We start from the raw sequence: 54,963 nt of genomic DNA on the forward strand, positions 1-54,963 counted from the left end.
GTTTTCTTTGATCTGCCAATCTGTACCTTTAAAGCTGCGCTGGTGTTCTATTTTTGCATAATACTTAATATCTTCAATACGAATAGGTCGTCCATTGATTTCACGGTTAAAGGATGCCACATAATCCTTCATCAGTTCCCGGGTATATTTTTTTAAATCTTCGCTGCTACTCTGCAATCGATTCAGCTCATATTTAGAAGGGCTGACCGTAATGGAATAAAATTTGGGTTCGGTCTTTTTGAGTTTGGCAGTGTTGCCATCGATATCCTTCACCACATCTTCAGCGGAAATTTGATCATCATATTGATTGAAAAAATCTTCCATTTCAGAGGGCTCCAAACCTTCATTTTCTTTCTCCAGGTAATCGATAAAATCGCCTGAACTTTGTGAATAATTCCCTCCCAGTTTTTGAGGTGTGATCGTAATGTACATAGCTCAAAAATTTAGTGTTCATTATGATGGTTTTTGTTTTCCTGAAACCTTACTTTAGGTTGTTCTTCGGCATATTTCTTTTCTACAATCAAGGGTTTCTTTTTGGGGTCTTCCATTTCAAATAGCGATTGAATCATTGCCGCAGTTGGTTTGGTTTGTGTCTTTTCCACATCCCGCATTATCGCGATAATAGCATTAATCCTTTTTAAAAGTTTCGCTTCGATGGTCCTCCCGGTAGGTCCTAATTTTTCCTTTGGGGAGATCTCGTTGTAGAAGAAAAAGTCAAGCATTGTTTCCAATGCTTCGGTGTGTGATTTGAAGTGTGTTCTTGAAAATTCCTGGAAACGTTTTGCCGTTTCCTTTTTAAACCTGATGCCGATAAATGAGTCCATAATTCGCCGATTTGTCGCAAATCCTTCCCTAAAAATGGGCGCTTAAAGGGCATTTGTCGCAAATTGTAGGAAGTTGGAAATTTTATATTTTTCCAAATTTCTGAATATCAGTAATTTGGAAATAAAAAGGAGTCCTAAACATCGCATCGCGTGTTACCCTCTTGCTACTCCTTTTCGTTCGCCCCAGGCGAACAAAATTCCGTACAATTTGATCCAAAATCCAATTGCCATTTTGAGGAAAATAATTTCCTGTTATGTGATTTTTCGATGGGCAGGGTTATCGGCGAAAGTAAAAAATGGATAAGCCTACGTAAAATTGAATGCTGAATTTCAGCAAACTAAAGATAATGATTTTTATGGAATTAGAATTGATTAAACAAAAAAACACCACTAAAATATAGCAGTGTTTTATTCGTAATTTTTAAAATTCAAATGTTAAATACAAAAGTATAGGAATACAAATTCCGTATGGCTTCTTCTTCAATCATCGTTTCAAAACTGATGTAATTTTCCTTTACGTATTTGCGGATGTCGTCCCCAAATTTTCGTTCTACATCTTTTTTAGAATCCTCTAAAAGTCGGTTTTGAGTTTCTTCGCTCAAGTCAGTAAAATTTAGATAAATCATAGCTTTCAATTTAAAGGATTCCGTTATCTGCAAAACTGTAGTAATCGCCATCAGGAGTCAGTATCAAATGGTCTAAAACTTTGATATCAAACAACTCCCCAGCCTTTTTAATTTTCTGGGTCAGGCGTTTATCGGCTTCACTTGGTGTTAGTGTGCTACTCGGATGGTTATGTAGTAAAATTACTGCGGTAGTGAGACTCTTTAAGAGTACGGCAAATAAGATGCGTACATCTACTAAAGTACCGGTAATCCCCCCGTTGGAAACCTCATAAATCCCTTTGACTTTATTGGCATTATTGAGCAAAAGTATTTTAAAGGTTTCGTGTAGTTCGATTGTTTCTTTGTTCCAATGGCTGTAGGCTAAATCTGCCGCACTTTGGGAACAAGTTACTTTGGGAAGCAAATTTGCCTTGGTGCTTCCGCTATAACTTATGGCTATTTCATTAACTTTGCTTTTCATTATTAGCTTATTTAAAGGGTTAATAATTAAAAGAGGGCGCTACTTTCGAAGGGAACGCCCTCTTTGCTTTTTAGGATTACTTATCATTTTTGCTTCCTAGTAATAGGATTTCATTGGCTTCCACCTCGGTTACATAACGCTTGTTTCCGTCATCGGTGGTATAGCTTCGGGTTCGTAGTTTTCCCGTTAGGGCTATTTCCTTTCCCTTACCTACATAATTTTCGATAATCTCGGCAGTCTTGCCCCAAGCTACAACCGTGTGCCAGTCGGTGGACTGTACCTTTTCGCCTTTGCTGTTTTTGTAGTGTTCGTTGGTGGCGATTGATAAACGGGCTACTTTTTTTCCGCTTTCAAGGTTGGTAATGGTTGGTTCCTGTCCAACGTTTCCGATTAACTGTACGTGATTTTTTAAAGTACTCATAATAAAATATTTAAAGATTAATAATGCTATCTGAACCATTCAGACAGTTTGCGTTTCTATTTTTTTGAAGTGATTTACTTATTATATCTTGAGCGTTTTCCTTTTTTGTTTTTTTTGGTGCCGCTTCCTTTTTGATGTTTTTGTATGATTTCATAAGATTCATTTTAGATTTACTTCCCATAGCGCCCTCGCTGTTACCTTTTTTTGTTGCTGATACAGTTTCAATATTTGGAATTGATAAGGATTTATAAAAAGGAGGCACGACTGGCTTATGCAATCCGTTCAACTTCCAAATGTTGGTATTTTGCTGTCAAAAAAAGGGAGGGACAGTGAGTGGTGCGGGAGTAGTTCTAAAGTCTTTTGTGAAGTACCAATACATAGGAAGTGGCACCAAATGATTAAATGGAATTCCGATAAAGCGGACTCCTTTCACGATTTCGGATTGGGAATGCAGTGTTCCTTCATAACATCGGGAAGGGTTAACGGAATGGAAAGGAGAAATTGGGGATGGTGTTCAAGACTATTTAGGGAAGCTCTTTGTCCGGAATGGAGCTTTTCGCGAAATGAAAGGCAATGGGCTGAGTGATTTTTATGTATTTATCAGAACAATTGTGTATCTTTGTTCACAAATAAAATATGTTCACGAATAATGAACAAGAAAAAATAGTGAACAATTAAATGTTTTTGTAATGAGTGAATTAGATATTTTCAATAATGCGATTCATAATTTAGAGAAGGATATCCCGATTACTTGGGACTGGAAAACTATTGATCCTAATAAAGACACTGGTATAGATGGGGAATTGGATATAACCCTGAATGATAAGAAAGTCTTATTACTGGTAGAGATTAAAAAGGATGTGAGAAATCATCAAATACTCAATATACTTCATAACAATGATGAATTTCAAAACTTTCTATTGGTTGCCGAAAAGTTATTTCCAAAAGTAAAGGAAGAACTAAAAGCGCATAACGTGAATTATTTAGAGGGCAATGGAAATGTCTATATAAACCATAATGAAGTATTCCTATACATTGATACCAATAAAACACTTAGAACTAAAAAGGATAAAGGAAATAGGGCATTTACAAAAACTGGACTTAAGGTCGTATTTCATTTTTTATTAAATCCCCAGTTATTAAATCACACTCAGAGAGATATCGCTGAGTTTACAAATGTAGGCTTGGGAAATATTCCTTTAATTATAAATGGGTTATTGGACACTAACTTCATTTTAAAATTGAACAAGAGTGAATATATCATTAATAATTATGAAGAACTGCTCAATAAGTGGATTACAGAATTTGAACAAACTTTAAGGCCTACGATTTTTAAGCAACGTTTTAGATTTCAAAATAAAAATCAAGATTGGAAAGAAATACAGTTCAACGAAGGGAAAACCGTATGGGGAGGTGAACCTGCAGGGGATATACTCACCAATCATTTACGCCCAGAAAAGTTTATAATATACACGATAGAGACCGTAAAAGAACTGATGCTCAACTACAGACTAATTCCAGATGATGAAGGGGATGTATGGGCATACGACCTCTTTTGGAACCCCCAATTTAATGAGAATACAGCACCCGCAGCATTAGTGTATGCCGAATTGATGATCGGGAATGATAAAAGAAGCAAAGAAACCGCAAATCTAATTTTGAATGAGCAAATCAAACCAAACCTATAAGGAATTAGCAATCCCTTATTTTAAAGAAGTTTTTGACATTATCGATGATGTACTGGTAAAACTAAACATACCATACTACCTCATTGGCGCAAGTGCGGTAGCCTTAGAACTATTGAAAGGAGGTATTAAACCGAGCAGGGGAACAAAAGATATTGATTTTGCTATAATGATAGCTTCCATACAGGAATTTGAAGCTGTGGTTGAAGCACTTCTCAAATATGGTTTTAACAAAGTAGAAGCCCCGTGGACACTCTATAATAACAAATTCAATATTGCTATTGATCTATTACCCTTTGGAGAGATAGAAGAAAAATTCACCATAAAATTTAATGAACGCTACACAGATTTACACGTTCTGGGATATAACGAAGTGCTACAAGAATCTGAAACCGTACAAATAGAAGAAAAGTCTTTGCAAATCCCCTCCCTTCCCGGAATGGTAATTTTAAAATTAATCGCCTGGAGCGATAGACCAGAAGAGAGGGATAACGACCTCTATGATATTTTAAGAATCATTGAATATTATTTCGATTTAAATTTTGATGAAATAGTAGAACATCACAATGACACTTTTCTGGAGGAAGATGACTTGGATAAATTCAAAATTGCAGCAAGAGTATTAGGTAGAAAAGCAAGCCATTTTTTAACTATTTCCGAAGCCATTAATGATAGAATTTTAAAAACCATTAACGATAATGTTGCAGATGCCAAAGATTCAGAAATCGCCAAACAATGGATAAGAAGTAGAGAATGGGATTTAGAATATGCCGTTCAAATTTTGGAAGAATTTAAATTAGGTTTGATTGAAAATAAATAGATAAGAAATAAGAACCATCTAAACATATACTAATTCAATCACTTAAGAAGCCAAAGAATGTACTCTCTGGTATATATATAGGATTTATGATATGTTTTGGCATTAATCAACAGTAAATAATATCAAATAATATATCAATATCAAAAATGGTAAAATGTTGTACCTATGTTGTACCCAGTCCATAAAAAAAGGCTTCACATTTCTGTGAAGCCTTGTCGTTGCTAGTAGCGGGAACTGGACTCGAACCAGTGACCTTCGGGTTATGAGCCCGACGAGCTACCTACTGCTCTATCCCGCGATATATATTGTATAATATCTTATTTCAGTATGTTTCGATATCGCTTATTGCGTTATCGGGATGCAAATATACAACGCTTTTTTACTTCTCCAAAACTTTTTTTAAAAATTTATTGATCTCTTTTAGCTAAAAAAAATTTCGATAGCTATTTTTCTATTGATTCAATGAACATCAAAAAAATAACCTACTGACAGCAAACAAATTAAACAGTCTGATTATTGCTCAATATTTTCTGCTGCAAACTCCAGTAATTCCCCATCTTGAAAAGATACCGTAAACTCTATAGGATTACAGCAATTCTCGCAATCTTCAATATAGGTTTGGCGTCTTATCGAAGGATCTAAAAGTACTGAGATTTCCTCCCAGCAATACGGACATTGAAAAAAGTGCTCAAACATAATTAAAACTCAATATTTAGCAACTGGCCGGTTAATTGTAATAATTGAAGTTCGGCTAACTTTGCATCATATTTCGCTAAATTAAGACTCGTTTTGGCATCCAGCAAATTAATCTGTGCCTGTCTAAATTCAATAGACGAAATTTGCCCTAAGCGATACTGTTCTTCAGATCGGTTAAAATTATCCTGATTAGTGAGCACGTTTTCTTCCTGAACACGATAAATGTAAAGCTTATTCTCATAATTCCCCAAGGCATTAGCTATATCGCGTTCTACTTGTAATGCTATCTGTTTTTTTTGAAGTTGTTGATTTTCTTTATTGATTTTTGCATTCTGAATAGCCACGCTGGTTTGCCCTCCATCAAATAAATCCCAGGATAAATTAATCCCCGCAGAGAGGCCATCTGTAGTCGTGGTCGAACCCGGAAAAAATGCAGTAGCGGCACTAATATTCCTGTTCCAACCATAAGACCCCGTAAGTCCAACCGTAGGAAGATATCCAGATTTGCTTACTTTAATATCATAATCGCTAATAATGATGTTGCTTTGTGCTTGCAGCAAACTCACGTTATTGTAAGCTGATTGTTCTAAAAATGATTCGATTTGCAGCTGCGGAATAAAATCGACTAAAGTATCTACCTGAAATTCACGATTATTGATATCCCGGTTTAAGATCACATTTAAGTCCCTCTTGGTATTTTGTAATTGCTGACGGGTTTCAATAATATTGATACTATCTGTATTTACATCTACCTTCGCATTGAGTACCACCAGATTATTGGATTGCCCATATTCAAATTGATACTGGGCTCTTTTTACTCTCTCCTGGGAAATTTGAAGGGTTTCCTCTAACACCTCCATATTCTGGCTTAACCTGGCAACTTCATAATAAACGGTTAGTAGCTGAAGAATGGTATTTTCTATAGTTTCTCTGGCTTCTAATTGAGAAAGATTATATTGCTCTTTTAAACTTTTATAATTATAAAGCCTACCCAAACCATCAAAAAGAGTATAATCTAAATTTATTGAAGTACTGTAGGCTTCTCCTTCAATCCCCCTTTGATCTACATTTTCACCTCCTTCTGGCTCGGTAAGTCGGTCATTTAGGTCATAACTATATCCTCCTACAGCTCTTAGACTTGGTAAATAGCCAGAATTTAATATACTCTGATTATTTTCTGCAATGTCCACATTATTACTGGCTATTTTAATACCGAAATTACTTTCTAAAGCTCTGGAAATTACCTCTTCTTTAGTAAGCAGGGAATCCTGTAAAGGTTCCTGCGCGTTTGCTGAAAAAGATAGCCACCCGAAGAAAAAGACCGTAACATATATAATCTTAGTATTCATCTCTATTTTTTTCAGCTTCATGTAATTCTTTTATTGTTCGCTCTACAGACTCCCGCTCTACTCTTTCTCCGCTAGCAAGCCACTTAGTCTCTACTTTTATACGATTGGTAATTGATAATAATAACGGCAGTAAGAAAAGGGTTAATAAAGTAGCAATCGCGATCCCATAACTAATGGAAATCGCCATTGGTTTTAAAAATTGCGCCTGTCTGCTCTTTTCTAAAAGCAAAGGCGCCATACCGGCAATGGTGGTTAAAGAAGTCAAGAAAATAGCTCTAAAGCGTGATTTACCGGCTTCGTAGATTGCCTCTTTAAATTTCAATCCATCCCGTAAATTACCATTGTACCTTCCTATAAGTACAAGTCCGTCATTAACCATAATTCCCACTAAGGCAATAATCCCCAAAGCTGAAAGCATATTGATAGGAAAATCATGAATCCAATGGCCCCATGCCACTCCAATTACACTAAAAGGAATCATAATCATTAAAAGTAAAGGCTGACTGTAACTTCTGAAGGTAAATGCAATAGTTGCATAAATAAGAAAAAGAATAACAGGCAACACTGCACTAGCTGAACTTACCAGTTTTCCGGCTTCCCGATTCTGTCCTTCATAGGAAACACTCAAACTAGGATATTTTGCTAATAAATCTGGCATTACATTTTCCTGAATATCTGCCAAAATATCGGTAGAGCTTCCATTAGGATCTTCCATATCAGCACTTACCCTAATTTCACGCATCCCATCAAGGTGGCTTATCGATTCGGTACCACGGATAATTTCATAATTCGCGATTTCATCAAATGGCACACGATTACCACTAGGAGTTACAATGCGCATATCATCCAAATCGTTTATTGAAGATCGATTTTCAAGATCATAGCGCACCCAAACTCTAATCTCATCCTGCCCACGCTGAAAACGCTGTGCCTGTGTACCAAAAAAGCCATTTCTAACCTGTCGCATCACCTCAGCCAGATCCAATCCTAAAGCATACGCGTTCTCTTTTAAATGGATATTAATCTCTTTGATCCCTTTTGGATCACTATCACTAACATCCTTTAATAAAGGATTATTCTCAAAAATCGTTTTCAATTCTTCCTTCGCAGCTTCAAGTTCTTGAAGATTGTTTCCTAATAGCGAAACCGAAACCGGAGATCCCCCAAAATTCCCTCCAGACCCAAAGGTTAGATTTTCCACTCCATAAACCGGTCCCACTTCATCACGTATAGCATTGGTAATTTCTGGAGCTCCAAAATCACGCTCTTCCCCTGGCAACAGGTTCACCTGTATAGAAGCTTTATTATTCCCGGGCCCCACTCTTTTAATGGTGTTTTCAATAACCGATAGATTTCCGGTCTGCCGTTCGGTAAAATCTTTGTTTACGCGCCAGGCTGCTTCTTCAACCATAGTAATAATCGAGTCGGTTCTTTCAGGATTAACACCCTCAGGCATTAAAAGATCAATAGAAATCCTGTCACTGGCTACACTTGGGAATAAGGTAATTCTAATGATATTCCCGCCAATCGCTCCAAAGGTGAGAATTAAAACAGCTAATAAAATGCCAATACTTAGTATTTGCTGTTTAAGCACAAAATCTAAAGTAGGGGCATATAATTTATCACGAAGAAAAATCATGATCCGATCCCCTACTTTATTGATATCCCTCATTTTGCCGAAGAATTTCCCTATCGCTGTTTTAGGCTTAGGTGCATCACGCATTAAAGCCTTAGAATGAGCAATATGTGCTGGCAAAATAATAAGGGCTTCAATTAAAGAAACTACCAAGGTTAACATTACTACCGTTGAAACTTCACCAAAAAACTCTCCTATCCGGCTATCCAGAAAAAGAAAGCTGGCAAAGGCCAATATTGTAGTAATAATTGCTGAAATAATTGGCGGCACTACTTCAATAGTACCATCTAAAGCTGCTTTTATAGGGTTTTTTCCGCTTTCAAAATGCTGATAAATATTTTCTGAAATTACAATCCCATCATCCACCAGTATCCCAATAACGATAATCATCCCAAAAAGCGAAAGTACATTGATCGTTACATCGAATTGCTCTGCAAAAATGAACATTCCAAGAAATGCTACCGGCAAACCAAAAGCTACCCAAAAAGCCAATCGCGTATTTAAAAATAGGGAGAGAAAAAATAATACCAGCACAATGCCCATTATTCCGTTTTCTACCAGTAATTGCGTTCTTTCCTGTAACCGAATAGAGGAATCAAAAATCACATCTAACTGAACGTTACTGCTTTTGCGGTTATAATCTTCTATATATTCATTTACCTGGGCGGCGGCGGCAAGTAAATCTTCAGAATTGGTATTACTTATCGTAATATTTACACTCTGATTACCATTAAAAAAAGAAGCATTTGGTGTTTCTGAAAATTGATCTGAAACCCTGGCCACATCAGATAATCTAATAATTTCTCCGCTGGTTGTGGATTTTAAAACCAGATCCTGTAAATCTTCAGCGTAATAGGCTCGATTATTAGCTCTAATTAAATAATCTTCGCTGCTGGTTTTAATGGTTCCTCCCGTAGTTAATATATTAGCTCCGGAAACGGCTTGAGCCACTTCTTCAAAAGTGAGGTTATAGGCCAGAAGATCGTTTTCCCTAACTGCAATTTCAATCTCTTCTTCAGGGAAACCATCGATTTCAATCTGGGAAATCCCATCCATCATTCGCAAATCGTTTTCAATTTGCTCACTAATTCTTTTTAAGGTGACTAACGGAATTTTCTCTCCACTAATAGCAAAACGAATCGTAGGCCTTATGGATTCTTCTTTAGCTACGATTAAAGGCTCCATACCTGTTGGAAAGGTAGGAACACGATCTACTGCATTTTTCACCTCGGTAAGCATTACATCGATATTCTCGTCGCGCTCGATTTCTACCGTAATGTATAATCGCGAAATCGAATTGTACATTAATGTAAATTGAATTGTACAAAAAATATTCAAACGCAATATAATATTAATCGGTATTTAAAGACCATTTAAAATAGCTTTAAATGGTCTTTTGGATTTGATAGATCATAGTTAGCTGTTAATACTTCTATTTTCTTTTTACCCGGCTTTCCTGTTCCATTGGCTACACTTACAGATTGTTCTAAAGTCTTTACATACCAATCATTTCTCTTGGTATATTCAGCAAGTATGTCACTCGGATAACTACTAAGTAGGAACTTCCCTTCAACCGCAGAGAGCGTTTTTAAGAGGTTTTCGAAGTCTTCAATAGAATAGCCATCATAATGACCACAATCGCTATTAAAATATGGCGGATCGCAATAATGGAAAGCTTCAGCATGATCTCTGGAGCGAATAACTCTTAAAGCATCAGTACATTCTACCTGTACATTCTGCATTCGAATAGATAAGTCAATGGTAAATCCTTCTCTTTTCGATCCAATCTTTGTACTTGTAGTTCCTTTTAGTTTATCATAACCAAATGAACCATCCAGCATTGAACTGAATGATTGAGCAGCTAAAACCCAAACCGCCCAAGCTCTTTTTAACCTGGAGAACATGTGAGGATTATTATAAATCACAGTTGCATCATTATGAAGGGATCTGCTATGCAAGCTAATCCGTACCATTTTCTCAAGCTCTACAAACTCATTCTGCACGCATTCATAGAAGTTTATAAGTTCTCTATTATAGTCGTTTATGATTTCACATTCGCTTTTTGGCTTTGCCCAAAATATTGCTCCACCACCAACAAAGGTTTCGGTGTAAGTAGTATGATCTGGTATAAGCGGTAAGATGGTAGTAATTAGATTTTGCTTACCGCCGTAATATGATATTGGTGTTTTCATTTTCTCAGTTGCCTTTTTAAAGTATATTTGTGATGCCAAACAAAACGAACGCATCAAATTTCTCAAGGGACTGCCCTCGGTGAGCTTTGATGCGTTTTTAGTTAGTTTTGTTTGGCGACAACTACTGAAAAATCCGGGGGCTTTAATTATGAAGATCTACCCTGATAGTTACATAACCAGTAACCGCCATCCCAATAGAATTGCCATAGATCTCCGCGGTTTATTAATACATTATTCTCAACTTCAGCTCTAACCATATTGTAGCCACTTCCTCTAACAATAACACGATCATTAATTCGGCGTACATAAATTATTCTTCCTTCTTTTGCATTATACGGCAGGCGAACTTCAATTTCTGCAGTGTTGTAACAAGCCACATATACCGAATTATCGTCTAAAGATTGATTTTTATTTGAAGTAATGCGCAAAGGCTTCAAGTGTAAGCCAGATCTAAGATCTAAGCCACCTTTCCCACCTTCAATTCTTACGCCTCCATTAAAATATCCAGCCCATCCAGAATTGCTGTAATTAATTCCGGCAACTCCAGCACTTATATCGCCCTGGCTTTGGAAAAGCATTCCAACAATACTCGCATTGGTTTGTAAACCTGTGGTCGCAGAAAAAAATGGAACATTCGAACCGTTTGAAAATATACCGTTGCCGGATTGAAAAGAGACACGCCTATTAACCGGATTAGTCGATCTAATACCACCTAATGGATCACCGGTTGATTGATCTGAATCGATATCATCATCGATCCTGGTAACTTCCCTGCCTTGCTGATCGTATAAGGTTAAATTATTTTTACTTTCCAAAATCTCGAGTCTTCGACCTTCATCCCTGGTACGAAGATTTCGAACCGTTAAGTTCTCGATTGCTGCAGCATCTGCCAATACCAAAGAAGATACAAGAACTCCTTTTAAGGTTAATCTGCCTTGCTCAGTGACATTATAATCCAAACTGCTTTCCTCATTACCGATTTTAAATTTTCCGCCAGCTAAATCAAAATAATTAAGCCCGTCCAAACTTTTAATGGTTCCGGTGGTGATCGTGTCTCCATTGATGTAAGTCATACCATTGGTAAAATCGAAATCGCGACGTCCATCCTTTACGGGATAGAGAATACCAAGGTTAAAAAGATAATGCCCTTCTTCATCGTCAACCATTTTGGGATTTTCGCTAATCTCCCAAACACCTGTTAAAGCAGTAGCCGAACATTTTGCATAAACGTAATATGGCTTTACCGGCTCTAAATCTGTAAAAATATTCGGATCCATTTCCCAAACGTAGCCTAGCTCTTCAATTTCGATCTGGTAATGCGCTAATTGCCCAGCACTAATTTTTAAAGTATTAGGATTGTTTTCTGCATTAGCTTCAATAGTTACGCCGATTAATCCAAAATTCTGAGATCTGGCACCTACACTAAGCATTAAAGTTTCGATAGAACCAGGTTTGATACTTTCCGGATCAAAGTATCCATCTGGATCGAACATCAATTCCTGAAGCTTGCGAAAACGCAATGCAGAACGTCTAGCTAATTCTGTATTCTTGCGATCAACATTTTCTATATGAGTGTTATTGTCAATAGTGTCAGCAATGTTCTTTTCCTGAATGGTGTACGGTATTGTATCTGCGATAGTAGCAGTCACCTTATCGGTGTTCACAAGCGGATAAGAGAGCTCAGCGATACGAATTTTATTATTGATACCTAAAGCTTCATCAATCACTCGTACCAGGTTAGCGACTCTTAAATCGATACCGCGCTCTCGAATGTATTTTTCATCGATCTCAAGCGTATAAGTAACTCTGGGAACACTATTTTCTTCCAGGTAACGCTGTGTTTCTTTTTTTAGATCAGCCTCTGCTTCTACGATATAAATATCAGGCATTCTAATATCGACAAGTGTATATTCGTCACCAACCTCTGGAAAGTTTAAATCGTTTGGCAATACATAATCGTTCTGCTCTTCAAAAGGAATTAGCTTAATTTCTTTGATATTGTTTCTGTACCGCTCGATTTCAAATTCATATCCGGCTAATGCTCCAGTCTTAAAAACAACTTTTGCAGTCGTACCTTCTAAAAGATGATCATTAATATCAAAATCGATACTCGAGTCTCGAAATAACAGTTTATCCTCGTTGTCAATTCCAGTTATAGTTCCAGTACGATTTGGAAAAATATCATCGAAATTTATGGATCCTTCTCTTATACCGTACAGATCTGTATTAGCTTGTAAAAATCGTTCATCAAAAACAAGCCGGGGAAGTCCATCCCGATATTTGTAACTGATGTTTTTTTGAGATCCGAAACCGTAAACCCTGGTGACCACATTGGTGTCATCTATTTTATTTCGATTAAGGTGATATAAACCTTTACCGCGACCGTAAGCAAACTGGAGGGTAGTATCAGCTCCAACGCTTTTCTCCAAGTAAATATTTCTTTGCACCAATCGAAACTCCAAATCAAAGGCTTCAGCAATCTTGGTTAAAGCGGTACGGCAGCTGTCGCCTGAAAAAATTAATGTTTGAGCCGGTAATTCATCAACATCGGCAATTTGCCAACCGGCATCGATAGTATTAATATTGGTAAGAATTAATAAAAGGAAATCTTCAGGCGTACCGTGATAGCTAAAATCCGCAACACCTTCATCCATAAAGATTTTATTGTAAAGCTTATAGATTTCACCTTCAAATTCTACAAGGTAGCGATACGTGAAATTATTAATCTTTTCTACTTCCGGTGGTGTATTGATATAAAACCGCTCAGATCGATGTTCGATATAATCACCAATTTGAATAGGTAAAGCAGAGCCAGCGATAAAATCAGCTTTCACCTTATGCTCACCCATAAGCTTATGGGTGAACACGGTGTTTTCGTCGATCTCTACAGCAGCAATGATATTGCTATTTCTCTTTATTTCGAGTTGCATAATTTATAGCTTTCGATGTCTGATTTTTAATGTAAATCGATAGTTTGGATCTGTGCCGCAATGGATCTGCCTAAGTAGCTTTCCAAAAAAGGGATATGAGACCGGATGGCAAGAAGCATAGAAGAAATAACTAGTTCGATGATCGATTTTATATTCAGCTAAAAATTCCCCCTGATTTGCAAAATTGTAAGGCGTCCTAATATTTGGGCTCTCTTCCGACTTCTTTTTGAATTCTATATCTGTTATTTCTCCCTTTTTGGGGATCCAAACTTTTGTTTTAAAGTTCCAATGGCTATTGCGCATGCAATTCCAACGCCAGGCAACCCACCATTTTTTTCGCCCGTAATGTTTCCAAAATTTCTCATGACGTTCTCCGTAAGGATTATCAGTATGAAAAAACCAATGAACAAAAGGTACTTCCCAACCTAAAAGATAAGTCCAATAGGCTGGGAAAAACATAAAATATTGAAGGATATAGAATACCCAATCCAATAATACCCAACATGCATATCGTAAGTACATCATTTTATAATGTCGTATTTACGGAGCATATTAAGCACGTCCTTTTTTGATTGATTCGGAGTAGCCTCATAGTCGATAAGTTTCGCCTTAAGTATCATGCTTTCGTTATCAATGATATCGTAAATGAATTGGTACTCGCGTTCCTTTTGTAATGGAAGCTTACCTTCTATGGTATTAATTTGAATTTCAATAATCCTGGTTTCGGTTTGAACCGTTGCAGATTCTTCAGTTAGCTGAATTACCGTTCCAACTGCGTTTGGCTGCTTTTCCTGTGCGCTTAGAGCTATTGAAAAAAGAGCAATGATGATGGTAATGATTGTTTGTTTCATGATTGATTGTTAATAATTAGAAGATGATGACGATAATGAAAACGCTAAATGGAATTAACCAAGGCTGAAATTTATTGTACCATTTGTGGATACCTTCATCGTAAGAAACTCCAAAATGGACTTTAAACTTTTCATTGAGTTTAGCCCTCAATTTTGTCTCTTCAATAGTTAGATCATCTAACTGACTGCTTAAGTAATCTAATTTTGACCAATCGTCCGGGATATCCTCAACCGCAATTGCCGGATTAAAAAACTTGTAAAGGTACAGTCCCGTTAATCCTAATATTGGAAGGAAGAAAATAAATTCTCTTAAGCTAAATTGAAATCCATATTTCACAGAGGTTTCCAAACCAAAAGTAGCGATGATAATAGCAAAGAGAAAAGCAATAAAAAGAGGATCGATCTTAATGAATTTCCTATCCTTGAATTGATAAAATTTCCGAGTTGTAAAAAGTTGTTTAATCATGATGTCTAAATTTTGATTAATGAATGATGTTTATTCTGCGATTTCTAAGGTTTCGTCTACAAGCTCCCAGTCCTCCGAACTACTTCCGTAAATTGGTGTCTCCTGAGTGATGATCAGAAGAGCTTTTACTATAAGTTCAGATTGCTTTTGTGAATAGCTTAGATCTGGAGTGATGCTTTCTCCTATTTGTGAAAAAAGAGCATCGATCTCCGCATTCGAATAGAATACCGTTTTCGAATTGAATTGTTTGTAGGATTTCAAGGGAGATCCAATAGATGGAAGTTCTACATTGGTGACAATCGAATCTGAAACTTCAGCTCGATATCGATTGTTCTTGCATTCTTTAGTCCAGCCTGTAACCTTAAGGGATACAATTGATTTTTCACCAGTACGTGCATCTATTATAAGTGGATTTTTGCTTCTTACTATCATAATTTTAAATTTTAAACATAAGTTATTGTGCATCCTCTATCTCTTGCATAGGCAACATCGCCCTCTTCTGATCCATTGTTTATCGTTGCTAAATCTGATTTAAGTATTAACTCACAATTACTTGGGATTTGATAAAAAACATAAGTAGCACCATGACCCGGACCAAGTTGTAAAAGTTTAGGAACATTTATTTTACTCGGGGAACATCTGTCAAATCCAGAGGTTCCGCATTTTTCTAAGTTTAAACCTTCAAACTCATCAATGTTACTGAATTTAAACATCGATTCCATCTCTATAAGATTGTTCATTATAATTTTTTCATTTGAGATAATTGTGTTACGGAAATTTTCACCATAAGCATTTTCTAAACCTTCTAATTTTATTTCTAATGGATTAGTTATACCTTGAAACGAACCTGAATTTATAGTTTTACATTTATTATCTAAATCAATAAATTTTGTTATTGAAAGATTTAAAAATGCGTTTTGAAGAACCGTATAATTTCCTGAAACTTTGGCAACTGCATCAGAACCAGATACGCCAAATTCGAGTATTTCTGCCGTACCGACCGACAATTTACTTGTTAAGTCAATTTTTGTATTAACAAAACTAGCAGCATTCCCGATTATTATATTGTAATTTTGATCTGGTATATAATCTATATAATTTACCGAAAAAACATTACTTATACTATTTATTTGACCTGGTGCTTTTCCGTTATCATTTAATATTTTTTCTATGCTTAGATTCATATAAGGATTTTCTGTATCACCTTTCACAATTTCAGCGAACATTCTGGAACCAACTCCTTCAAATGTTAATGACGGTAAATTGAAAAAGTTAACACCTTGTAATCTATCAAAAGCACTGGAATTACTATAAGTCGGGGAGCTTACTAATTTAGGCGCTGAAAAACCTTTATTATCAAATTTTCCAAACTTAAAACTATCTCTCATAGTTATTAATTCAGGGAATTCTATTTGTTCTGTTTCACTGGTTAAAAGTGTGCCCCGGAATGTGTTTGAACCCAAAAATGTAACAGCCGGAAATTTTATTTCTACAGTATTAGAAATATCCATAAAAGCACCATCTGAAATAGATTCACATTTACCATCAATATCTATATATTTATTTATTTCAGTACTGTTTCTGAAAGCATTATTTATTATAGTGTATTTAGATTCAATTCTAGCATGAACATCATTTCCTATAATGTTAAAGGCAGAAATTTCAGATTGATTTATCCCTATTTTATTAGCTAAACTAAAGGGTGTATTTATAGATGTAGAGACACCGCCTATAATTGTATTTATTTGTAAATTATCTGCTTTTGTTCCAAAAATCGTACGTCTTAGTCCCATAATACTTTATTCTGTAAATTCACCTTTTCCCCTCAATAAACCATTGTCAGGGCGTATAAACACCGTTCCCATCTTATCAGCTTCTAAGATTTTTCCGCTTGGGAAATCTAAAGTGCTTCCGTCCCCTGCTGAATCATTTATAGTTGCTTGCCCTGTATCTGTTACATCTAAATCACAAGTAAAATTTGACCTTAGATTTCCGGGATTGGTAAGTGTAACAGAAGCCGTAATCAAAAGAATGGCTTTGTGGTCGCTATCCGATAATGCCCTACTGGTTGCGACAGTAGTTATTTTCTGATCATTTATAGCTTCCTGCTTTGCGGTAGCCACATTTTCGGAACTTGCAACGTTCACCGGTAAACCATCCAATTTATTCTTTCTGACCTCATTTAACCGATAAGTATCCGGGTTACTCTCATACTTTTGCTGTACGCTCGTAGCAGTTTCAATATTGCTACGTCCCAACTGTTTTACCCATTCTTTATCACTTAGATCGAAAATATAATGTTCGATATCCACATCTTCCCCAGCATCTACATCGGCGTTCCATCCTGGTAAATCCTCATGCCATAATTGCTCATCACCTTCAGGATAAGCAGCTAATAAATTTGCTTTAGAAGTAAATTCACCTAACCACTTAGATCCTGCAAGACCGTTAATTCTTTCGTTAAGCACGCGTCCCTGGTTTGCCGATAATAATGCCTCTGGATCTTCCGAGGTTAAATCGTCAACAATTTGGCTAAGCTTCAAAAACACCGAAGGAATTAAACTTTCAGCAAAAGTTCCGGCAGTGATCTTACTAGCGTTAAGATTTTGAATATAAGCTTCTGATAACTGCGAATTTTCATTTAATGGCGCAACTCCGTTTGCCGTTCCTATAGCAGTTTTTAAAATGTACTTTCCTAGTTCGGTAGTGAAATCTTCTAACTTGCTTGCGGGAATATTTGGGATCCTGGCAATATCAAAAACTCCGGAGGTTATTTTACTGGCAGAAAGATCAGGAATACGAGCAGCACTAAAAGTACCACTGGTTATTTTACTAGCGGCGAGACCCGGAATTAAAGCCGCAGCTAGAATTCCTGTAATTTTTGCAGCGGCCAGATTGCTATCAGCCGTTAAATAGTCATTAGGATTTGTATTCTTAGGATAGAAATACTCTCCTAATTGTTCAAGGGTATAATTTCCTTCACTTAAGTTCTCCAGCTTTTGTAATAACTCTGGAGTTATATATTTTCTCGTCGCCGATTCATTAAGGTCGGCAGTGGTAAAGACCTTCAATAGGTCGGTTAAGTCAATATATTCAGACTTTTCAGTATCAGAATTACCAACCAATATTTTATCCAGGCGTTTTAATCCATCGCCTCGATATTCCATTCCTAACCAAAATCTTATCGTTCCTGCCATTTTAATAGAGTTCTATTACTTGATCATTGTTTGTTATAAATTGAGCTTCCTGGTTATCTAGCAGCTCTTTTAATATCAATGCACTTGCGCCTGTTCCAGACGTTGCCATTAATTTCAATCTTACTTTTGCCAGCCCGTAGTTTGGTGCAATAAGTATCCTCGTCACATTAAACCCTTCAGGGCAAAAAGCCTGGAAACTATTTCGACCGGTACTAATTTCCCGTACTCCCGGCGCAGCCATCATTGCATGTAATTGCTCAATTTTAGATTGTAATTCTTCATAGCCTTTGCCATACATCGCCAGTTCCATTTCAAATCGTAAAGATTGTGATGGTGTGATCTGGTAGCCTTCAGTCTCGTAAGCGGTAAATTGTTGATCTTTGATTTCTGGCCGATTAAAACGGTCATTAAAGGCCGTTAAAACCATGTTTAAAGATTTAAAGCTAACACCATCAATATTTGGGCTTTCTGTATCTATTCCTTTCACGGGATAGTTTGGTATCGCGCAAACCGGCTCTTCAAATTCCATTCGTATTCTTACAAAATTGCGCTGCGGATTTTCAGCCTCTATGCGTTTTTTGATATATACCATGTGTTCGCTCCACGGCGTTTGGAAAGGCACTAATGCCGTCCAGGTATCGATTTCACGATAAAAACTTTGTAAAAGCGCTGTAGCATTATCATCTACAATAAAACCCGTAAAGCCAATAGTACGCGCGCCGAATCTAATTTCAGACGGTAACACGTAAGGTTCCACACCGGCTTCACCTGTCCAGTCATGAAATGTTTTACCTATCCTTGCAGGCATATCCAATATTCCGGCTACGGCGATATTAGAATCGTCGAGCTTTCCGGGAACAATGCCGAAATTAGAAAGCGGTATGTTATTAATTCTATACATTATCGTCCTATATCCCTTGCGGTAGTTGATTTGGTGTTATCCTGGATCTTTTTTAGTTCGCTTACTGCTAATGCTAATTGCACCACCGTAGCTGCTGTATTTTGTTCGATGAGTGCAGAGCTTTGCATAATTGAAATGGTTGCATTGTAATGGCGTTGCTCTAGTTCAAAATGGCGCTCATGCAATTGAAAATGCCGCTTCGTAATATCAAACTGGCCACGAAATAGCCCCGTTAATTCACTACCCGTTTCCTCGGTCAATTCCCGACGGATAGCACCTTGTAAACCTCTTGGATCATCTGGCTCATCGTCAGGCTCAAAAATATCAAAGCCGTAGGCTTTTGCCTGATCTTTGGCAGCTTGCATAGCTTCCAGATAATCATCATTAAGCCCTTCAGCGGTATTAAAAAAACGGGCAAAATCATCTAACCAGGATTGATCCCCACCTATATCATAACTGGCGGCCATGTCGTCTTCGAGTTTGGAAAAGGCATCCGAGAAAATTTTGTTGAATACAAGGTTAGACACAATGTTTTCCAATACCTTTTCTACAGTATCGCCCATTTTTACCGCGGCATCTTCACCGTTTCGAAAAGCGTCTACCAAAGCATTACGAAGATCACCGGAAAGTGAACCACTTAAATCGGTAATTACTTGTTTTATTTGTCCACGAGCTTCCTCAATAGCTTCCTGCCAGTCCAGCGCGTTTTGTACTAACTGCTTGGTCTTATCGTTAAGTAGGCCATTATCGATAAGGCTTTGCGCTAATGCGGTATTTACTTTTTGCTGACCATTGGCAGCCTCTTCCACCAATTCTGGATATTCAGTAAGCAGATCGCCCCAGCGGTCTTTTTTCTTTTTGCCGCCAAACAAGCCGACAATACCACCAACAAAACCGCCCACTACGGTACCAATCGGCCCAAAAGCAGATCCTAAAGCGGCACCGGCACCAACGCCCTGGCCTACGGCTCCCCAATCTACAGCGTTACGTTTACCGGTTTTTACCCGCCCGTTATCAAGCTTCTCCAGACTTTCCTGATACTTTTCATTAGCATCAATAAGCGCTTGATTGGCGTCTGTTATCCTGCCTTCATAATCGGTGATAAAAACACTTTCATCAAGAATACTTCGCAACCTTATCTGATCGTTAAGGGCTGTATTGTAATCTTGCTGATATCCGATCATGGCCAGATAATATTCTTCCTCGGCTTGTTTTCTTTGTTGCGCTGCTGTGGTTATAATGCCCATTAATCGCACAGCATTCTCCATATAGAACGTTGCCTTTTCCATATCGGTCGTATCTTCATCCCAATTCATGGCTTCCTGTAGATCAGCTAAACCACCGGCAACGCTAGTAAGGAAGCTCCCCATTCCAGAAAGTGCTGGGGATCCAATATCCTGACCGATATTATATAGACTTTGGCCTAATAGATCGAAACCACGAGCAATGTCATAAATTTGATCGGCTTTGAGATTGCGTATTTTCTCTTCGGTATCAGCAATAAGCTTAAGGATCCTTGCTTTGGTCTCTGCACTCATCTCCTGAGTTTCAATAAGCTTTCTGGCATTAGCTATAATTCTTTTACCCTCTTCTATACTTAGTCGACCTATTTGCTGAAAAAGTTCTTTATAGGCATCCTTACGCTTTAGGTTAGCATCGTTTAAATCGTCGATCTCTTCCTGGTATCTTCTTTTTCGTTCTTCAGCTTCTTGGTAATTTTGTTCTTGGATTAACTTCTCATATTCGTTTTGGAAAAGCTCGGTGGCACGTTTTCGTTTTTGTACATAGCTTTGATATTCCTCTAAAAGATCCATGTATTTTTCACGCTCTACCTGAAGTTCTTCCTGCCGGTAAGCTTCCAATAACTTTACGCGATCAGATTCTCCACCAGTTGCGGTACCATCCTGAACTGCATCGAATGCCAACTGGTTATTTTCTATTTTTTGCCGTATTAATGCTGCAAAATTTTCGAATTGCTCCAATTCTTTCCCGTAGCGTTCTTTTGCTTTTTCAATACCAAAACGAGCCTTAAACTCTTCGATCTCCTTCCAGACTGCTTTTTGTTTCTTCAGCTCCTCTTCAAGATTTCGGGTACCTTGACGATATTTAAGTTCTTCTGTAGCCTTTTTTTCGATAGGATCCAGTGCTGTGATATCTATTTTGGCCTGTTTATTTTTTGGATCATTATTAAATTCCTCGATCAACTCACGAACTTTGGTAAACTTATCCTTTAGTGCCTGTAGTTCCTCCTCATCACGTTGCAGTTGTTTTCTGGCATACTCCCGATCCAAATCGGCTATTTTCTCGAGTAATTTTTTCCTCCGGTCAATGAAGCTATCAACACCGGCACCGCTCTTATCTTTATCGCCAAAAATATCCAATCCCGCTTTTTTGGCTATTTCCGCAGCTTTTTTATTTAGGCTCTCGACAATTCTGGAACTTTTTTCCTGTGTTTCTTTGCCTTCCTCCTCAAGGTTGTCGAGATCGGTTTGCAATGCCTTTAAGCCCTGGGTAGCTGAAGCTGTCCAAACACTATAATAATTACCCTGCGCCATGTTCGCAGAACTTTGCCCGGTTTTCAAGGCTTCATCCTGCTCTTTTTGCTTTTTATTGATCTCTTCTTGAGTATCAAACTGCTTTTTTTGATTTTCTGCCAAAGCTTTTGCAGCTTCAGAAGTCGCCTCAGCTGCAGCGGCCTTATAAAGCATCGCTTCGATATATGCCGGGGCTTTTTCGATCATGATGCGCTCAGCTTCATTTAGATCGTCAGTTTTAGTATAAGCTTTTCCTAATGTTTCATTGTACTTGTTGAGCGCGTCCTTCTTATCAATAAGTCCATCCTTCGCCAAAGAGATCACACTTCGCAATTCAATCATATCAGCAATTACTCTCTGATATTCACTGCTCTCGTAAGCATTATTTAATGCTTCTACAGCCTTTTTATGCTCATCAAGTATTTCTTTGCCTTTAAACAAGTTGCTTATAAAATCTCCAATCTCCTTCCCGTAAATCGTGATAAGGGTAACTCCTAAAGATAAAGCCGTATTCCAGCTAAAAAGACTTTTGGTAATTTGTTTCCAAACCGGGATACCTTTTTGACCAGACTTTATAAGCGCATCATTTTCGCGTTTGATACGGCTAATCTCATCTGCCAGGATTGGAAGGTTATTGGATATTGCCAGGAACCCCGTTTGGGCAGAATAGGTAAATGCAGGAAGTTCCCTGGTGATTTGATTGATAGAATTACCTAAACCATTCCATTTAGGTTTGGCGGCCGCCGCTTTTGCGCCAGCAGCTTCAGCCGCATTACCTGCAGCCGTTAAAGGAGCGGCAACACCACCATTTTTTGAAATGCGTTTTTTTGCATCGTCAGCGTTGTTGGCAATGCCTTTTATATTATCCTTAATCTTTTTCGACTCGATTTTTACATCGTCGGAATTGAGTAAGAACTTGATATCTATCGGATCAAATCTTTCTGGCATTTTGCGTAATTCGTTTTAAATCGTTGATTGTGCCGGGTTGGGCATCGTCGATTTCATCAGTATGTTTAAAATTGCTACGGTCGGCCATCATGAGCATCAAATTTGCCCTGCTTACTTTCCATAAAATGGTATGCCAACTCCAGCCGGTCTCGTGAACTAGCTGATAGGGGATTCCCCAGGGGCTATGCATTCCTGTTTGTATTAACTCCCCTTTTCGTTTTGACCCAGATTTGGTGCGGTGATCTTCATCTGACGTACCGATCTGGTAGTATTCATAAAATCTGATGTACCTCCATAAATTAACAAGGCGGCGATAAGGGCAAATAACTCACGAGGATTACAATGCCAGCGCAGATACCAGGCGAAAGGTTTCGTCAATAGTTTCCCGCTCCAGTAGCCATTTAACACAGCACAGGCGACGGCTTTTGAGATCGCCTTACCATGAATGCTCATTAACGCTACAGCTTCCTCGGTGGTAATTTCCTCCAGCTTATGATCTGAAATTCCGGTACTCAAATAATAAGAAGCCACGCGGAACATGGTACCCTGGTATGGACTGCCCAATTTTATGGTAATTGTCTTTTTCCCAAACATTCTTAGGAAAAAAGGGGCGGCAATTTTACACTTGACGCCCCTTTGCAGAATAGTTTCAGCGGCCAGACGTTCAGTGGCCTGGTTTTCCTGCTCTTTTTTCATTATGGTGCTACATAATCAGGATCTACTTCCACAAAGTCCATTGGCGCAAGATTTTCAACTTCAGGTACCAATACGCTAATGGTTACATCGAGTAAAGCAATACCGTTACGGCGTACTTCATTGTTATAGCGCGCCATTAATTTCCCTCTGGGAACAATAATGGTTTGCCCGTCTACAGTTTCCATCTCAATGTACTTCTCGATCTGTACATTGGTTCTTGGTTTGCTCCAGGTCTTTTTTCCGTCGGCAGTAACGACTTCCCCACCTTTTAATAGTTTTAAGGTTTCTACTCTAGTATCCATAATAGAGAACTGAAGCGTTGTTTTCCCCTGTTCGGTAAAGCTCACTTTAGGATCTGGATCCATTTCGCTAAATTCATCGGTTACCGTGCCTTCTTCTTCCACGATGTTGAAAGAATCACGGTAGATATCTTCTTTCAGCTGGTAATCGGTACCATCTGCCTTAAGGCCGGTGGCGGGATCGATATCCCAAATTTTTAGGCTTTTATAGCCATATTTGTATTTTCCCATGTTTACTTGGTGTTATCGTTTTTTTCGTTATTGTCGTCACCAGTTCCGGTTTCGTCCTGGTCGTTGTCGTTGTCTTCAGAAAGCTCAGCGATACGTTTATCAATCGCTTCTTTCACGCCTTTACGATCATCGCCAGCTTTCTCACGCTCGGCAAGTGTATTAAGCGCTTCAACATTATCGATGGCTTTAACCTTATCGGCTACTTCAGAAACATTGCCATCAAGGATATCGGTGGATTTCGATTTAAGTTCTTTTACCTTAGATTTTAGCTTCTCCTTAGCCTCTTCAAGTTTTTTACTAAACGTCTCTATCTTTTGATCTTTAAGACGCTGTGCATGGCCTTCAGCTTGATGCTTTTCAAAAAAAGCCTGCTTATCGCTGGTCACATGTACCTTATCGATTTTTGGATTTCTGGCGAATACATGATCCGCTACTTCTTTATTTGTCATGTTTACAAAAATTTTGGTTTAAAGATTTTATAGGCCACAAAGGCCACCGTAATAAAGACAGCAATCCCACCAATCCAGGCTAAGGCTTTAACTGTCCAGGGGATATATTTAACCTGTTGCACCGAGTTCCTCTCGGTTAATCGCTGGCGCAATGTTTTGATAATGCTATCCCTTAATTGCAGTTGAATTTCGAGAGAATCACACTCTGCAGTAGCATAGATGGTGTCATTTTCTGCCCAAAGGCTTACAGTTGCATTACCTTTGTTCGAGGTGATTGGATCTTTTGAACTTACCAGGTCTTTAATAGACTTAAAAACACCTATTTTATAATAAGGAGTTCTTACGATGGTATCTCGCAATCTTACCGATTTAGTTACCGTTGTACTATCGATGGTAGAAACCGATTCTACAATCGGACGTTTAGAACCACCGCAACCAACAATGAATAGGCAGGCTAATACTAAACCAATCGATTTTAGCCATTTAGCCACATCGAAAGAAGGACAAAGTTTTGTCCATTCATTGGATTGAATGATTCCATCTCCATTTAAATCTGGAGAAAGATCTCGATGACCTACAACTTTGGCATTAGGAAATTGACATTTTAGCTCACGTACTTTCTTCTCCTGAGCTTCTTTTTGTTCGCAGGTTCTATTATCAATACCATGTTGACCGCCGGTATAACTAATATGAATACTATTAGCATTCTTTCCTTTTACACCATTTACTATTTGTGAAAGTGGTGCTAATTGAACAATTTCACCATTAGCCTTAATAATGAAATGATAGCCTGGATTTTTCCAGCCCAATGTATTTTTCCAAAAACTTTTAATGGATGCTATGGATTGATTTTGAGATCCCGCAGTACAATGCAATACTATATAATCAATTCTCCTCATGTTCTTGCTGATGTTGTTTGATCTTTAATTCGTTTAAAGGCGATGCCGCCAATACCTATAAGCGTATTACCGCTAAATCGCGGATACTTCAGTATTTCCCAGACCTCAATATGGTTTTCCAGCTTTATGGATTCCTGCGTCTGAAAAGGTTTTTTGCTGCGCATTACAATACGGTCATTACTTGCAAAACTTTCAGCTGTAGCCTTATCCCAAACATCTTTATCGGTTTTTCCAATATAGTCTGAAGCTTCTTTATCCATTGGCTCAAGGAATGTACTTTCGTAAGCTTTATTTATCGCCAGCATTGTACCATCTACATCTTTTAGCCATTGCGGTACCGGCAGATCCAAGTGCGCACTTTCCATAATCAAAAGCTTGTTTCGCAATTGCATCACTTCGCTACGCAGTTGTAGTTCTATATGGTTTCTTTCTCCTTTTTCCTTTTCAAAAGCCTTTTTGAGTTCTGAAAATTCGTCCCTAAGTCTTTTGTTATCATCCTTATAATTGTCAATTACCTGTTGTAGGCCTTCGCGCTTATCCTTTCGGTTACTGATAATCCACGTTAAAATTCCAAGCAAAACACCACCACCAAGAAAACTGAGAACATTTTGTAATAATTCTGACATGGTGTATTTTTATTAAGGCGGCAACTGCCTTACGGGGCAGCCACCGCCAATCCACTACTATTTATGGTTATGCGGTTTTAGCTTGTTTTAATAGCGCGATTCCTTCGTAACCGGCTCTTCTTGCTCTTCCTCCAGATCGTACCAGGAATGAATAAATATCCCCATAGTACTGTGGATCTCTTAAGTTTTCGAAAGCTTCAACGCCACCCATCGCAAATTCCACAGCATCTTTATACCAGAATAATGAAGCTTCGTCATCTGTGGTTGCTCCAACAGCTCCCGGAGCTTTAATAGTTCCGTCATCAGCTACATAGGCAACCGAGTTTCTGGTCATGATATTCCAACCCTGAGCTTTTAAAATCACACCTTCACGACGTTCCTTTTCAGTTACATTTTGCATATAAGTAGCGGTTAAAACGCTATCTGCAGGAAACATCGTAGCTAAGTCCGCAGGGCTTAAAAGGCTATACATCTGACCTTCAAACCATCTTTTATTTTGGCGGAAATGCGTTTGCATTCTTTGTAGATCTGAAATGCTTGATGCCTTACGGTTTCCTGTCGCGCCTGGTGCAGTTGCAGCTATTGCATTACCTGAAGTCGTAAGAACGTTACCAGCAGGGAGTGATGTTGCTCCATAAGCTTCAAATACGGGAGAATGCAACCAGTTGTAAATCGTCTCCTCTGCAACCGTTTCTACAATTTTATCACGGTCTTCACCTAAAGCAGAATTTCTTTTGTCATAAGAAAGCTCTTTGGTATCAGCGTTGGGAATAAATACCGGATCTGTAGTGTATTCGTCCAATAAATAAATTACATCGGTATCATTACGTTTTCTAACGCTTGCAGGTAGGTTTGTCCTGTTTTTAACAACATTTCCGCTACCTCCAGACTGTGGAATATGAACCGCACGGCTATTGATTACATTATCATCGGCATTGTGCGACATTCTAAGAAAGGTATTATCCTTAAAAATCTCCTGTTCGATATGGTTCTCCCAGATCTGCACCTGAATGGCCATAAATGCAAGATTTTTGGTTTCAGGGATAAATTTTAAGGCGGTACCGGTGATAGCTCCAATTGCAAATGAAGCTGCTACTAAATCCAGAGTAGGTGCAAAGAATGCCGTACCGATAAGAAACACAATAAATGCGTTCAAGAGTAAATGTAAAGGCTTAAATTGTTTCATGATGTTTAATGTTGTTCGTTTTTTGAATAATGAATGCAGGTGATGTTCCTGGCTTTTTGATGATTTGGGTTATTTGTAATCGGTTTTAAATTCCTCTTTAAACTTTTCCTTGAAGCCATCAAAGTTTTCCTCTTTAAGCTGGATAAGTTTTCCTTGTGCATCCAGTTCCTTCCAGCTAAGCTTCATAAGCTCTTTTGCAGCATCGCCACCTTTACCGGTTTGGCTTGCTACCGTTGGGGATGGTGTTAAGCTTTCTAAATAAGCTTTTGCGCTGTCGTAGTTGGACTCGGCAAGATTGATCATACTAGCTTTTTGATCGGCTGTGATCTTACGATCTTCTACGGCTTTGTCTACTAAGGCTGTAATCTTAGTACTTTCATCAGCTTTTTTAAGATCATCTAACTCCTTTTTTAGATCGGTTTTCTCTTGTTTAAGCGTTACGATTTCGGTTGCCTGGTTGTTTGATGTTGTTACCAGGTTAAGAATTGCTGAATGTGCATCTGCAGCACTCGCATCTTCTTTAAGTTTTAATAGCGGCAATACTGAAGCCGCAGATAATTCAAGTAATTTCATATCGTCGTTTTTGTTAAAATCCTTTGGTAATGCTTCAGCAAGCGTAATTAACTGATCGTTGTCATCATAAAGGACAACTCCTACAGATTCATGGTTGGATCCCATATCGCAGATGCTTGCTTCTTTCAAAATTGATTTTTCAAGCCATTTTTCACCTGATTTAAGCCTAAAAGTTACCGGCTTTAAACCTGCACTAGCAGCTTTAATACTGCCATTTTCAACCTTTCGATAAATTTTCATGGCAAATTCATCTTCATCGTCAAATACAGGTACTCCAGTGATCTGACCATCTTTCAGTTGTATATCTTCCCAATATCCAAGCGGTAGAATTTCATCTTTACTCTTTCCTTTTGGACGTACATGCATCCAGAGTAAAAGAGGATTAAGCTTAAAATGTGATAGATCGACACCTTCTGTAGATACTCTAAAGCCATTACCATTGGTAACCTCTGTGTTAATCGGAAATCGCTTGCTACTTTTTTTCATGCTGAATCAATTCGTGTAAAATCTTGAAGCAAATTAAAAGCGAAGGAAAGGCTGAAAAAAAACAGCTTCCGGCTAAGCACCTCGCCAAATGGGTGCTTAGTCCTCACTTCGTGAGGTGCTTAGCGAGAGTCATTTTTTAGATGCTGTATAAGGTGTGCAATTTTGGGGCATGGCAAGAACAGAAGCAATGCAGCGAAAGTATGATCATGCGAAGCTGCTTTATACGGTAGAGGGCGTTACGGTGCAAAAAGAACTGGCCGAGCGTGTGGGTACCACACCCCAAACGATCAATAAATGGATCAAAGATGAAGCCTGGGAAAATCTAAGGGCAAGTGTGATTATTACGAAGGATGCAGAACTACATCGGTTCTACATGCAAATCACAGAGCTTAACGATTCGATTATGAATCGCCCAAAAGGCCAACGCTTTGCGAACTCGAAAGAAGCCGATGCGCTGGTGAAACTTACCGGAGCGGTGCGCCAGTTAGAAACCGATACTTCTGTAGCCGATACTATCGAGGTGCTTAAAAATTTCATCAATCATATTCGCCAGGATGACTACGAGAAAGCAAAAGAAGTGACCAACCTGGCTGATGTATTCATCAAATCGATCATTAAGTAATGCTAAAACCTGCCGATAAAAGAGCGGAATTTGACTGGGATGAGTTTGTCCAGGACATGAACCGGGATGCGCCGATCCAATCAAATGAAACGGAAAGGGAGAAACGAAAACGGGTAACTGAACTTGAAAAAGATCATGAAGCCTGGTTTAAATATTATTTCTCTAAATTCTATACCTCAGAACCGGCACCCTTCCAAATCAAAGCAACCAAAAGGGTTCTTTACAATCCCGAATGGTACGAAGCCCGTCCCTGGTCGCGAGAGCTGTCCAAGTCTGGACGTACCATGATGGAAGTCCTGAAGCTTACGCTTACCGGCTTGAAGCGTAACGTAGTGCTTACCAGTAATTCTAAAGATAATGCGGAGCGTCTGCTAAAGCCGTATAAAGTACTTCTGGAAAAAAACAATCGTATTATTAACGATTATGGCATCCAGGAAAAACACGGTAGCTGGACAGACTCTGAGTTCATTACGCGAAAGGGTGTGGCCTTTCGTGCTATTGGTGCCGGGCAGTCTCCTCGTGGTACCCGAAATGAAAACGTGCGTCCTGATGTACTCTTGATTGATGATTTTGATACTGATGAAGATTGCCGAAACCCCGACACGGTCGATAAAAAGTGGGATTGGCTGGAACGTGCTTTCTACGCGACTAGATCCATCTCTAATCCCTTACTGGTTATTTTCTGCGGAAACATCATTGCAGAGCATTGCTGCATGAAAAAAGCGATTGAGATTGCCGACTATGCTGAAGTGATCAATATCCGGGATAAACACGGAAAATCTACCTGGCCGCAAAAGAACACCGAGGCGATGATCGACCGTGCGCTAAGCAAGATATCTTATATCTCAGCTCAGGGCGAATACTTTAACAATCCAATCACAAAAGGGAAAGTATTTGAAAAACTACACTACGGGAAAGTAATGCCGCTTAACCGCTATAAATTCTTAGTTGCCTATACCGATCCTTCGTATAAGAGTGGAAAAAAGAACGACTACAAAGCAACAGTACTCATCGGTAAATATAAAGATGAGTATCACGTCATCAAGGTATTCTGTGCGCAAACCACTACTGCAGATATGCTCGACTGGCAATATGACATTTTAAAATATGTGGCCGGGAGTGCTCCCGTTTATTTCTTTATCGAGTGGCCGTGGATCGATGATACTTTAAAGCTCGAGATTCAAAAAGCAAATAAACGCCACAAAATAACATTACCACTGGTACCGGATCCACGGGACAAACCGGAAAAGTTTTTCAGAATTGAAAGCTTGCTGGAACCACTCAACCGGGCTGAAAAATTGGTATTCAACAAAAAGCTTAAAGGAAGTGACCACATGAAAAATATGGAGGATCAATTTCTTGCATTATCGCCGACAAGCCGAGCACACGATGATGGCCCCGATGCGGTAGAAGGTGGTGTGTGGCAAGTGAACAATAAAATTGCCAGTGATACTTCGCAAATTCAAACGATGGCCGGTGGCCGTAAAAACAACAAACGATGGTAAACCGCTAAGCGGTATTCAATATAAAAACTATGGTAACACCTGAAGATTTTAATACCCACATGTACCCAGAGCTTATCGATGCGATATCTCGTAAAGATGACGAAGTACTTATGGACGCTATTGCCTCGGCTGAAGGACAGGCGATGGGCTATTTAACAAGATTTGATACAGACGCTCTTTTTGGAGCGGAAGAGGGAGATAGGGATCCAACTTTGCTTATGTGCGTGAAAGACATGGCCGTATGGCATTTTATTGCGTTGGCCAATGCCAGTATTGACGAAAGACTTCGTAAAACACGCTATGATGAAGCGCTGGACTGGCTAAAAGGAATACAATCCGGGAAGATAGTTCCTAAATGGAAACTTGCCGAAACTGAAAAGGAACCAACCGGAGCATTTCACGTAAGCAGCGCACCAAAAAGACCCACAAGATGGTAAATCCCCAAACCCCGAAGGGGCTTTAAATAACATTTAAACTTAGTTTAAACATGGCTAAAAAAACAAATACAAGAAACTCCCCCTTTGGGGGCAAGGGGGGAAACGTAAAGAAACCGGGCGGAGCACCTCCCGCAATAGTTACGCATAAAATTGAAATACGACCTTATAATCGTACCGAGCAGAACATTCCAAAATGGCGGCAGGCGATACAGAGTGCCGAGTCTCAAATTCCACGACGTACATTACTTTATAACCTTTACGCTGATGTCGATCTCGATGGACATGTAGAGGCTGTAACCGGGAAAAGAAGGGATCCCGTAAAATCGGCAAAATGGCAATTTGTAGATAAAGACGGTACTCCGGTTGATGCTATTAACGAAGTGATCGATAGCATTGGTTTTGATGATCTACTCGATGAGATTATTAATTCCAAATTTTGGGGATATTCCATTTTAGAGCCACGCTTCTGGCAAGATCAGGACGGATCCTGGGAAATGGATGCCGGACTGATCCATCGATTGAACTACCGTCCGGAACATGGTATTGTTTCGTACCAGGCTTATGGTGAAGACGGGATTAATATCCGTGAAGGGATCTATGCCAAAACTATCATGGAGGTGGGAAAAGTGAAAGATCTGGGACTGTATATGAAAGCGGCTCCTTATGCCATTTTAAAAAGGGGCGGACTTGGAGATTACGCCGCGTTTATTCAGACGTTCGGGAATCCGCTAATCGATGCGATGTGGAATGGTTTCGATGAAAAGCAACGGCTACAATTACAGCAAGCTTTAGACAACATTGGCGCAGGGGGTACGATTATCCGTCCCGATGGTACCACAATCGATATTAAAGAAAATAACACCAATGCCACGGGTGATGCGCATGGAAATTTCTTGAGATTTCTTAACAATGAAATTTCGAAGGCTTTACTAGGAACTACTGAAACAACCGAGAGCAGTTCCAGTTCCGGCTATGCACAATCAGAAACCCATAGTGAACAGGACGAGGAAAAACATGAGAACGACCTTACTTTTGTTAGAAAGGTGCTGAACTCTCGTTTTGTTAAAATCTTACAATCTTACGGTTTTGATACGCTAGGCGGTCGATTTATTATCCAGGATGAAAGTAGGGAGCTTAGTACTGAAGAAGCTTTTAATATGTATGTACGTATGCGAAAAGAATTGGGCTTGCCCATAGATGATGATTTTTTCTATGAAAAATTTAATGTTCCGAAGCCTGAAAACTACGATCAGCAGAAAAAGAAAAGTGAAGAGACACCACCGGAAGCGCAAAAACCTGAAAAGCCTAAAAAGGAGGAAGAGGATCCTGCTGAAGTGAACCTTTCAGAAAAACAGCATAAAGATGCTATAGAATCTGCTTTAAAAAAATGGCTAAAACGGTTCTTTCCTTTTTTTTTCAAAGCCCCGGCGGAGACGACCGGGGCAGCACATCAAAACTGTGGCGGTCACCACACGATTAAATTAGCAGCTAGTGATCATTTTGATAATGATGCGCTGATCCAACGAATTTGGGATGCTCGCGGCAAGCTTAACTTTGATGCTGCATTATTTTATCATACTTCAGAAGTACTGAATAAAGCGTTTAAGGAAGGTTGGGACGATGCCTCTAAAATAGATCTGGCAGAAAATCCGGGTTTTGTTTATGGTGTAGATGATCCTGCTTTGCTATCTGCGTTCGAGCAGAATTTGTTCCGGTTTACCGGGGCGAAAACATTAGCAGAGATTCAAGAGCTTAACGAGTTATTTAGGCAGGCGAAAAGCTATGACGAATTTTACAGACAAGCATCAGTGTTGGTCGAGGTGTACAATGGTTCCTGGTTAGAAACCGAATACACCACCGCCTTACTTACCGGGGAAGCTTCAGCAACGTATAACCGTCTAATCAAGCAGGCTGAACTATTCCCGTATTGGGAGTATAAAACAGCAGGTGATGATCATGTGCGGCAATCACACCGCTCATTAGAAGGGTTGATTTTACCGGCTAACGATCCTCGTTGGAAAAAGATCTTTCCGCCAAACGGATGGAACTGTCGTTGCTATGTGGTACCAAGAATGCGTCATGAGTTTGATGAATCGCAGCTACCGGCCATGCGTGCGCGAGCCGATGCTTATCTAGCATCTACACAGTTTAGCAAAGAGAATCAGCAAGGTTGGGGGGTAAATAGGGCAATTGCCGGGGAAGTGTTTACCGCGAATCAACAATACACCCGTAAGTTCCCTGGTAAGGCATCAAAAGAACTCAATAGACTAAAAGCTTCAGATTGGGGACTCCCATCCTATAGCCAGGCAAAAAAAGTAGCTACCACAGATGCTCCAGATTATTCTGGTACCGCCAATGAATTTTGGGAAGGCTTAGAAGAACTCGATGGTAAAAAAGTGGTTAGAGATTATAATGGGCGACCTATGGAATTGAAGCCGGCTAATTACAAGAGGCATACCAGTGACAGCAAAAAGAAACGTGCGCACCGGGTACAACTTTTAGAGGTTTTAAAACAGGGGTTATTCGCTCCAGATGAAGTATGGATACAGGGAACAGATCTGGATGCCATTCGATATGTAAAATATTATCAAGGCGAAACCTATGCGGTTACCGGGCGTTTAAAGAATGGAGAGCTAGAAATTTTAACCTGGTATAAAGTGGCTGAAAAAAAAGGCATTATAGAAAAGCTAAGGAGTGGACTTTTAGTAAAGCAGTAAAAAGAAACCCCGGAATAAGCTTCCGGGGTTTAATTACGGATTAATATCCAACGACGCTGTCTTTATCAGTCCTTGTTGCTCCCATCATCCGTTAGGTGTTAGCCACTCGTTAACCGCCGTTTTCAACTTAAATACAAAGTTAGTCAAAATGAACTATGAAAAGCAAATAAATAACTGGTTTTCAAAATGGGAGCATCGCTTTGAAGTTGGTGTGCCTAATGTTGTGGCCGAAACGGCTACTGAATACTATAAAGAGCGTTTTAAGACACAGGAATGGAATAGTAAACCCTGGCCTGCGCTATCTAAAAAATATGCAGCAAACAAAACCAGGGGTAAAGGTAGAATTTTAACACGTACCGGCGCATTACAGGCTTCTATTAGGCCGTCTACCGTTACTGCAGATCAGGTAGTCATATCTGCAGGAAATAGCAAAGTCCCCTATGCCAGGGTACATAACGAGGGGTTACGTATTAAGGGAGTGGCAAAGGTTCGCGGCTATACCAATTCCAACTTTATGGGGAAAGGCAAGAAACAGAAAATTAAGCCACATACTCGTAATTATGACATTCAATTTCCAAGACGCCAATTTATGGGGCATAGCCGAAGCCTGAACCGAATTTTAAAAGATCGTTTAATCAAAGCATTTAATCAATGAAAGCAATATTTTTAGAAATCACCGCTTTACTGGATGAGATTCCAGCACTTAATTGGGTTGATGAAGATAAGGGACAACTCAACTTTGAAAGACCACCGGTGCTTTTCCCTTGCGCGCTCGTAGAGATCCAAATCACAAAAACCGAAGATTTAAACCGTACGATCCAGAATTGTGATGCGATCCTAACGGTTCGATTAGCCTGGAACTTTAATGGAGAAACATCCACCAAAACACCGGAACTTGCCAGGGATAAAAGCCTGCAATATTATGATGATGTAGAGGCGGTACGACAAAAATTACATGGTTACGAGTCTGAGTATTTTAACTCACTGTCCAGGAAACAATTTTACCAGGAGAAACGCCCGGACGGCATCAAGGTAGTGGCTATTCCTTTTGCTTTTGATTTTAGGGAAACTACTGGTAATTGAAAAGGTTTGGACTATCTGTTTTAGTAATGGTTCTTATCCTTCCAGACCAGTCGAAAAAAGGATATTTTTTTCGAAGTTCTAAAGCCGTGATTTGTTTGGTCACAAGATTATTGCAATAGCCCTGGCGTTTCTTAAGATAGCCAATGATCGTATCAGGTTCCAAAAAGAATTCAGCCGCAAGATGTAAAAGACAATCATCATATCTTAGGCGGCAAATGGTAGCGTGATAATAATAGCGGCAAGCCATTGCGTCTGTACGCTGATTTAGGTAAGTATTACGCTGGCTACGCTCCCCGGAATCTAAAACTTCCAGAGAATTTGGCACTAAATTATTATACAAGCTATTTTTACCTTTCATTACTACAAAAATAACGGCTTGCCTCATATAAAGCAAGCCGTTTTTTTATTGATGTTTTCTTAGTACTTAATTACAGGTACCTAGATCTTGTGATAACTCTTTTTGCAATCTATCAATTTGAGTCTGGTATACCGATTTATTCTGCTCTGGTGCATTATCTCTTTGTTCCTCCAGATCTTTAATTTCTGCAAGTATTTCGGCGGTTCTTTCACTGCGATAGGTGCAATCGTCGTCTGAAGAACAGCTGGCAAAGATAATTGTGATAAAAAATAGTAGTAGTTTTTTCATTAAAATAGTTTATGAAGAATTGATACAGGTCGTGACTGACTTTTCAACTCACCTTCGTGATACCAGTGTAAATAATAAAATCCTTTTGATTTTTCATTACCAACGGTAAACATATGTTTATTTCCACTATTTTTTTCCGATTTAAGACATACTACATCTCCTGTAGTGATTTCATTTTCTTTAGCCATTTTTAAATGATTTTAATGATTAGAATATAAATATAAGAGAAATTATAAAAGTAACGGCAAAGCCTATTAAAAAGCCAATTAGTAGGTTTTCGGTTTTACCTCGCTTGACTCCTAATTTATAACCGCAATCAAAGCCTTCTCTAAAAATTTGATTTCTCATTTTATAAAATTAAAGGTTATTAAAATGTTGTCCTTACGTCATTCCGTAATTAATCTGGAGGATTCATAGCAAATCTTGCTTTCGCTCTGCACCAGGTGTCGCAATAGTTGGGATCTCCACATCTGCAAGGCGGAAGATTATGGCAGATCTCAGCCTCTGCCATAGTCTCTTCCCAAAACTCCATGATGTTCTCTATATTATAACCTAAAGCCAGTAACTGCTTATTAAGCTCGGTTACTTCAGCTTTGATTTGCTTAAGGCTTTTTTGTTTTGGTTTTCTGCTGAATAGTGGCATATTATAAATTTTTAATTGCACCTTTTATAATATGCTCAGTTCTTTCAAAAGCCATTGTTTGACCTGCTTCCAGTTTTCCATCTGTCCAGTTAGGTTTTAAAATACTTAACTTTTCAGTCTGTACCGCTTCAAGCAAAAGTGTACACATTTGATTGAGAGCCTCTTTTGTCTCAGGTGTATAATTTTCAATCACGGTTGCAGTTCCCTTGTCTAATTCAATTCGTTTCATAGCATTTTAATCATTAGGTTCTATTTCTCCTTTTCTCACCAGATCATCAAATTCAGCTTTCATTATTGGTGCAAGCTCTTTATAACATTTCTGGCAGAAATAATTGCAGTCATCATCTGCTGCCATCCCTTCCAACTCAAAGCGTTGTTCACAGCTGGTACAAATCGTTGGGCAATCGAAATAATGATTATCTAAATCTTGAATAAAAGCCATTGCTACAGCAGCTACCTGAACCAGTTCTACCCGCATATTTTCTAAGACTCTTGTTATTTCCTTAGAATCATTAAAAGTAAAAGTATAATTAATGCCTTCTTGATTTACTTCGCCAACTTCTTCGCCCAAAATCATTAACCACTCCGCTGGATGGTGTTTTCTGTTTGCACCAAACTTTTTATCCTGACGAATACGCTCATTGATGCAATCATTGATGATTTCTTTGTGTGCTTTCTTATAATTTTTTACATCCATACTTTTACTCTTCAAATCCTACATCGGTCATCGTTAAACCTTCCTTGTCAATTAGCCAATCTGAGAATGCAAACCATTGCCCGGTTTCATTTAGATAGCTGTCAAATAATTGAATTAATTCGTCTTTTTCCATGATTATAAAATTTTGATGTTTACTATATGATTAGATAACTTGTTAATATCCTATTGTCATAGATTTTACTTATTTAAGTGTTTTTCTGCCAATCCTCTGCTGTGGTCATATTCGCAAATCAAAAAAACAGGTTCGGTCTCTTCATTAATGGGATAAATATTACATCCATGATGATCAATAATTGTAAATCCATCTTCATCAAATTCTTCTACAATATGGACTTCAAACCCATCATTACATTCAGTTAATATTTGCATTCCTATTTTAATTTCTTCAATTTGTAGTGTTCTCATTATATTGCTGATTTATATTCATTCTCGTAATATTCCTGGTTTAAGTAAGTAGTAGCGTGAGCTTTTTGAATACCAGGATTGCGGCTCAGGTAATTATCATAATCCTTTATGCCCAACAAAGCTTTTATCTTTCTTGCTCTACTCATTTTATTCCAGGTGTTTTCTGCCATCTTCTTTTTCCCGATCTTATGATTGTAAGCATTCCAAAAAGCTGGAAAACTCAGGTCAGGTTCTCCGACAACTATCTCAAACTCGCTTTTTTTTGCACTCATCCAGACCTCTTTCATAATGGTCTGGCTTGTGGGGAATTTTTGCTCTGTAAAAAGGAAGTTTAACTGGGAAGGACTTAGCGGTTTATCATCTACTTTAAAGGATCTTAAATTACCTTTTAAATCGTATTTAAACTCCCATAAAATTCTGGCTTTTTTATGCTTTACAGTATATGTTGTGCATTGTTCCATTACTGCAGTTCTTTTTTTAGGTTCTCCAGTTCTGCGTACATAGGAATGTTTAGATTTGCTGCCAGGGAACATTCTAAACCGGCTCCTTTGCTATTTTCGGCACATGGTAATACATAGATGGCATCACACTCCATTAATGCTTTTATACATTTTCGCATTGCCTGTTCCCAGGTTACTTTAAAGCTGCCAACTACTTCTAGTGGATTTATCGCTTCTATCCCCAATTTTTCAATTTGTTTTTGTGCTTCACCAAATTTCATGGTGCATTCTGCTATAGGCTCACCGGTTACTTTACCAGCGATGTAGATTTTTGGTGTTTTCATACTATTTTCTCATTAATTTTATTGATCGTGTTTTGCTGCAAGCTTTTGAAGTAGGGATTATCTTCTTGAGCAATAAGCTCTAAAATGATTTCTTCCATCGCCCAAGCTTCATGATATTTTAGAGTGATCTTAATAGGCTTGTCTGAGAATAGATCTGCCTTTTTAATTAAGTTCTTATGTTTTTTATCAAACTTATCAGCTAAATCAAAACCAATACTTTTATAAATATTTTCACGTTTATCTGTACTTACCGGAAGTTTATAGACTTGTTGAAGTAATTTATTTACAGCGATAAGCGCATCGGGTTTTAGGTGTAATTCAACTTTCATAAATCTTCAAATTTCTTTTTCCATTTTAATCGTAATATTTCCAGAGTATCGTAAGCAGTGTACAGGCAATCGTTGTATTGTTCATCATCCTTTCGTTTACCGTAGCTTTTAAGTAATTCCTGTTTTTTTTCAATCTTATCGATTTCCTCTAAAATGCTTTTGGCTTCCCGATAGGTCTCTTTTTCCATAACTAACAATCGGTTTCGGGTTCGTCTAAATGCTCACCACAAAGTGGGCAGGCTAATACCGTGACTTCGCAATTACAATTCGCGCCTAGCACACGGATTACAGGTTCTAGGGGATGCTCACATTTAAATTCAGAATTATTGGGTTTAAACTTCATCTTGATTTCAAGTCTTTTAAATTGCCCCAGGTATCAACTAAAGCATAAGCCAACACTAAACCTTGATTTTTATCTCTTTTGAAGGCTTTGCGTGTGTATGTGTTCGCAAAAGATTTGCACCACTCATCAAAATTCTCTAAAAAGGGCAAAACACCACACGGAAAAATTTCTAATGCTTTTTTTAAAATATCGTGCCTTGGATTACGAAAAGTGATTGAATAATCTTGATCAAGTGTTTTTACATATAGATACCAACCTCCAAATGGAAAAGCGTTAGCGTTTTCAAAAACCCAAACAAAACAGGGTTTCCAATAAGAAAATGATCGATTACGTTCTAAATTATTATGTTGTCGAGCGGTTTTTTTTTGTAAGATTTCGTTATAGGTAACATAATTCTCTTTGCCCCAAATATCTGTCTCCTTATAGGCAATCTCCCGAGGCCACTCTTTGCCGCCGCTCCAAAACTTATATGCAGACCTTGTCATTATCATTTTATCCTAATTTTCTTTTTTGCATTGCTTAATACCATATTTTCAAGTACGAAAATGATTATACTGGTTTCTTCCGGACTCATATCCTGCAATGGCTTCACAACCGGGCTTTTTTTACTTTTTAACCAAGAGGATAACCTATTGAGATCGGGTAGCTCTGATGTTTCCCTGATCCCTTTGCCGGTTTTTGTCCATCCCAACTGGTATAGCAACGAGAGGATATACTTATGTTTTTGGTTATACTTGTCGAAAACCGCCCAGTTTTGAGTAAGGGATCTTATAAGTTTTGTGGCCTGGCTCATACTTAGATCTGCAGCTGTAGTTTTGGATTGGTCTCCGGTAGTTTGCTGTACATGAAAAGCTTCGTTTTCTTTATTGTATTGGAACAATCTATACAGCTGTTTGCGTTGTGATGCTTGTGCTTTCATAAGTTGAAGTTTAAAAGGCTAAGGACTTATAATTATATATTATTAGGCTTTAACCTTATTGTTCCCACGGCAGGACTCGAACCTGAACGCATTGCGTTATTTGCAAAACACCCTTTATAGTGCGTGGGAGTGTACTGTGATATCGCTCACAGTGGGCGGCATTTACAAACCTTATGGACTATGATGCTTACCTGGTGTTTATCCTTTGACCTTTATCGTCGACAAAAATTTTAAGGGCTATCGATCGATAAAGGCAGGTTTGTCGTTGTCAACCCATGCAGGGCTTTTTGTTATCCAAACGCCAACCCATCTATTTTAGGTTTTATAAGTTGCAGTGAGCGGTTGGCTCAACTTTTTGTCTGTTTTCAGGTATTCGCCAAAGAACTTCTCTTCAATTGGATTCAGTTCCGGTTTGGCGATCCAGTTGCCGTCCATATCCTGGCGAACGTGTTTGCCATTCACCAGGAACTGGTCACCGTCTTTATGAGGATGGATGTGTACTTTCATCTTCTTTTTGTTTTGGTAGTTCCTCTACGTATTCCACCGCGTCGATTTCTCGAAGAACAAGTGGTATTAGAGCGATAAAAAACAGTGGAATAATACTGTCCAGGGATAATGCAACTATGGAAAGTAAGCCCATATAAAAAGCGGCTAAGCCTACTTTTATATATACTAGTGGATCTAGTGTTTTCATAATTACAGTTCTTTTTTATGGTTATCGAAATAAGGCAGTTTAGTACCTTCGAGAAAATCTACCGAGCTTATAGAAAGCGGTATGTTTTGGTCTTTACCCTGAGCATCTTTATAAGATGCTTCTATAAAATAGCAGCTTGCCACAGGCTTATAGGCTTTTTTAATGATCTCTACACCGTCTGTAAAATCGGCATCATCAAATTCCAGCGTTAACTTATCCAGTTCTATTACCCGGTTGGACTTTAAGTTGCCTTTAGCATCCTTTTTGAGTAACTGATTGATGGTCTTAACTAATTTTGCGGAGTTCTCATCCCTTGCCAGGCTTTCAATAAATTTATTCACTTTGGCAATCCCAGATCCTACAGTATCGTCCCAGCCATCATTTACTCGATACCCCAGCGTAATTTTGTCACCGTTCTCTGTGGAGAAGGTATGCGATTGCTGTTCGTCTTTGATGCCATAGGCTTTATCTTTTAACTCGAGTAAACTTGTCACGCCTTTAAACACTTCAGTTTTGATGTCCTCCAGGAAATAGCTGGCATTTTTAAGCTGCGTTAGCAATCCTGGTACCGTTTCATGAGAAAGTTCTTTATACGCTTTGCGATCTTCCTGTCTCACTTCCTCGCGGCGTTTCATTTCTGCCTTTAGTTCGGCATCGGTCATTTGGTCTAGTGGCTTATTAATTGTCTCCATTATTAATCTTCGTTATCGTTATTATTTATTTTTACAGGGAATTTTTCAATCATACCTTTTGCGATTATAATTCCGTATTTCAATCCTTTTATATCTTTCTTATCGACTGGGATTCTACCTTCAGTTCCTGATTCACTTTCTACCATAAAATTGGTATCCTCATCTGCATTAATGATCATGTTTAATTGATCAACGATGTTTTCATTCCACTTTTTTGTAAGAAGTAAAGCTTCTACTAATTGATCTTCGCTTGCCATTCGTGTTCTCGTTTTAATTAATATTTGAATTCTTTTTTTTCCCAGTTGGTGTTTTGGATTACCCTAATAATGTGCGGTACTTTTTCAGCAATTTGATTAGGGAAGACAAAGGTTGCTGAGATCTCAATCCCTTCTTTTAAGCTTTCTAAATCATGCATTGACTTTGCTATGATTTGATGAAGGCATATCCTTTGTCCATCCGTTAAACCTCCGTTTTCCTTCGACCAGGCAATGACATCCCGTAGCTGATCGATCCTATCTTGTAATACTTGTTCCATTTTAATTGTATTGCGGTGTTATTGGTTTTTGTTGTCTCGCGGCTCTTAGCAGTGATCTTGAAAACAAGTGATCTACTTTAGTTACATGCTCTTGATGGTAGGCTCTAAGTACAAATCGATCTGCCTTGCCAAAAAAATCAATGGCACGTTTAGAGAATTTCCATTCCTGCTTTTGATACTCCTCCAGCCACCAGGCAAATAATGCAGCATTGGCTATTAGCTTTTGTACATCTACATCATCAAAGCCATGACGGGTACACCATTTGTGATAGTGGTTTATCACCATCTTTTCGTAAGTTCCCGGAGCCATCTCCAGTAATTCTTGTATTAGTTTCATAGTTATAGTGGATCGTGATATTCTTTTGCGCCTTCCTCCCAAATGGTATAAGGCTCTGTCAATTTTCCGCGGCTTGTACGGCTTTTAGAATAGGCTCTGTAGCCTTGTACAAAAACTTTTTGATCTGCATGGAACATTATAGCTTCAGCCAATGCTCCTAAAGGTCTTTTTCCTCTTCCGTGCGAATTCCATAGAATCAAGTGTGATTGTCCAAACTCTTCATCTATTTCCCAAAAATCTTTTTTAGTAAGAAATGTATACTGCACACTATCCATTACAAGTATTTTCGCGGATTTATGGCGGCGTAAACGCTCTTTAACCTGATCAATAGGAAGTTTATTAAGAATTTTAAAGGTTCCTTTTCGACACTCATTCATTCTATTTCCCTCAACAGCCATTTGCATACTCAGGCGAGCACCTTCCTCTAAGGTGTTATATTCCACCTTTTCGTATTTTGTAAGTTCCTTTACTAATTGCATAATTAGTGTTGTTTTACCGTGACCGGATTCGCCATAAAAAAACCAGTGTCCAGTCCTTTCTGGTGTACCCAATAGATCTTTGAATTTGCCTTCTAATGGAAAGACCTTAAATTTTTTCTTTAACAGTTCATCAACCGATACCGCTCGTTTGATTTTTGCCATTTATGCCGTTAGTTTTATTTCTGGTTGGCGTGATATATGGTATTTCTGTATTTCACGTCGTACACGCCTTAGATCGCCGCCACAGGTATCGTAGATGGTTTGAATGATATTAGGATCTTCAACACTGTTAACTTTGCATATCTCTGCCACATCTGCTTTTCGAACAGGATCCAGGCTGATATATTTAGAACCGAATCTGCTGTAGATCTCATCAAACCCAACTTTTTTACGCTGGCGACCTTTATCGATTCGTTTTTCTAAAGCTTTTACTCCGCTAAGAATGATTCCCAGGTGACCTTCGTGATCGTTATAGAACTCCATAAAGAGGTCTAACTGAGGATCCTTAAGTTTATCTGCCTGATCTAGAATTAAAAGGGGACGATTCAACTTTTTAATTTCTTCATTGAAGGTCTCCAGCATTTCTTCTGTAGTTCCTACGGGTGATACTCCCATAACAATTAGCAGATTCTTTAAGAAGCTCTTTTTACTCCAGCTCGCTTTGCACTCCAGATGGATTACTTCGTTATTTTGACGGTCGTAGAATTTAAAACCGTTAGACTTTCCTTTTCCAGCAGAATCACTTATACAAATAGCCAAACTTTGTTGCTGGGCATTGTGGCAAAAGCTATACACTTCTTTAAGGTTGTTTGTAATGGCAACGTTCCAGTTAAGATCAATACGTAGGTTGTTTTTAACCTTACGGAACATGTTATCTGAAATGTTTGTCCAGTTTCCTGCAATCATTTGGCTAATCGTGGCACTGGATACCTGAGCTTTACCTGCTATAACACGCTGGCTAAGCTTTTCTGAAAGCCAGGTTACTTCTTTTACAATTGCGGTTTTTAGTGAATTTTCCATAGTTTATAGTTTATTTACCCAGGATCCGGCACCGGCTTCCGCCTCGGTTCTACGTTCTTTTGGGATTCTCCCTTTAAACTTAAGCTCCAGTTCCTGTGCTTCGATTAATGATTCTTCAGTGATATTGGTACGGTGGCGTAATGCCTCCAGTTTTTTTTCGATTTGCGATAGCTGCGTATCACGTACATGTAGCATTTTGTGTTTACGCTTCATATCATGTTCATCCATAAGTGCTGGGATATTTCGCACTTTCTTGATTGGCTGAGCATCGGCCACGTGTTTAGTGTCGCCATTAGGCATTGCTAAGTGCAGCCTTACATAGTTATCCAATTGGTTAGGATCATACTGGTAATAGAATTTGCAACCTGTATATTTATTCCTAAACTCAACATCTACATTACCATCGGCATCATATACCTCGAAATGATACTTTTCTTTGCGTATTGTTGGTGTAATACCTGTAGCGGTGTAAGTGAGGGCTTCTTTTGAGGTAATCCAGAAAAGATTCATCATATCCAGCTCGTTAAGCTGTTCTAGCTCGTAAGTTTGTTGGTGAGTGTATACATCGTTACGACTTTCTCCATCAAACAAGGGATGTTTAGAATTATTCCATTTATACACGTAGTATTCTACGGCATCAATACATTCTTCTACCGTTTTAAGCTTGTGACGGAATTTCTTAATAAATTCCATGTTCGGCTTACTATCCCTTTTACGCACGTTTACGGCCTGTTTATCACTCCACCATACCTGGTTAAGAATTTGCTGCTGAAAACGTCCAAATAATTGCTCTACCGGCGATCCGTGTTCATTGGCACGGTGTGGATAATGCTCACCGGCGTTATTTGTTACTACACGATCATATAGATTTTGCATTTCTTCTGTTTTATGACCGCCCTGGTTGTCATAAGTGAACAAAGCAGGTTTTTTCATACTCTCAGAAAGTGCCATTTTTACTGCAGAGAAGTGCTGCGTATAGTTTTCATGATCTGTCCCGCAGTAATAACCAATGATTTTCTCGCTGTAGACGTCGAAAACCACATCGATCTTAAGATCTGCTCCCATATCGTAATGTCCTCCTTTTTTGTAATGGATCCAGTCGAGTTTAGAACCATCAATCGCCAGATAGCAATTAGGAAACCAGTCAGATTTATCACGGCTCACTTTATGGCCAAATTCGTTGATCCAATCGGCACGACCGTGACGAGCAAGTACCCACACAATGCGCTGCTCTGTTTTTTGCAGCCATTTATAGATAGCCTCTTCAGAAATTACAGGCCATTTTTTGTCCTGGCGAATCTGCATATATTCTGTATGCACCTTAGTAGTAGTAGGCTTATGAGGTAGGCAGTAGGTAGCCAATATCCAATCTGCAATGGCTCCTTTGATTTTTTTAGTGTTACTGTTCCCGGTACCGCCATGAATAAGGTTTTCATAGCCATCTTCTTTGTAATCATTGTAGCGACGCTCTAATGCGCGAGGATTAGAAGGAAGGTTGTGTGGAAATCTTTGTTTACCGGAATCAAATCGTAATGTTTTTAGCTCACTAATAATCTTAGCGATCTCGCGTTTTGCAGCCGTTTTCTTAAAACCGGGATTTCTTGATTTTTTAATTTCAATCTCTTGTAGTAATGTGCCATAAAGGTTAAGGATCTGAGCCTCGATATAATATTGATACTCTTTTTCTTGTGAAAGATGCGCCTTTTGTAGAAAGCTGGCGGCTTCAGTATCATTTTCAAGACGATTAACGAAGGTTTGTACATCATCTTTACGATAGGGATCTCCGAAGGTGGCTTTTATTTTGTCCAGGAGATCTTCAGGGATAGACTTATAATCAATAAGTCCGGTTCTACCGTTACCAGCGGTACGTAGACGCTTTAATTTGCTGCGTTGGCACCATTTCTGAAACTGACTACTTGTTAGCAACCCAAGATTTGTGAATACATCTTGGTTCACACATAGTATAGAATTATTATAGTATTCAAATACTTGGGTCTGCATTATGCTTGGTCTTTAATTAATTGTTCTAGCTTTTCTCTGCGTAGATTCAATAGTGCATTTACGGCATCTTCGATGGTGGAATCATTGTTGGTACCTTTAAACCATCTCCAAACTGAGGATCGGCTTGTTTTAGCTGAAGCAGCTATGGTACCCATATCACCGTAGCGTAACTTTTTGTATAGCTTTTCTCTGCTTTTACGATTTTCCTCATTGATATTATCCATATTTTGACGTACTTTGAAACGATTTGAAACAAATATACAAACAAGTTTTCAATAATTGCAAACAAGTAAGCAATAAATTGAAAATATTTTTTCAATTATGGAATTACCAGCTATAAATAAAAGGATTCAGTACCTAATTGATTCAGAAGCAAATGGGAGTGTGAGAAAGTTTGCTCAGATGGCAGGTATTTCAAGTTCTCAGAAGCTTAATAGGATCTTTAACCTAGATAAAAGGAACAATAAATACCCTGAACCAAGTCTGGATATGATTCAGAATATTGCAAACAAGTTTTCAAATGTAGATTTGTATTGGTTGCTCAATGGTGAAGGAGATAAGTACGATAAAAGATTGGAAACTTCTATCATCGAGGAGCCCAAATTCAATTATAAAGGTAGCATCCCTAATTTAGTAACCGTAGATAATCAAGGAAACGAAAATATAATAATGGTTCCCGTTCCTGCCCAGGCCGGTTATTTACATGGATATGAAGATCCCGAATTTTTGCAGCAGCTTCCGGCTTATAGATTGCCAAAATTAAATAATGGTACTTTTAGAATGTTTGAGGTTAAAGGGCATTCCATGTATCCAACTATTCACAGTGGTGCAATTGCCGTAGGTGAGTGGTGTGAGGATTGGCAGGAAACCATTAAAGACAATCATATTTATATTATCGTATCTAAAGAAGATGGAATTGTCATAAAACGCTGTTTAAATCGCCTTAAAAAATATGGTAACCTATTTGCAAAATCAGATAACCGAGCAGAATTTCCCAGCTATCCCATTAAGTTAGAAGATATAGTGGAAGTATGGACACTTAAGACCGCTTTTATATTCGACTTCCAGGATCCAGCAGATATGTACAATCGTGTAAGTGATTTAGAGGCAGAAATGCTGCAATTAAGAACTTTAATAGGGTCTAAAAACTAATTATACACAATTTTCTAAGTATAAAAATGCATTAAAGTGACATAAAATACTGTTTTATAGTGTTTTATAAATATTTAATACCTTGTTTTATTGGTATTATCCCCCATTCAATCACTTGTTTTCAATGTTTAAAGTATCTATTTGATGCCCTTTTACATATAAAAAACAGCTTTTATAACTATTTTTTGTCCATCCTACTGTCCATCCTACTGTCCATCCTAATAAAATAACACGCTAAAAGCGACTAACGTGGTTGTATATATCACGTAAGATAGTTGATAGTTTTAGTAATGATTATATTACCCTTTAAGCCTAATAAATACGCTTAAAACGCCTGAAATTAAACGGAATGGCTATATTAGATATCTATAGCTTTAATAGATTAAAGTAGTATTAAAGCATAATTAAACCTTTTGTACAATTCGTTGATTTAACTAAATTGCATAAAAAAAGCCCTAATGTATTGAAAACACGGGCTTTTTCGACCTTTTTATAATTAATGTTACTCTGTACTATTTGTTTTACCCCCTATAAATGGAGCCACCGCTTTCTCTAGCTACAGAGGTTACCCGTTCTATACCATCTAAACCTTTTAAATTATCTTCTATTTTAAGGATAATCCCTTCTTCAATTTCCTCTGGTGCCGATCCTGGGTAAGTGACATCAATATTTATCATTCGGCTTTCTTCCAATGGAAAAAACGAAGATTTTAAAGTAAAGGCCCCAATGGCTCCAAACAAAAGGAAAGCTATAATTACGATATTTACCGCAACTTCGTACTTAATAAAGTAGCTAATTAGTTTTCTCAAAGCTATTCGGTTTTTGCGGTATCCCTTATTTCTTCAGCATTTACCAGTTGGCCGGCATAAGCTCCAGGAACCGATGCAGCAAGCATCTTAGTACCGTCTTCCAGGCCTTTTACCACAACTGTTTCTGTACTAAAATATACCGGATCTACTCTTACAAGATCTAAAACACTATCTCTAACAATATAAACCTTAGAACGCTCTACCAGTAATTCCCTGGGGATTTCTAGTGCATTAGGCTCTTCCTTTGCATCGAGCATTGCTTCTAAATACATCCCTTCCTGAATGTCTTGTCCTTCTACACGAATAAATACCTGAATGGTTTGTGTCTCCAGATTTACTCTCCCATTTATTCGGCTTACCATACCGGTGTATTGCTTTGTTCTATCCAGGTTTTGAAGTTTAACCTCTTTCCCCACACTCAGCAAATCACTAAATTTCTTAGCAATAGAAACCTGCAATTCATACACTGAAGGATCGATAAATTCCCCTAATTTTTGCCCAGATCTAATTAGTGTCCCTTCTTTCACTAAAGCTTCGGTAAGAATACCGTCAAAAGGAGCTACATGGGTGTATTTCCTTAAACGCTCTTCCAGGTTTTTAATATCATAATAGGCAGAAACAATCCCACGCCCACTAATAAAATATTTTTCTTTATCGGTTTCAACCTCTGGAAGCGCAGGTACGGATTTATTGATATCGAAATTATTTAAATATTCCTGCCATTTTTCAAAGACCTCAGGATAATCTAAACGCAAATCGGGCATAATAGCAGTAATGCTGTTATACAAATCACTTTTAGCTGATTGTACGCTAGCCGCATATTCCGCAGCATCAATATTCAATAAAACCTGACCTTTTTTATATTGTTGCCCTGGTAAAAAATTATGCCTACTACTTCTAAAAATGCCCTGCACTTCAGAGTACAGTTCAAGTTTTCGTAGTGCAGATACATTTCCATTAGCGGGAATACTAATGGGCACCGTATCATTTTTTACTGTTTTTACAAATACATTTTTTACAACCTTTTTTATTTTAGGATCTTCTTTTACATTACTATCGATGATCCATTTAGCTGCAAAGATGGCCCCGACGATTAGTAGGAGTCCAAGTGCTGAAAGAATTATTTTGCGTATATCCATAACTTATTTAATTGGACTCCTAAAACTCGTTAAAGTTTAATCGAATATCATAATTTTTTAAGAAATTAGCTAATCTCCTCTATTTCTAGTTGTAATTCTTCCCATTCTTGCATTAAACTTTTAAGATGCTTCTTCTTATCATTATAGCTGTCCAAAAAATTTGACTGAGCAATAGTTTTCTCATAATTGGTTGCTAGCTCCTGATCCTTCTTTTTTAACTCCTTTTCGATTTTTGAGATTTTAGACTCTATTTTACTTAATTTATTATGTAGCCCTTTTAATTTTTTTTGATCTTCATAGGATTGCTTTTCTGTAGCGATTTTTTTGGCTGCGGTTTTTGGAACTTTATCCCTTTTCTCTACTGCACGCATATCCTCAAGTTTACGCTGTTCCAGATAATAATCAATATCCCCTAAATACTCTTTTATTTTTTTATTTCTAAACTCGTAAACTGTACTGGTTAACCCCTGAAGGAAATCCCTGTCGTGAGAAACGATAATCAAAGTACCTTCAAAGTTTTTACAGGCTTCTTTAAGTACATTTTTCGATTTTATATCAAGATGGTTGGTAGGTTCATCCATCACCAAAACATTAAAAGGCTGCAATAGCATTTTACAAAGAGCCAGCCTGTTTCGTTCCCCCCCAGATAACACCTTCACTTTTTTATCCACTTCATCTCCGCGAAATAAAAATGATCCCAACATATCACGAACTTTAGCTCGATTACTCTCATTCGCAGCATCGACCATCGTATCATAGATACTTTTTTCCCCGTCTAAATAATCTGCCTGATTTTGAGCAAAATACCCCAACTGAACATTATGACCTAGTTTTAGATTCCCCGAATGAGAAATCTCATCGATGATAATTTTTGCCAATGTGGTTTTTCCCTGTCCGTTTTGCCCAACAAAAGCAATTTTACTACCTCGTTCTATAAGTAGATTAATATCCTCTAAAACCTGATGTTTCCCATAAGCCTTCCCAACGTGTTCCGCTTCTACCACCACTTTACCAGGTTGCACCGAAACCGGAAAACTGATATTCATTACTGCATTATCATCTTCATCAACTTCAATACGATTAACTTTATCCAATTTCTTTATTAAAGACTGCGCCATGGAGGCTTTAGAAGCCTTTGCTCTAAATTTTTCGATAAGTTTTTCTGTCTGCTCTATTTCTTTTTGCTGATTCTTTTGGGCTGCTAATTGCTGTGCTCTAAGCTCCCCCCTAAGCTCAAGATACTTAGAATAAGGCTTCTTATAATCGTATATTCTTCCTAAAGAAATTTCTATAGTTCGGTTGGTCACGTTATCTAAAAACATCTTATCGTGAGAAACCAGAATCACACAGCCAGGGTAAGAATTCAGAAAACTTTCTAACCAGATAATACTTTCAATATCCAGGTGGTTGGTAGGCTCATCCAGCAACAAAATATCATTATTTTGAAGCAAAAGCTTAGCAAGTTCTATCCTCATTCGCCATCCTCCTGAAAAAGTATCGGTAAGCTTTTCAAAATCCTCTCTTTTAAAACCAAGACCAAGTAAAACTTTTTCAGTATCGCCTTCGTAATTATAACCACCGATAATTTCGTATTGATGGGTCACATCGGTAAGTTCCTGAATTAATTCTGTATACGAATCACTTTCATAATCGGTACGTGTTGCTAATTGATGATTTATATCGTTCATTTTAGCCTCCAGCGACTTAATTTCTTCAAAAGCCTGATAAGCTTCATCCAAAACGTTGCGTCCCTGTACAAAATCGATATCCTGCTTAAGGAATCCAATTCTTAAGTCTTTGTCTTTGGCGATTTGTCCGCTATCATATTCCTGTTCGCCAGCAATAATTTTTAGCATGGTAGATTTTCCCGCTCCGTTTTTACCTATAAGACCTATACGATCACCGGCACCTAAACGAAAACTAATTTCCTGAAATAAATATTCTCCTTGAAAAGAGACTGAAAGATTATGAATATTGAGCATTATTGTAACGAATGTAACTTAAGGTTCGTGCAAAGATGATTAAATTTGTAATGCAAAAAAAATATTATGAAATTCTTGAAAGGCACTAAGTTATACAGCATTCTTACAGGCACCTGTCCTGTATGCCAGGAGGAGAGCATGTATAAAGAGAAAAACCCTTTTAAATTGGGGCAAGTATACGAAATGCATGATCGTTGTTCGCACTGCGGAACCAAATATAAAATAGAGCCTTCTTTCTTTTACGGCGCAATGTACGTAAGCTATGCCGTTGGCGTAGCCTTTGCGGTTGCCGCTTTTATCATTGCTCATTATTTTCTAGGCGGTGGACTGCTTACTTCTTTTTTCGCTATTGTGGGAACACTAATTGTCTTTATGCCTATCATTATGCGTCTCTCAAGAAATATCTGGATTAATTTTTTCCTAAATTACGATAAAAATGCTGCTTCTAAAACGAAGCATCAAAATGACGATTTATAAAATTTCTTTTGAAAACGTGTAATATCGACTTCTGGCGGTAACGGAATTTCATCTTCAATAAAATTGAGAAGTTTTTCTGAAATTAAAGGTGCTATTAATACTCCACGACTACCAAAACCATTGCAAACAAACAGGTGATGATACTCTGGATGATTCCCTACTAAAGGTCTACGATCTGAAGTGGCGGGCCTGATCCCGGCAACCTGATCCACTATTTCGTATTCACAGGTAATCAATTGATCTAAATCTTGCTGTAATTTTTCTTTTGCTTGTAAAGTTGGTTGCTGCGTTTTATCCTGATGATTGTAAGTAGCCCCAACTTTATATAAGTTATTTCCCAGCGGAAGAATAAAAATCGATGACTTGACGGCTTGTTTTAATTGAAGAGCTGCCGATTTAATCACCAGATACTCCCCTTTGTTCCCTTGTAAAGGCAAATAATTGAAATAAGGATTGTTTACCATGCCAAATCCTTCGCAAAAAATAATATTTCTGGCCTCAGTACCATCATAAGAAACCGAATTCTCATTCAATTTCAGCTTATCATAATTGAAACGCTTATTTTTTAATAATTGATGTTTCTGAAGATGTTTCTTATAAGCGCTTACGAGTAAATTAGTATCTAAAGTACCCGTTTTCTCTACTTTCCCAAAGGAGAAATCGCCAGGAATAAATGGGTTAACCTGTCTGATAAGTTGTGTATTTAAAAATGGAGAAAGCCGAAAATTATCAGCAGCTTCAAACCAGTTATTTTGCTCTTCAACCGAATGAAATCTACGATAAATATTAAGAGGCTTAAGCAGATCTTTGCCAAGCTTTTTTTCCAGTTTTTCATAAAAGGGCACAGAATAACTTATTTGCTTATCGCCTTCCCACGCAAGGGTAAACCTTTTTAAAATCACTGGATTAAAAATACCTCCTGCTACTTTCGTAGAAGTTTGAGAATCATCTTCAAAAACAACAAAACTCCGTTTTCTTGCTTCCAAATGATTAGACAGTGCTATACCACTAAGTCCTAATCCAACAATAATATAATCCAGCATATATAATTTTTAGCAATGCAAAGTAAGAATAAAAAAAGCGCCCTTAAAAGGCGCTTTTCATATAGTTATTAAGAATCATATTTTAATAATTCCACATATCCTGTTCAAAATTACGGATTTGTTCTTTTATACGCTCAGATTCTAAAAGCTGCATAAAGCTGTTATCCACAATATAATCATTGATTTGTCGGTCTCCCTGCACATTATCCTCTTTATAGATTACAGAGTTAAACCTTCTGGAGTTTAAAAGCTGATCGTAAGAAACCGTAGTATTATTACCAATATAGGCTTTAGCTTTATAAAGTACTTCCCTTGCATCTGGATACCAAACCCAAAAAAGGTCTACAAGGTCATTTAGCTCTGAATCGTCAATAAAGTTAACATCTGGTGCACGAGGAGCTATACCTAAAATTCGGTATTTAAGCTCTGCCTGTCTCTTATCAAAATACCAGATCCCTCGAATCTTATATTCCTGTATATCTGCTGCACTTAAATCCCTGCGATCAATAAATTGCTCTTCGACCTCCTGACCCGCGTTGTACTGCTCAATTCCGTAATCAGTAGTATCTACCCTGGATAAGGTTGCCTGAATATCCTTTAATGTTCTTTTCTCTGTAAAATAAGAATCTGCATAAATATTCTCGATCTTCCCTTCCTTAATTGCTCTAACTAAAACATCATATAAGGATCTTCTATTAGCAGAAATGTTTAGTGTATCTACTGGATAGTACAAAGGAAAATTAACGCGCTCATCCAAATCAATAATCTCCCAGGTCCCTTTAGACCAGAGCACATCACGATCATCTACATAGCCATATTCCAGGGGTTTCTCATCTGCGGCTTCTGTAAGCTCTGCATTTGTTGATTTCCCAATATCTTCTGGCTTTTTTGCATTTAAAATATTAGCTGTTTGCGACAAACCGGAAAAACCGATCAGCAAAAACAAACTATATATTATATATTTCCCTTTCATAATACTTTCCTTTTCTTAATTCGTAAGTTCTATAAAGACCGGAGCGATCTTTTTAAGCTTATAACCACTGTTGGTAGTTAATGAGGCATCAATATCAAATATCTGAACGGTTTCACCTCTACCTGCTCTACGTAATGCTGCTTTTGCAGCATTGTCCAATCTGTTTCCTCTAACGGTAACTGTAGGTTGTCCTGAAACTTTAAAGCTAAAGCCGGTAACTCTTAAACCAATATCAAAATCGAAATCTGGTAGTTCAGCTCCAACTTCAGAACCTTCTAAGCTATTTCGTTGCATTTTAACAGAACCGGTTTCCCTTCTTATTGATCCAACCGGACTTGGAATATCCTTAATCCTAAAAGTTGAACTAGAAGGGTAGCTTTTTCCATCTATTGTTCCTGTAACATTAATCTTTACTTCTCTTTGCTGAAGTGTAGTTACATCCATTACATAACTACTTCCAGAAGTTCTGGATAAACCAGGCGCACTAGCTTGAACATTATTATCTGGGACACCAGCCATAGAAATAGTTAATGGGTTTTTAACCCCACGGTATAACACATTCATTTTATCAGCAGAAATTGTTGCTGAATTTGGTTTTGGAATCACTGCAAATTTCTGGTTAACCGGAACCTCTATAGGCTCTTCTCCTTCATTAAATATAAGTTTACCCGTAATGCTATGATCGCCGGCATTTCCCACAGGAACATTCAACACAACTTTTCCTCCCTGTAGCGAATAATCATTATCTGATAGCGTTCTACCATCTAATTTTAACTCTATTTTATTAGGTTTTGTGGTCTCATCACTTCTACCAAGCACAATTGCTCCATTAAAAGTTTCTCCCTGATAATAAGCAGATTTAGGAGCTTCTAATAAAGTAGTGTAATTGGTCATAGAAACTTCTTCTTGTAACTGCCCTGCTAACATTGCTGAAAGCACATCATTCTCTGTAGTTTTAATATCAGATTGTATCTGGGTTAATTGAGTAATAGAAGCTATTAAAGGAAAACCTTCAAAATTATACGTTAACCAGGGCTTTTTAGTACCTTCGCTATCTTCGCGCTCACCAGTATTGAATTTACGCTCAATTTCACTATTCAGGCTACTAAAACCCGCACCCAAAGTATTGATTACTCCTTCGCGGTATTCGTTAATTTTAGCTACAAATTCCTGTCCCTCTGGAGAAATCTTACCACCTTTAAAAAATTTCTCATCCAGAATATCTGTCTTATCCATCGCCTGATAATCCTGAGGATCATCTAAACTTGAGGTTAGATCATTTTTAACGCCTTGGATATAGGTGTCTAAATTCTGAGAAAGTTGATTTATCGTCTCAGCCTTTTGAGCTAACTCTGCATATTTTGCGGCTTGCTCATTAGCTTTAGATTTTAATCCCTGCATAGCAGCGACATTTCTCTGTTCAGTAGTGGCGTTAGATTCCTCCAACTTTTCATTCATAGAGCCAAAGGCTACCAAAACCTCTTTCGACATATTAAGTGCCATCATCGCGATGAACACCAAATACATCAGGTTGATCATTTTCTGCCTTGGGCTTTGTTTTCCTGATGCCATTTATTTTATATTCTAATTAGTTAATTATAAAGTCTAAAGATTATGCTCTTCTTTGACCGTGCATAGCAGTTAGCATACCACCATAAACACCATTCAAAGAAGCCAGGTTTTGGGTTAAAGAATCCATTTCGGCTTTAAGCTTACCGGCATTCTCTGCCACGGCTTTGTTAATTTCAGCCTGTCTGGAAGCCGATTCCACCTGAACTTTATATATACTATTTAGAGTTTCCATTTGAGTAGCAGCAGTAGTTAATTCCTGGCTGTATTTCTTCTGAGAAGCCATTGCATCTACGGTTGGTGCAATACCTTTAGCAGCACCTTCAAAATTTCGTATGCTATCTCCAAGACTTGTCATTAGTGCAGCATCTACTTTTGCATCACGCAACATATCATCTAGCTTTTTAGAAAGCATTCCCTGAGCGTCTTTAGTTTCTTCGATCACTACTTCTTTTTTTCTTGGAGAAGTAATCGCTGCACTTCCCTGGGCTAATTCTGGATAAACAAGGGACCAATCGTAACCTTCATCTACAGGTTCGAAAGCAGAAACGGTAAATACTAAAGCTTCTGTACATAATCCAAGGATTAACATTTCGTTACCAAAAGGCCAGTGCATAATTTTAAAAAGCGCTCCAAGGATAACTACAGCCGCACCAAGACCGTATACCATATTCATAACTTTTGCTCTAGTTTTTGATTGTGCCATAATAAATAATTGCTAAGTTTTAAAGGTTTTTATTTAGGGGATATTGATTTATCTTAAAGGAGGTTGTTGGTTTAAAGGAACATCGTTACCTAAATAATCCTGTACCGTTCTAAAACCAATATAACTTCTTGCTGAATCTGCATATTCGTAATCTCTGGAAGAAACTTGTAAAAAGTATGCTACATCTTTCCATGATCCTCCTCTAACTACTTTTCTTGGGTCT

The 54,963-nt window shown here is 38.2% G+C and carries 69 protein-coding genes, 1 tRNA gene and 1 pseudogene (1 of these 71 only partly in view); 10 read left to right on the forward strand and 61 right to left on the reverse strand.

Annotation, left to right across the window (positions count from 1 at the left end):
* From mobB to AC13DP_RS08480, 6 genes are all read right to left on the reverse strand, one after another.
* The coding region (mobB, locus tag AC13DP_RS08455; RefSeq protein WP_483067560.1) for a MobB family relaxase at positions 1-432 on the reverse strand (432 nt) is incomplete at its 3' end.
* Between the two features lie 11 nt (positions 433-443).
* A complete protein-coding gene (locus AC13DP_RS08460; protein WP_347406305.1) occupies positions 444-824 on the reverse strand; it encodes a BfmA/BtgA family mobilization protein in 381 nt (126 codons plus the stop codon).
* A 428-nt stretch (positions 825-1,252) separates the two neighbouring features.
* Positions 1,253-1,450 carry a hypothetical protein gene (locus AC13DP_RS08465; RefSeq protein ID WP_347406304.1) on the reverse strand — a complete coding sequence of 66 codons (198 nt, stop codon included), beginning with the start codon at positions 1,448-1,450 and terminating at the stop codon, positions 1,253-1,255.
* A gap of 10 nt (positions 1,451-1,460) precedes the next feature.
* Positions 1,461-1,910, reverse strand: coding sequence for a JAB domain-containing protein (locus tag AC13DP_RS08470; RefSeq protein WP_347406303.1), 450 nt, complete (start codon positions 1,908-1,910; stop codon positions 1,461-1,463).
* Positions 1,911-1,986: 76 nt separating this feature from the next.
* Positions 1,987-2,331, reverse strand: coding sequence for a single-stranded DNA-binding protein (locus AC13DP_RS08475; RefSeq protein ID WP_347406302.1), 345 nt, complete (start codon positions 2,329-2,331; stop codon positions 1,987-1,989).
* Between the two features lie 10 nt (positions 2,332-2,341).
* The gene (locus tag AC13DP_RS08480; protein ID WP_347406301.1) at positions 2,342-2,617 is read right to left on the reverse strand and encodes a hypothetical protein; all 276 of its coding nucleotides are present in this window, start codon (positions 2,615-2,617) and stop codon (positions 2,342-2,344) included.
* 403 nt (positions 2,618-3,020) lie between these two features.
* Here AC13DP_RS08480 and AC13DP_RS08485 point away from each other — a divergent pair, with 403 nt between their 5' ends.
* Positions 3,021-4,019 (forward strand): type IV toxin-antitoxin system AbiEi family antitoxin, encoded by a 999-nt coding sequence (locus AC13DP_RS08485; protein WP_347406300.1) that lies wholly within the window; start codon positions 3,021-3,023, stop codon positions 4,017-4,019.
* Positions 3,994-4,836 carry a nucleotidyl transferase AbiEii/AbiGii toxin family protein gene (locus AC13DP_RS08490; protein ID WP_347406299.1) on the forward strand — a complete coding sequence of 281 codons (843 nt, stop codon included), beginning with the start codon at positions 3,994-3,996 and terminating at the stop codon, positions 4,834-4,836. The genes AC13DP_RS08485 and AC13DP_RS08490 overlap by 26 nt, the downstream gene beginning before the upstream one ends.
* A 225-nt stretch (positions 4,837-5,061) precedes the next feature.
* Here the strand turns inward: AC13DP_RS08490 and AC13DP_RS08495 are convergent.
* The 22 genes from AC13DP_RS08495 to AC13DP_RS08600 all read right to left on the reverse strand — a co-directional run bounded on the left by AC13DP_RS08495 (position 5,062) and on the right by AC13DP_RS08600 (position 27,981).
* A tRNA-Met gene (locus AC13DP_RS08495) sits at positions 5,062-5,134 on the reverse strand.
* A 215-nt stretch (positions 5,135-5,349) separates the two neighbouring features.
* A complete protein-coding gene (locus AC13DP_RS08500) occupies positions 5,350-5,532 on the reverse strand; it encodes a CPXCG motif-containing cysteine-rich protein (RefSeq protein WP_013073521.1) in 183 nt (60 codons plus the stop codon).
* Between the two features lie 2 nt (positions 5,533-5,534).
* On the reverse strand, positions 5,535-6,881 hold the full coding sequence (locus AC13DP_RS08505; RefSeq protein ID WP_013073522.1) for a TolC family protein: 1,347 nt from the start codon (positions 6,879-6,881) through the stop codon (positions 5,535-5,537).
* Positions 6,871-9,822 carry an efflux RND transporter permease subunit gene (locus tag AC13DP_RS08510; protein ID WP_483067561.1) on the reverse strand — a complete coding sequence of 984 codons (2,952 nt, stop codon included), beginning with the start codon at positions 9,820-9,822 and terminating at the stop codon, positions 6,871-6,873. The genes AC13DP_RS08505 and AC13DP_RS08510 overlap by 11 nt, the downstream gene beginning before the upstream one ends.
* Before the next feature lie 68 nt (positions 9,823-9,890).
* The gene (locus AC13DP_RS08515; protein WP_483067562.1) at positions 9,891-10,709 is read right to left on the reverse strand and encodes a DNA adenine methylase; all 819 of its coding nucleotides are present in this window, start codon (positions 10,707-10,709) and stop codon (positions 9,891-9,893) included.
* A gap of 146 nt (positions 10,710-10,855) precedes the next feature.
* Positions 10,856-13,639, reverse strand: coding sequence for a phage tail protein (locus AC13DP_RS08520; protein ID WP_483067563.1), 2,784 nt, complete (start codon positions 13,637-13,639; stop codon positions 10,856-10,858).
* A 3-nt stretch (positions 13,640-13,642) separates the two neighbouring features.
* Positions 13,643-14,164 carry a hypothetical protein gene (locus AC13DP_RS08525; RefSeq protein ID WP_483067564.1) on the reverse strand — a complete coding sequence of 174 codons (522 nt, stop codon included), beginning with the start codon at positions 14,162-14,164 and terminating at the stop codon, positions 13,643-13,645.
* Positions 14,161-14,490: a hypothetical protein gene (locus AC13DP_RS08530; protein WP_483067565.1), complete on the reverse strand. Its 330-nt coding sequence runs from the start codon at positions 14,488-14,490 to the stop codon at positions 14,161-14,163. The genes AC13DP_RS08525 and AC13DP_RS08530 overlap by 4 nt, the downstream gene beginning before the upstream one ends.
* 16 nt (positions 14,491-14,506) lie before the next feature.
* Positions 14,507-14,956, reverse strand: coding sequence for a hypothetical protein (locus AC13DP_RS08535; protein ID WP_483067566.1), 450 nt, complete (start codon positions 14,954-14,956; stop codon positions 14,507-14,509).
* Between the two features lie 30 nt (positions 14,957-14,986).
* Positions 14,987-15,388, reverse strand: a complete 402-nt coding sequence (locus tag AC13DP_RS08540) for a hypothetical protein (protein WP_483067567.1) — start codon at positions 15,386-15,388, stop codon at positions 14,987-14,989.
* Positions 15,389-15,399: 11 nt separating this feature from the next.
* Positions 15,400-16,749 carry a leucine-rich repeat protein gene (locus tag AC13DP_RS08545; RefSeq protein ID WP_483067568.1) on the reverse strand — a complete coding sequence of 450 codons (1,350 nt, stop codon included), beginning with the start codon at positions 16,747-16,749 and terminating at the stop codon, positions 15,400-15,402.
* A gap of 6 nt (positions 16,750-16,755) precedes the next feature.
* Positions 16,756-18,153: a hypothetical protein gene (locus tag AC13DP_RS08550; protein ID WP_483067569.1), complete on the reverse strand. Its 1,398-nt coding sequence runs from the start codon at positions 18,151-18,153 to the stop codon at positions 16,756-16,758.
* A gap of 1 nt (position 18,154) precedes the next feature.
* Entirely contained in the window at positions 18,155-19,054 is a 900-nt protein-coding gene (locus AC13DP_RS08555) for a hypothetical protein (RefSeq protein ID WP_483067570.1), read from the reverse strand.
* On the reverse strand, positions 19,054-22,536 hold the full coding sequence (locus AC13DP_RS08560; protein ID WP_483067571.1) for a hypothetical protein: 3,483 nt from the start codon (positions 22,534-22,536) through the stop codon (positions 19,054-19,056). The genes AC13DP_RS08555 and AC13DP_RS08560 overlap by 1 nt, the downstream gene beginning before the upstream one ends.
* Positions 22,520-22,726, reverse strand: a complete 207-nt coding sequence (locus AC13DP_RS08565) for a hypothetical protein (RefSeq protein ID WP_483067572.1) — start codon at positions 22,724-22,726, stop codon at positions 22,520-22,522. The genes AC13DP_RS08560 and AC13DP_RS08565 overlap by 17 nt, the downstream gene beginning before the upstream one ends.
* Before the next feature lie 11 nt (positions 22,727-22,737).
* Positions 22,738-23,130 carry a hypothetical protein gene (locus tag AC13DP_RS08570; protein ID WP_483067573.1) on the reverse strand — a complete coding sequence of 131 codons (393 nt, stop codon included), beginning with the start codon at positions 23,128-23,130 and terminating at the stop codon, positions 22,738-22,740.
* A gap of 101 nt (positions 23,131-23,231) precedes the next feature.
* Positions 23,232-23,762: a phage tail tube protein gene (locus tag AC13DP_RS08575; RefSeq protein WP_483067574.1), complete on the reverse strand. Its 531-nt coding sequence runs from the start codon at positions 23,760-23,762 to the stop codon at positions 23,232-23,234.
* A 2-nt stretch (positions 23,763-23,764) separates the two neighbouring features.
* Positions 23,765-24,211, reverse strand: a complete 447-nt coding sequence (locus AC13DP_RS08580) for a hypothetical protein (RefSeq protein ID WP_483067575.1) — start codon at positions 24,209-24,211, stop codon at positions 23,765-23,767.
* A gap of 2 nt (positions 24,212-24,213) precedes the next feature.
* Positions 24,214-25,110, reverse strand: a complete 897-nt coding sequence (locus AC13DP_RS08585; RefSeq protein ID WP_483067576.1) for an N-acetylmuramoyl-L-alanine amidase — start codon at positions 25,108-25,110, stop codon at positions 24,214-24,216.
* Positions 25,107-25,736 (reverse strand): PAS domain-containing protein, encoded by a 630-nt coding sequence (locus AC13DP_RS08590; RefSeq protein ID WP_483067577.1) that lies wholly within the window; start codon positions 25,734-25,736, stop codon positions 25,107-25,109. Before AC13DP_RS08590 ends, AC13DP_RS08585 begins: the two co-directional genes overlap by 4 nt.
* 67 nt (positions 25,737-25,803) lie before the next feature.
* Positions 25,804-26,922 carry a hypothetical protein gene (locus AC13DP_RS08595; RefSeq protein WP_483067578.1) on the reverse strand — a complete coding sequence of 373 codons (1,119 nt, stop codon included), beginning with the start codon at positions 26,920-26,922 and terminating at the stop codon, positions 25,804-25,806.
* A 69-nt stretch (positions 26,923-26,991) separates the two neighbouring features.
* Positions 26,992-27,981: a phage protease gene (locus AC13DP_RS08600; protein WP_483067579.1), complete on the reverse strand. Its 990-nt coding sequence runs from the start codon at positions 27,979-27,981 to the stop codon at positions 26,992-26,994.
* Positions 27,982-28,150: 169 nt separating this feature from the next.
* Between AC13DP_RS08600 and AC13DP_RS08605 the strand changes: the two genes are divergently transcribed.
* The 6 genes from AC13DP_RS08605 (at position 28,151) to AC13DP_RS08630 (ending at position 34,345) form a co-directional block, all read left to right on the forward strand.
* Positions 28,151-28,603, forward strand: coding sequence for a YfeC-like transcriptional regulator (locus AC13DP_RS08605; protein WP_483067580.1), 453 nt, complete (start codon positions 28,151-28,153; stop codon positions 28,601-28,603).
* Positions 28,603-30,108, forward strand: a complete 1,506-nt coding sequence (locus AC13DP_RS08610) for a hypothetical protein (RefSeq protein ID WP_483067581.1) — start codon at positions 28,603-28,605, stop codon at positions 30,106-30,108. The genes AC13DP_RS08605 and AC13DP_RS08610 overlap by 1 nt, the downstream gene beginning before the upstream one ends.
* A gap of 29 nt (positions 30,109-30,137) precedes the next feature.
* Entirely contained in the window at positions 30,138-30,545 is a 408-nt protein-coding gene (locus AC13DP_RS08615; RefSeq protein WP_483067582.1) for a hypothetical protein, read from the forward strand.
* Positions 30,546-30,595: 50 nt separating this feature from the next.
* Positions 30,596-33,262, forward strand: coding sequence for a phage portal protein family protein (locus AC13DP_RS08620; protein ID WP_483067583.1), 2,667 nt, complete (start codon positions 30,596-30,598; stop codon positions 33,260-33,262).
* Positions 33,263-33,410: 148 nt separating this feature from the next.
* The gene (locus tag AC13DP_RS08625) at positions 33,411-33,917 is read left to right on the forward strand and encodes a phage virion morphogenesis family protein (protein ID WP_483067584.1); all 507 of its coding nucleotides are present in this window, start codon (positions 33,411-33,413) and stop codon (positions 33,915-33,917) included.
* Positions 33,914-34,345, forward strand: a complete 432-nt coding sequence (locus AC13DP_RS08630) for a hypothetical protein (protein WP_483067585.1) — start codon at positions 33,914-33,916, stop codon at positions 34,343-34,345. Before AC13DP_RS08625 ends, AC13DP_RS08630 begins: the two co-directional genes overlap by 4 nt.
* Here the strand turns inward: AC13DP_RS08630 and AC13DP_RS08635 are convergent.
* The 25 genes from AC13DP_RS08635 to AC13DP_RS08755 form a co-directional block, all read right to left on the reverse strand.
* The gene (locus AC13DP_RS08635; RefSeq protein ID WP_483067586.1) at positions 34,332-34,730 is read right to left on the reverse strand and encodes a hypothetical protein; all 399 of its coding nucleotides are present in this window, start codon (positions 34,728-34,730) and stop codon (positions 34,332-34,334) included. The genes AC13DP_RS08630 and AC13DP_RS08635 overlap by 14 nt on opposite strands.
* 39 nt (positions 34,731-34,769) lie before the next feature.
* The gene (locus tag AC13DP_RS08640; RefSeq protein ID WP_483067587.1) at positions 34,770-34,991 is read right to left on the reverse strand and encodes a hypothetical protein; all 222 of its coding nucleotides are present in this window, start codon (positions 34,989-34,991) and stop codon (positions 34,770-34,772) included.
* Complete coding sequence (locus tag AC13DP_RS08645) at positions 34,991-35,179, reverse strand: YodC family protein (RefSeq protein WP_483067588.1); 189 nt, start codon at positions 35,177-35,179, stop codon at positions 34,991-34,993. The genes AC13DP_RS08640 and AC13DP_RS08645 overlap by 1 nt, the downstream gene beginning before the upstream one ends.
* A gap of 209 nt (positions 35,180-35,388) precedes the next feature.
* Positions 35,389-35,634 carry a hypothetical protein gene (locus AC13DP_RS08650; protein WP_483067589.1) on the reverse strand — a complete coding sequence of 82 codons (246 nt, stop codon included), beginning with the start codon at positions 35,632-35,634 and terminating at the stop codon, positions 35,389-35,391.
* 1 nt (position 35,635) lies between these two features.
* Positions 35,636-35,863: a hypothetical protein gene (locus AC13DP_RS08655; RefSeq protein WP_483067590.1), complete on the reverse strand. Its 228-nt coding sequence runs from the start codon at positions 35,861-35,863 to the stop codon at positions 35,636-35,638.
* Positions 35,864-35,869: 6 nt separating this feature from the next.
* Positions 35,870-36,331: a MazG-like family protein gene (locus AC13DP_RS08660; protein WP_483067591.1), complete on the reverse strand. Its 462-nt coding sequence runs from the start codon at positions 36,329-36,331 to the stop codon at positions 35,870-35,872.
* A gap of 4 nt (positions 36,332-36,335) precedes the next feature.
* Positions 36,336-36,464 carry a hypothetical protein gene (locus AC13DP_RS08665; protein WP_483067592.1) on the reverse strand — a complete coding sequence of 43 codons (129 nt, stop codon included), beginning with the start codon at positions 36,462-36,464 and terminating at the stop codon, positions 36,336-36,338.
* A 65-nt stretch (positions 36,465-36,529) separates the two neighbouring features.
* Complete coding sequence (locus AC13DP_RS08670; protein WP_483067593.1) at positions 36,530-36,757, reverse strand: hypothetical protein; 228 nt, start codon at positions 36,755-36,757, stop codon at positions 36,530-36,532.
* Entirely contained in the window at positions 36,757-37,218 is a 462-nt protein-coding gene (locus tag AC13DP_RS08675; protein ID WP_483067594.1) for a hypothetical protein, read from the reverse strand. Before AC13DP_RS08675 ends, AC13DP_RS08670 begins: the two co-directional genes overlap by 1 nt.
* Complete coding sequence (locus tag AC13DP_RS08680; protein ID WP_483067595.1) at positions 37,218-37,541, reverse strand: DUF4406 domain-containing protein; 324 nt, start codon at positions 37,539-37,541, stop codon at positions 37,218-37,220. Before AC13DP_RS08680 ends, AC13DP_RS08675 begins: the two co-directional genes overlap by 1 nt.
* The gene (locus AC13DP_RS08685) at positions 37,538-37,870 is read right to left on the reverse strand and encodes a hypothetical protein (RefSeq protein ID WP_483067596.1); all 333 of its coding nucleotides are present in this window, start codon (positions 37,868-37,870) and stop codon (positions 37,538-37,540) included. Before AC13DP_RS08685 ends, AC13DP_RS08680 begins: the two co-directional genes overlap by 4 nt.
* Entirely contained in the window at positions 37,867-38,058 is a 192-nt protein-coding gene (locus AC13DP_RS08690) for a hypothetical protein (protein ID WP_483067597.1), read from the reverse strand. Before AC13DP_RS08690 ends, AC13DP_RS08685 begins: the two co-directional genes overlap by 4 nt.
* Positions 38,059-38,060: 2 nt before the next feature.
* Positions 38,061-38,213, reverse strand: a complete 153-nt coding sequence (locus AC13DP_RS08695; RefSeq protein WP_483067598.1) for a hypothetical protein — start codon at positions 38,211-38,213, stop codon at positions 38,061-38,063.
* Positions 38,210-38,704: a hypothetical protein gene (locus tag AC13DP_RS08700; protein ID WP_483067599.1), complete on the reverse strand. Its 495-nt coding sequence runs from the start codon at positions 38,702-38,704 to the stop codon at positions 38,210-38,212. The genes AC13DP_RS08695 and AC13DP_RS08700 overlap by 4 nt, the downstream gene beginning before the upstream one ends.
* The gene (locus tag AC13DP_RS08705) at positions 38,701-39,132 is read right to left on the reverse strand and encodes a hypothetical protein (RefSeq protein ID WP_483067600.1); all 432 of its coding nucleotides are present in this window, start codon (positions 39,130-39,132) and stop codon (positions 38,701-38,703) included. The genes AC13DP_RS08700 and AC13DP_RS08705 overlap by 4 nt, the downstream gene beginning before the upstream one ends.
* Positions 39,133-39,447: 315 nt before the next feature.
* Positions 39,448-39,639 (reverse strand): hypothetical protein, encoded by a 192-nt coding sequence (locus tag AC13DP_RS08710; RefSeq protein ID WP_483067601.1) that lies wholly within the window; start codon positions 39,637-39,639, stop codon positions 39,448-39,450.
* Positions 39,614-39,826 (reverse strand): hypothetical protein, encoded by a 213-nt coding sequence (locus tag AC13DP_RS08715; protein WP_483067602.1) that lies wholly within the window; start codon positions 39,824-39,826, stop codon positions 39,614-39,616. The genes AC13DP_RS08710 and AC13DP_RS08715 overlap by 26 nt, the downstream gene beginning before the upstream one ends.
* 2 nt (positions 39,827-39,828) lie before the next feature.
* On the reverse strand, positions 39,829-40,518 hold the full coding sequence (locus tag AC13DP_RS08720) for a DUF3164 family protein (protein ID WP_483067603.1): 690 nt from the start codon (positions 40,516-40,518) through the stop codon (positions 39,829-39,831).
* A gap of 2 nt (positions 40,519-40,520) precedes the next feature.
* Entirely contained in the window at positions 40,521-40,775 is a 255-nt protein-coding gene (locus AC13DP_RS08725; RefSeq protein ID WP_483067604.1) for a hypothetical protein, read from the reverse strand.
* Positions 40,776-40,792: 17 nt separating this feature from the next.
* Entirely contained in the window at positions 40,793-41,053 is a 261-nt protein-coding gene (locus AC13DP_RS08730) for a hypothetical protein (RefSeq protein ID WP_483067605.1), read from the reverse strand.
* A 1-nt stretch (position 41,054) separates the two neighbouring features.
* Complete coding sequence (locus AC13DP_RS08735; protein WP_483067606.1) at positions 41,055-41,390, reverse strand: hypothetical protein; 336 nt, start codon at positions 41,388-41,390, stop codon at positions 41,055-41,057.
* 2 nt (positions 41,391-41,392) lie between these two features.
* Positions 41,393-42,031 (reverse strand): DNA repair protein RadA, encoded by a 639-nt coding sequence (locus AC13DP_RS08740; RefSeq protein WP_223090698.1) that lies wholly within the window; start codon positions 42,029-42,031, stop codon positions 41,393-41,395.
* The gene (locus tag AC13DP_RS08745) at positions 42,032-42,889 is read right to left on the reverse strand and encodes an AAA family ATPase (RefSeq protein ID WP_483067607.1); all 858 of its coding nucleotides are present in this window, start codon (positions 42,887-42,889) and stop codon (positions 42,032-42,034) included. It lies immediately after the preceding gene.
* 3 nt (positions 42,890-42,892) lie between these two features.
* Positions 42,893-44,890: a hypothetical protein gene (locus AC13DP_RS08750; protein WP_483067608.1), complete on the reverse strand. Its 1,998-nt coding sequence runs from the start codon at positions 44,888-44,890 to the stop codon at positions 42,893-42,895.
* Positions 44,890-45,114 carry a hypothetical protein gene (locus AC13DP_RS08755; protein ID WP_483067609.1) on the reverse strand — a complete coding sequence of 75 codons (225 nt, stop codon included), beginning with the start codon at positions 45,112-45,114 and terminating at the stop codon, positions 44,890-44,892. Before AC13DP_RS08755 ends, AC13DP_RS08750 begins: the two co-directional genes overlap by 1 nt.
* 97 nt (positions 45,115-45,211) lie before the next feature.
* Here AC13DP_RS08755 and AC13DP_RS08760 point away from each other — a divergent pair, with 97 nt between their 5' ends.
* Positions 45,212-46,042, forward strand: coding sequence for a S24 family peptidase (locus tag AC13DP_RS08760; protein WP_483067610.1), 831 nt, complete (start codon positions 45,212-45,214; stop codon positions 46,040-46,042).
* Positions 46,043-46,575: 533 nt separating this feature from the next.
* On the opposite strand, the pseudogene AC13DP_RS08765 reads toward AC13DP_RS08760, so the two are convergent.
* From AC13DP_RS08765 to AC13DP_RS08775, 3 genes and pseudogenes are all read right to left on the reverse strand, one after another.
* A pseudogene (locus AC13DP_RS08765) lies at positions 46,576-46,851 on the reverse strand (efflux RND transporter permease subunit); the annotation flags it as partial.
* A gap of 2 nt (positions 46,852-46,853) precedes the next feature.
* Positions 46,854-47,990, reverse strand: a complete 1,137-nt coding sequence (locus AC13DP_RS08770; RefSeq protein ID WP_347406298.1) for an efflux RND transporter periplasmic adaptor subunit — start codon at positions 47,988-47,990, stop codon at positions 46,854-46,856.
* A gap of 65 nt (positions 47,991-48,055) precedes the next feature.
* A complete protein-coding gene (locus AC13DP_RS08775; protein WP_013073525.1) occupies positions 48,056-49,972 on the reverse strand; it encodes an ABC-F family ATP-binding cassette domain-containing protein in 1,917 nt (638 codons plus the stop codon).
* 66 nt (positions 49,973-50,038) lie between these two features.
* Here AC13DP_RS08775 and AC13DP_RS08780 point away from each other — a divergent pair, with 66 nt between their 5' ends.
* Positions 50,039-50,449: a DUF983 domain-containing protein gene (locus AC13DP_RS08780; RefSeq protein ID WP_041579190.1), complete on the forward strand. Its 411-nt coding sequence runs from the start codon at positions 50,039-50,041 to the stop codon at positions 50,447-50,449.
* Here the strand turns inward: AC13DP_RS08780 and AC13DP_RS08785 are convergent.
* The 5 genes from AC13DP_RS08785 to porK form a co-directional block, all read right to left on the reverse strand.
* Complete coding sequence (locus tag AC13DP_RS08785; protein ID WP_347406296.1) at positions 50,431-51,492, reverse strand: NAD(P)/FAD-dependent oxidoreductase; 1,062 nt, start codon at positions 51,490-51,492, stop codon at positions 50,431-50,433. The two genes, AC13DP_RS08780 and AC13DP_RS08785, sit on opposite strands and share 19 nt — an antisense overlap.
* 82 nt (positions 51,493-51,574) lie before the next feature.
* A complete protein-coding gene (gene porN, locus AC13DP_RS08790; RefSeq protein ID WP_228249448.1) occupies positions 51,575-52,465 on the reverse strand; it encodes a type IX secretion system ring subunit PorN/GldN in 891 nt (296 codons plus the stop codon).
* Positions 52,466-52,480: 15 nt separating this feature from the next.
* Entirely contained in the window at positions 52,481-54,037 is a 1,557-nt protein-coding gene (porM, locus tag AC13DP_RS08795) for a type IX secretion system motor protein PorM/GldM (protein ID WP_228249447.1), read from the reverse strand.
* 40 nt (positions 54,038-54,077) lie between these two features.
* The gene (gene porL, locus AC13DP_RS08800) at positions 54,078-54,740 is read right to left on the reverse strand and encodes a type IX secretion system motor protein PorL/GldL (protein WP_013073530.1); all 663 of its coding nucleotides are present in this window, start codon (positions 54,738-54,740) and stop codon (positions 54,078-54,080) included.
* A gap of 48 nt (positions 54,741-54,788) precedes the next feature.
* Positions 54,789-54,963 carry the 3' portion of a T9SS ring complex lipoprotein PorK/GldK gene (porK, locus tag AC13DP_RS08805; protein WP_013073531.1) on the reverse strand. Its footprint extends 1,196 nt past the window's final position, so the window shows 175 of its 1,371 coding nt (coding positions 1,197-1,371); the start codon falls outside the window, past its right edge; its stop codon occupies positions 54,789-54,791.

The organism is Zunongwangia sp. L-65, from assembly GCF_056859415.1.

Bases quoted from the DNA above. Each gene is read 5' to 3' on its own strand.
- AC13DP_RS08720 (WP_483067603.1), bottom strand. From the start codon at position 40,518: ATGGAGACAATTAATAAGCCACTAGACCAAATGACCGATGCCGAACTA.
- AC13DP_RS08670 (WP_483067593.1), bottom strand. From the start codon at position 36,757: ATGAGAACACTACAAATTGAAGAAATTAAAATAGGAATGCAAATATTA.
- AC13DP_RS08520 (WP_483067563.1), bottom strand. From the start codon at position 13,639: ATGCAACTCGAAATAAAGAGAAATAGCAATATCATTGCTGCTGTAGAG.
- AC13DP_RS08645 (WP_483067588.1), bottom strand. From the start codon at position 35,179: ATGGCTAAAGAAAATGAAATCACTACAGGAGATGTAGTATGTCTTAAA.
- porL (WP_013073530.1), bottom strand. From the start codon at position 54,740: ATGGCACAATCAAAAACTAGAGCAAAAGTTATGAATATGGTATACGGT.
- AC13DP_RS08560 (WP_483067571.1), bottom strand. From the start codon at position 22,536: ATGCCAGAAAGATTTGATCCGATAGATATCAAGTTCTTACTCAATTCC.
- AC13DP_RS08690 (WP_483067597.1), bottom strand. From the start codon at position 38,058: ATGGAAAAAGAGACCTATCGGGAAGCCAAAAGCATTTTAGAGGAAATC.
- AC13DP_RS08740 (WP_223090698.1), bottom strand. From the start codon at position 42,031: ATGGCAAAAATCAAACGAGCGGTATCGGTTGATGAACTGTTAAAGAAA.
- AC13DP_RS08600 (WP_483067579.1), bottom strand. From the start codon at position 27,981: ATGAAAAAAAGTAGCAAGCGATTTCCGATTAACACAGAGGTTACCAAT.
- AC13DP_RS08705 (WP_483067600.1), bottom strand. From the start codon at position 39,132: ATGAAAGCACAAGCATCACAACGCAAACAGCTGTATAGATTGTTCCAA.
- AC13DP_RS08680 (WP_483067595.1), bottom strand. From the start codon at position 37,541: ATGAAAACACCAAAAATCTACATCGCTGGTAAAGTAACCGGTGAGCCT.
- AC13DP_RS08730 (WP_483067605.1), bottom strand. From the start codon at position 41,053: ATGGAACAAGTATTACAAGATAGGATCGATCAGCTACGGGATGTCATT.
- AC13DP_RS08665 (WP_483067592.1), bottom strand. From the start codon at position 36,464: ATGGAAAAAGACGAATTAATTCAATTATTTGACAGCTATCTAAATGAA.
- AC13DP_RS08710 (WP_483067601.1), bottom strand. From the start codon at position 39,639: ATGAAAGTACACATCCATCCTCATAAAGACGGTGACCAGTTCCTGGTG.
- AC13DP_RS08715 (WP_483067602.1), bottom strand. From the start codon at position 39,826: ATGAAAACACTAGATCCACTAGTATATATAAAAGTAGGCTTAGCCGCT.
- AC13DP_RS08615 (WP_483067582.1), top strand. From the start codon at position 30,138: ATGGTAACACCTGAAGATTTTAATACCCACATGTACCCAGAGCTTATC.
- AC13DP_RS08525 (WP_483067564.1), bottom strand. From the start codon at position 14,164: ATGATGTACTTACGATATGCATGTTGGGTATTATTGGATTGGGTATTC.
- AC13DP_RS08640 (WP_483067587.1), bottom strand. From the start codon at position 34,991: ATGAAAAAACTACTACTATTTTTTATCACAATTATCTTTGCCAGCTGT.
- AC13DP_RS08760 (WP_483067610.1), top strand. From the start codon at position 45,212: ATGGAATTACCAGCTATAAATAAAAGGATTCAGTACCTAATTGATTCA.
- porN (WP_228249448.1), bottom strand. From the start codon at position 52,465: ATGAAAGGGAAATATATAATATATAGTTTGTTTTTGCTGATCGGTTTT.
- AC13DP_RS08535 (WP_483067566.1), bottom strand. From the start codon at position 14,956: ATGATTAAACAACTTTTTACAACTCGGAAATTTTATCAATTCAAGGAT.
- AC13DP_RS08555 (WP_483067570.1), bottom strand. From the start codon at position 19,054: ATGTATAGAATTAATAACATACCGCTTTCTAATTTCGGCATTGTTCCC.
- AC13DP_RS08660 (WP_483067591.1), bottom strand. From the start codon at position 36,331: ATGGATGTAAAAAATTATAAGAAAGCACACAAAGAAATCATCAATGAT.
- AC13DP_RS08595 (WP_483067578.1), bottom strand. From the start codon at position 26,922: ATGAAACAATTTAAGCCTTTACATTTACTCTTGAACGCATTTATTGTG.
- AC13DP_RS08755 (WP_483067609.1), bottom strand. From the start codon at position 45,114: ATGGATAATATCAATGAGGAAAATCGTAAAAGCAGAGAAAAGCTATAC.
- AC13DP_RS08775 (WP_013073525.1), bottom strand. From the start codon at position 49,972: ATGCTCAATATTCATAATCTTTCAGTCTCTTTTCAAGGAGAATATTTA.
- AC13DP_RS08700 (WP_483067599.1), bottom strand. From the start codon at position 38,704: ATGATAATGACAAGGTCTGCATATAAGTTTTGGAGCGGCGGCAAAGAG.
- AC13DP_RS08650 (WP_483067589.1), bottom strand. From the start codon at position 35,634: ATGCCACTATTCAGCAGAAAACCAAAACAAAAAAGCCTTAAGCAAATC.
- AC13DP_RS08610 (WP_483067581.1), top strand. From the start codon at position 28,603: ATGCTAAAACCTGCCGATAAAAGAGCGGAATTTGACTGGGATGAGTTT.
- AC13DP_RS08630 (WP_483067585.1), top strand. From the start codon at position 33,914: ATGAAAGCAATATTTTTAGAAATCACCGCTTTACTGGATGAGATTCCA.
- AC13DP_RS08545 (WP_483067568.1), bottom strand. From the start codon at position 16,749: ATGGGACTAAGACGTACGATTTTTGGAACAAAAGCAGATAATTTACAA.
- AC13DP_RS08745 (WP_483067607.1), bottom strand. From the start codon at position 42,889: ATGGAAAATTCACTAAAAACCGCAATTGTAAAAGAAGTAACCTGGCTT.
- AC13DP_RS08625 (WP_483067584.1), top strand. From the start codon at position 33,411: ATGAACTATGAAAAGCAAATAAATAACTGGTTTTCAAAATGGGAGCAT.
- AC13DP_RS08565 (WP_483067572.1), bottom strand. From the start codon at position 22,726: ATGCATAGCCCCTGGGGAATCCCCTATCAGCTAGTTCACGAGACCGGC.
- AC13DP_RS08785 (WP_347406296.1), bottom strand. From the start codon at position 51,492: ATGCTGGATTATATTATTGTTGGATTAGGACTTAGTGGTATAGCACTG.
- AC13DP_RS08470 (WP_347406303.1), bottom strand. From the start codon at position 1,910: ATGAAAAGCAAAGTTAATGAAATAGCCATAAGTTATAGCGGAAGCACC.
- AC13DP_RS08725 (WP_483067604.1), bottom strand. From the start codon at position 40,775: ATGGCAAGCGAAGATCAATTAGTAGAAGCTTTACTTCTTACAAAAAAG.
- AC13DP_RS08460 (WP_347406305.1), bottom strand. From the start codon at position 824: ATGGACTCATTTATCGGCATCAGGTTTAAAAAGGAAACGGCAAAACGT.
- AC13DP_RS08505 (WP_013073522.1), bottom strand. From the start codon at position 6,881: ATGAATACTAAGATTATATATGTTACGGTCTTTTTCTTCGGGTGGCTA.
- AC13DP_RS08620 (WP_483067583.1), top strand. From the start codon at position 30,596: ATGGCTAAAAAAACAAATACAAGAAACTCCCCCTTTGGGGGCAAGGGG.
- AC13DP_RS08780 (WP_041579190.1), top strand. From the start codon at position 50,039: ATGAAATTCTTGAAAGGCACTAAGTTATACAGCATTCTTACAGGCACC.
- porM (WP_228249447.1), bottom strand. From the start codon at position 54,037: ATGGCATCAGGAAAACAAAGCCCAAGGCAGAAAATGATCAACCTGATG.
- AC13DP_RS08475 (WP_347406302.1), bottom strand. From the start codon at position 2,331: ATGAGTACTTTAAAAAATCACGTACAGTTAATCGGAAACGTTGGACAG.
- AC13DP_RS08585 (WP_483067576.1), bottom strand. From the start codon at position 25,110: ATGAGGAGAATTGATTATATAGTATTGCATTGTACTGCGGGATCTCAA.
- AC13DP_RS08485 (WP_347406300.1), top strand. From the start codon at position 3,021: ATGAGTGAATTAGATATTTTCAATAATGCGATTCATAATTTAGAGAAG.
- AC13DP_RS08750 (WP_483067608.1), bottom strand. From the start codon at position 44,890: ATGCAGACCCAAGTATTTGAATACTATAATAATTCTATACTATGTGTG.
- AC13DP_RS08570 (WP_483067573.1), bottom strand. From the start codon at position 23,130: ATGTTTGGGAAAAAGACAATTACCATAAAATTGGGCAGTCCATACCAG.
- AC13DP_RS08465 (WP_347406304.1), bottom strand. From the start codon at position 1,450: ATGATTTATCTAAATTTTACTGACTTGAGCGAAGAAACTCAAAACCGA.
- AC13DP_RS08590 (WP_483067577.1), bottom strand. From the start codon at position 25,736: ATGTCAGAATTATTACAAAATGTTCTCAGTTTTCTTGGTGGTGGTGTT.
- AC13DP_RS08500 (WP_013073521.1), bottom strand. From the start codon at position 5,532: ATGTTTGAGCACTTTTTTCAATGTCCGTATTGCTGGGAGGAAATCTCA.
- AC13DP_RS08515 (WP_483067562.1), bottom strand. From the start codon at position 10,709: ATGAAAACACCAATATCATATTACGGCGGTAAGCAAAATCTAATTACT.
- AC13DP_RS08695 (WP_483067598.1), bottom strand. From the start codon at position 38,213: ATGAAGTTTAAACCCAATAATTCTGAATTTAAATGTGAGCATCCCCTA.
- AC13DP_RS08510 (WP_483067561.1), bottom strand. From the start codon at position 9,822: ATGTACAATTCGATTTCGCGATTATACATTACGGTAGAAATCGAGCGC.
- AC13DP_RS08580 (WP_483067575.1), bottom strand. From the start codon at position 24,211: ATGACAAATAAAGAAGTAGCGGATCATGTATTCGCCAGAAATCCAAAA.
- AC13DP_RS08575 (WP_483067574.1), bottom strand. From the start codon at position 23,762: ATGGGAAAATACAAATATGGCTATAAAAGCCTAAAAATTTGGGATATC.
- AC13DP_RS08685 (WP_483067596.1), bottom strand. From the start codon at position 37,870: ATGAAAGTTGAATTACACCTAAAACCCGATGCGCTTATCGCTGTAAAT.
- AC13DP_RS08735 (WP_483067606.1), bottom strand. From the start codon at position 41,390: ATGAAACTAATACAAGAATTACTGGAGATGGCTCCGGGAACTTACGAA.
- AC13DP_RS08655 (WP_483067590.1), bottom strand. From the start codon at position 35,863: ATGAAACGAATTGAATTAGACAAGGGAACTGCAACCGTGATTGAAAAT.
- AC13DP_RS08490 (WP_347406299.1), top strand. From the start codon at position 3,994: ATGAGCAAATCAAACCAAACCTATAAGGAATTAGCAATCCCTTATTTT.
- AC13DP_RS08675 (WP_483067594.1), bottom strand. From the start codon at position 37,218: ATGGAACAATGCACAACATATACTGTAAAGCATAAAAAAGCCAGAATT.
- AC13DP_RS08770 (WP_347406298.1), bottom strand. From the start codon at position 47,990: ATGGATATACGCAAAATAATTCTTTCAGCACTTGGACTCCTACTAATC.
- AC13DP_RS08530 (WP_483067565.1), bottom strand. From the start codon at position 14,490: ATGAAACAAACAATCATTACCATCATCATTGCTCTTTTTTCAATAGCT.
- AC13DP_RS08540 (WP_483067567.1), bottom strand. From the start codon at position 15,388: ATGATAGTAAGAAGCAAAAATCCACTTATAATAGATGCACGTACTGGT.
- AC13DP_RS08605 (WP_483067580.1), top strand. From the start codon at position 28,151: ATGGCAAGAACAGAAGCAATGCAGCGAAAGTATGATCATGCGAAGCTG.
- AC13DP_RS08635 (WP_483067586.1), bottom strand. From the start codon at position 34,730: ATGAGGCAAGCCGTTATTTTTGTAGTAATGAAAGGTAAAAATAGCTTG.
- AC13DP_RS08550 (WP_483067569.1), bottom strand. From the start codon at position 18,153: ATGGCAGGAACGATAAGATTTTGGTTAGGAATGGAATATCGAGGCGAT.